At 65.8% G+C, this 57671-nt stretch carries 50 protein-coding genes and 1 pseudogene (1 of these 51 only partly in view); 18 read left to right on the top strand and 33 right to left on the bottom strand.

Annotated features, from left to right (window positions below):
* Positions 1-120: 120 nt before the first annotated feature.
* Positions 121-537, top strand: a complete 417-nt coding sequence (locus FWJ47_RS05295; RefSeq protein ID WP_147105109.1) for a hypothetical protein — start codon at positions 121-123, stop codon at positions 535-537.
* A 5-nt stretch (positions 538-542) separates the two neighbouring features.
* Here the strand turns inward: FWJ47_RS05295 and FWJ47_RS05290 are convergent, their stop codons facing one another.
* The gene (locus FWJ47_RS05290; protein WP_147105106.1) at positions 543-1454 is read right to left on the bottom strand and encodes a hypothetical protein; all 912 of its coding nucleotides are present in this window, start codon (positions 1452-1454) and stop codon (positions 543-545) included.
* A gap of 97 nt (positions 1455-1551) precedes the next feature.
* Between FWJ47_RS05290 and FWJ47_RS05285 the strand changes: the two genes are divergently transcribed.
* A complete protein-coding gene (locus FWJ47_RS05285) occupies positions 1552-3402 on the top strand; it encodes a hypothetical protein (protein ID WP_147105103.1) in 1851 nt (616 codons plus the stop codon).
* Here the strand turns inward: FWJ47_RS05285 and FWJ47_RS05280 are convergent.
* The 6 genes from FWJ47_RS05280 to FWJ47_RS12425 form a co-directional block, all read right to left on the bottom strand.
* On the bottom strand, positions 3399-4652 hold the full coding sequence (locus tag FWJ47_RS05280; protein WP_147105099.1) for a glycosyltransferase: 1254 nt from the start codon (positions 4650-4652) through the stop codon (positions 3399-3401). The genes FWJ47_RS05285 and FWJ47_RS05280 overlap by 4 nt on opposite strands.
* 82 nt (positions 4653-4734) lie before the next feature.
* Positions 4735-5688, bottom strand: a complete 954-nt coding sequence (locus FWJ47_RS05275) for a glycosyltransferase (RefSeq protein WP_147105096.1) — start codon at positions 5686-5688, stop codon at positions 4735-4737.
* A 38-nt stretch (positions 5689-5726) separates the two neighbouring features.
* A complete protein-coding gene (locus FWJ47_RS05270; RefSeq protein WP_147105093.1) occupies positions 5727-6134 on the bottom strand; it encodes a hypothetical protein in 408 nt (135 codons plus the stop codon).
* Positions 6131-8635 (bottom strand): glycosyltransferase family 2 protein, encoded by a 2505-nt coding sequence (locus tag FWJ47_RS05265; protein WP_170228490.1) that lies wholly within the window; start codon positions 8633-8635, stop codon positions 6131-6133. Before FWJ47_RS05265 ends, FWJ47_RS05270 begins: the two co-directional genes overlap by 4 nt.
* 217 nt (positions 8636-8852) lie before the next feature.
* Complete coding sequence (locus FWJ47_RS12430) at positions 8853-9131, bottom strand: hypothetical protein (RefSeq protein ID WP_425465992.1); 279 nt, start codon at positions 9129-9131, stop codon at positions 8853-8855.
* 140 nt (positions 9132-9271) lie between these two features.
* Entirely contained in the window at positions 9272-9811 is a 540-nt protein-coding gene (locus tag FWJ47_RS12425) for a DDE-type integrase/transposase/recombinase (protein ID WP_425465991.1), read from the bottom strand.
* Positions 9812-10222: 411 nt separating this feature from the next.
* Here FWJ47_RS12425 and FWJ47_RS05255 point away from each other — a divergent pair.
* Positions 10223-11243: pseudogene (locus tag FWJ47_RS05255) on the top strand (IS30 family transposase); the annotation flags it as partial.
* 35 nt (positions 11244-11278) lie between these two features.
* Here the strand turns inward: FWJ47_RS05255 and FWJ47_RS05250 are convergent.
* The 3 genes from FWJ47_RS05250 to FWJ47_RS05240 all read right to left on the bottom strand — a co-directional run bounded on the left by FWJ47_RS05250 (position 11279) and on the right by FWJ47_RS05240 (position 16407).
* The gene (locus tag FWJ47_RS05250; RefSeq protein ID WP_147105084.1) at positions 11279-12286 is read right to left on the bottom strand and encodes an NAD-dependent epimerase/dehydratase family protein; all 1008 of its coding nucleotides are present in this window, start codon (positions 12284-12286) and stop codon (positions 11279-11281) included.
* Positions 12287-12328: 42 nt separating this feature from the next.
* Positions 12329-14596: a glycosyltransferase gene (locus FWJ47_RS05245; RefSeq protein ID WP_246126318.1), complete on the bottom strand. Its 2268-nt coding sequence runs from the start codon at positions 14594-14596 to the stop codon at positions 12329-12331.
* A 185-nt stretch (positions 14597-14781) separates the two neighbouring features.
* A complete protein-coding gene (locus FWJ47_RS05240; protein ID WP_147105078.1) occupies positions 14782-16407 on the bottom strand; it encodes an N-acetylneuraminate synthase family protein in 1626 nt (541 codons plus the stop codon).
* Between the two features lie 244 nt (positions 16408-16651).
* Between FWJ47_RS05240 and FWJ47_RS05235 the strand changes: the two genes are divergently transcribed.
* Positions 16652-17884, top strand: a complete 1233-nt coding sequence (locus FWJ47_RS05235) for a DUF4143 domain-containing protein (RefSeq protein WP_147105075.1) — start codon at positions 16652-16654, stop codon at positions 17882-17884.
* A gap of 36 nt (positions 17885-17920) precedes the next feature.
* Here FWJ47_RS05235 and ahcY read toward each other — a convergent pair whose 3' ends face one another.
* The gene (ahcY, locus tag FWJ47_RS05230; protein ID WP_147105072.1) at positions 17921-19420 is read right to left on the bottom strand and encodes an adenosylhomocysteinase; all 1500 of its coding nucleotides are present in this window, start codon (positions 19418-19420) and stop codon (positions 17921-17923) included.
* Positions 19421-19461: 41 nt separating this feature from the next.
* Here ahcY and metK point away from each other — a divergent pair, with 41 nt between their 5' ends.
* The 4 genes from metK (at position 19462) to FWJ47_RS05210 (ending at position 23569) form a co-directional block, all read left to right on the top strand.
* Complete coding sequence (gene metK, locus FWJ47_RS05225; RefSeq protein ID WP_147105069.1) at positions 19462-20652, top strand: methionine adenosyltransferase; 1191 nt, start codon at positions 19462-19464, stop codon at positions 20650-20652.
* Between the two features lie 29 nt (positions 20653-20681).
* Positions 20682-21473 carry a hypothetical protein gene (locus tag FWJ47_RS05220; protein WP_147105066.1) on the top strand — a complete coding sequence of 264 codons (792 nt, stop codon included), beginning with the start codon at positions 20682-20684 and terminating at the stop codon, positions 21471-21473.
* A 103-nt stretch (positions 21474-21576) separates the two neighbouring features.
* Positions 21577-23070, top strand: a complete 1494-nt coding sequence (locus FWJ47_RS05215) for an FAD-dependent oxidoreductase (protein WP_147105063.1) — start codon at positions 21577-21579, stop codon at positions 23068-23070.
* A 22-nt stretch (positions 23071-23092) separates the two neighbouring features.
* Entirely contained in the window at positions 23093-23569 is a 477-nt protein-coding gene (locus FWJ47_RS05210; RefSeq protein ID WP_147105061.1) for a pyridoxamine 5'-phosphate oxidase family protein, read from the top strand.
* Positions 23570-23603: 34 nt separating this feature from the next.
* Here FWJ47_RS05210 and FWJ47_RS05205 read toward each other — a convergent pair whose 3' ends face one another.
* The 19 genes from FWJ47_RS05205 to mtrA form a co-directional block, all read right to left on the bottom strand.
* The gene (locus FWJ47_RS05205; protein WP_147105058.1) at positions 23604-24248 is read right to left on the bottom strand and encodes a trimeric intracellular cation channel family protein; all 645 of its coding nucleotides are present in this window, start codon (positions 24246-24248) and stop codon (positions 23604-23606) included.
* 77 nt (positions 24249-24325) lie between these two features.
* Complete coding sequence (locus FWJ47_RS05200; protein ID WP_147105055.1) at positions 24326-26599, bottom strand: polyribonucleotide nucleotidyltransferase; 2274 nt, start codon at positions 26597-26599, stop codon at positions 24326-24328.
* 227 nt (positions 26600-26826) lie between these two features.
* Positions 26827-27096: a 30S ribosomal protein S15 gene (gene rpsO, locus FWJ47_RS05195; protein ID WP_147105052.1), complete on the bottom strand. Its 270-nt coding sequence runs from the start codon at positions 27094-27096 to the stop codon at positions 26827-26829.
* Positions 27097-27183: 87 nt separating this feature from the next.
* On the bottom strand, positions 27184-28020 hold the full coding sequence (locus tag FWJ47_RS05190) for a class I SAM-dependent methyltransferase (RefSeq protein ID WP_170228488.1): 837 nt from the start codon (positions 28018-28020) through the stop codon (positions 27184-27186).
* Complete coding sequence (locus FWJ47_RS05185) at positions 28017-28994, bottom strand: bifunctional riboflavin kinase/FAD synthetase (protein WP_147105046.1); 978 nt, start codon at positions 28992-28994, stop codon at positions 28017-28019. The genes FWJ47_RS05190 and FWJ47_RS05185 overlap by 4 nt, the downstream gene beginning before the upstream one ends.
* A gap of 9 nt (positions 28995-29003) precedes the next feature.
* Positions 29004-29474, bottom strand: a complete 471-nt coding sequence (locus FWJ47_RS05180) for a hypothetical protein (RefSeq protein WP_342779653.1) — start codon at positions 29472-29474, stop codon at positions 29004-29006.
* Entirely contained in the window at positions 29453-29827 is a 375-nt protein-coding gene (locus tag FWJ47_RS05175) for a hypothetical protein (RefSeq protein ID WP_342779652.1), read from the bottom strand. The genes FWJ47_RS05180 and FWJ47_RS05175 overlap by 22 nt, the downstream gene beginning before the upstream one ends.
* Before the next feature lie 61 nt (positions 29828-29888).
* Complete coding sequence (gene truB / locus FWJ47_RS05170) at positions 29889-30854, bottom strand: tRNA pseudouridine(55) synthase TruB (RefSeq protein WP_147105043.1); 966 nt, start codon at positions 30852-30854, stop codon at positions 29889-29891.
* Positions 30855-31328, bottom strand: a complete 474-nt coding sequence (gene rbfA / locus FWJ47_RS05165; protein WP_147105039.1) for a 30S ribosome-binding factor RbfA — start codon at positions 31326-31328, stop codon at positions 30855-30857.
* A gap of 147 nt (positions 31329-31475) precedes the next feature.
* Positions 31476-34247 (bottom strand): translation initiation factor IF-2, encoded by a 2772-nt coding sequence (infB, locus tag FWJ47_RS05160; RefSeq protein ID WP_147105036.1) that lies wholly within the window; start codon positions 34245-34247, stop codon positions 31476-31478.
* Positions 34248-34407: 160 nt separating this feature from the next.
* Positions 34408-34686 (bottom strand): YlxR family protein, encoded by a 279-nt coding sequence (locus tag FWJ47_RS05155; RefSeq protein WP_147105033.1) that lies wholly within the window; start codon positions 34684-34686, stop codon positions 34408-34410.
* A gap of 24 nt (positions 34687-34710) precedes the next feature.
* Positions 34711-35682, bottom strand: a complete 972-nt coding sequence (gene nusA / locus FWJ47_RS05150; protein WP_147105030.1) for a transcription termination factor NusA — start codon at positions 35680-35682, stop codon at positions 34711-34713.
* A gap of 51 nt (positions 35683-35733) precedes the next feature.
* The gene (locus FWJ47_RS05145) at positions 35734-36285 is read right to left on the bottom strand and encodes a ribosome maturation factor RimP (RefSeq protein WP_147105026.1); all 552 of its coding nucleotides are present in this window, start codon (positions 36283-36285) and stop codon (positions 35734-35736) included.
* A 9-nt stretch (positions 36286-36294) separates the two neighbouring features.
* The gene (locus FWJ47_RS05140; RefSeq protein ID WP_147105023.1) at positions 36295-38193 is read right to left on the bottom strand and encodes a proline--tRNA ligase; all 1899 of its coding nucleotides are present in this window, start codon (positions 38191-38193) and stop codon (positions 36295-36297) included.
* A gap of 130 nt (positions 38194-38323) precedes the next feature.
* Complete coding sequence (gene hpf / locus FWJ47_RS05135) at positions 38324-39067, bottom strand: ribosome hibernation-promoting factor, HPF/YfiA family (RefSeq protein WP_147105021.1); 744 nt, start codon at positions 39065-39067, stop codon at positions 38324-38326.
* 181 nt (positions 39068-39248) lie between these two features.
* Positions 39249-40001 (bottom strand): ComF family protein, encoded by a 753-nt coding sequence (locus FWJ47_RS05130; protein WP_147105018.1) that lies wholly within the window; start codon positions 39999-40001, stop codon positions 39249-39251.
* Complete coding sequence (locus FWJ47_RS05125; protein ID WP_147105016.1) at positions 40001-41761, bottom strand: LpqB family beta-propeller domain-containing protein; 1761 nt, start codon at positions 41759-41761, stop codon at positions 40001-40003. Before FWJ47_RS05125 ends, FWJ47_RS05130 begins: the two co-directional genes overlap by 1 nt.
* Positions 41758-43464 carry an MtrAB system histidine kinase MtrB gene (mtrB, locus tag FWJ47_RS05120; RefSeq protein ID WP_147105013.1) on the bottom strand — a complete coding sequence of 569 codons (1707 nt, stop codon included), beginning with the start codon at positions 43462-43464 and terminating at the stop codon, positions 41758-41760. The genes FWJ47_RS05125 and mtrB overlap by 4 nt, the downstream gene beginning before the upstream one ends.
* 3 nt (positions 43465-43467) lie before the next feature.
* A complete protein-coding gene (mtrA, locus tag FWJ47_RS05115) occupies positions 43468-44154 on the bottom strand; it encodes an MtrAB system response regulator MtrA (protein WP_147105010.1) in 687 nt (228 codons plus the stop codon).
* 57 nt (positions 44155-44211) lie between these two features.
* Between mtrA and FWJ47_RS12045 the strand changes: the two genes are divergently transcribed.
* The 7 genes from FWJ47_RS12045 to FWJ47_RS05085 are packed head-to-tail and all read left to right on the top strand — an operon-like array spanning position 44212 to position 51073.
* Entirely contained in the window at positions 44212-45270 is a 1059-nt protein-coding gene (locus tag FWJ47_RS12045) for a hypothetical protein (protein WP_170228487.1), read from the top strand.
* Entirely contained in the window at positions 45267-45908 is a 642-nt protein-coding gene (locus tag FWJ47_RS12040; protein ID WP_170228486.1) for a DUF4129 domain-containing protein, read from the top strand. The genes FWJ47_RS12045 and FWJ47_RS12040 overlap by 4 nt, the downstream gene beginning before the upstream one ends.
* On the top strand, positions 45905-47140 hold the full coding sequence (locus FWJ47_RS05105; RefSeq protein ID WP_147105006.1) for a DUF4350 domain-containing protein: 1236 nt from the start codon (positions 45905-45907) through the stop codon (positions 47138-47140). The genes FWJ47_RS12040 and FWJ47_RS05105 overlap by 4 nt, the downstream gene beginning before the upstream one ends.
* Complete coding sequence (locus tag FWJ47_RS05100) at positions 47137-48138, top strand: AAA family ATPase (protein WP_147105003.1); 1002 nt, start codon at positions 47137-47139, stop codon at positions 48136-48138. Before FWJ47_RS05105 ends, FWJ47_RS05100 begins: the two co-directional genes overlap by 4 nt.
* 13 nt (positions 48139-48151) lie before the next feature.
* Positions 48152-49462, top strand: a complete 1311-nt coding sequence (locus FWJ47_RS05095; RefSeq protein WP_147105000.1) for a DUF58 domain-containing protein — start codon at positions 48152-48154, stop codon at positions 49460-49462.
* Positions 49463-49502: 40 nt separating this feature from the next.
* Positions 49503-50630 (top strand): tRNA 2-thiouridine(34) synthase MnmA, encoded by a 1128-nt coding sequence (gene mnmA / locus FWJ47_RS05090; protein WP_147104998.1) that lies wholly within the window; start codon positions 49503-49505, stop codon positions 50628-50630.
* A 23-nt stretch (positions 50631-50653) separates the two neighbouring features.
* Complete coding sequence (locus FWJ47_RS05085) at positions 50654-51073, top strand: chorismate mutase (RefSeq protein ID WP_147104995.1); 420 nt, start codon at positions 50654-50656, stop codon at positions 51071-51073.
* 17 nt (positions 51074-51090) lie between these two features.
* Here the strand turns inward: FWJ47_RS05085 and FWJ47_RS05080 are convergent, their stop codons facing one another.
* Complete coding sequence (locus tag FWJ47_RS05080; RefSeq protein ID WP_147104992.1) at positions 51091-52281, bottom strand: cysteine desulfurase family protein; 1191 nt, start codon at positions 52279-52281, stop codon at positions 51091-51093.
* An 89-nt stretch (positions 52282-52370) separates the two neighbouring features.
* On the opposite strand from FWJ47_RS05080, the gene FWJ47_RS05075 reads away from it, so the two are divergent.
* The 3 genes from FWJ47_RS05075 to FWJ47_RS05065 all read left to right on the top strand — a co-directional run bounded on the left by FWJ47_RS05075 (position 52371) and on the right by FWJ47_RS05065 (position 55642).
* Positions 52371-53435, top strand: coding sequence for a J domain-containing protein (locus tag FWJ47_RS05075; protein ID WP_147104989.1), 1065 nt, complete (start codon positions 52371-52373; stop codon positions 53433-53435).
* A 9-nt stretch (positions 53436-53444) separates the two neighbouring features.
* Positions 53445-53912 (top strand): tRNA (cytidine(34)-2'-O)-methyltransferase, encoded by a 468-nt coding sequence (locus tag FWJ47_RS05070; RefSeq protein ID WP_246126170.1) that lies wholly within the window; start codon positions 53445-53447, stop codon positions 53910-53912.
* Between the two features lie 83 nt (positions 53913-53995).
* Positions 53996-55642, top strand: a complete 1647-nt coding sequence (locus FWJ47_RS05065) for an RskA family anti-sigma factor (protein WP_147104986.1) — start codon at positions 53996-53998, stop codon at positions 55640-55642.
* Here FWJ47_RS05065 and FWJ47_RS05060 read toward each other — a convergent pair.
* Both FWJ47_RS05060 and FWJ47_RS05055 read right to left on the bottom strand, forming a co-directional pair.
* Positions 55639-56406 (bottom strand): PIG-L deacetylase family protein, encoded by a 768-nt coding sequence (locus tag FWJ47_RS05060; protein ID WP_147104983.1) that lies wholly within the window; start codon positions 56404-56406, stop codon positions 55639-55641. The two genes, FWJ47_RS05065 and FWJ47_RS05060, sit on opposite strands and share 4 nt — an antisense overlap.
* Positions 56403-57671, bottom strand: partial view of a S1C family serine protease gene (locus tag FWJ47_RS05055; protein WP_170228485.1) — the 3' portion only. 252 nt of this gene lie beyond the right edge of the window; only the last 1269 of its 1521 coding nucleotides appear in the window; its start codon lies off the right edge, out of view — the gene reads right to left on this strand; the stop codon is at positions 56403-56405. Before FWJ47_RS05055 ends, FWJ47_RS05060 begins: the two co-directional genes overlap by 4 nt.

Raw genomic sequence — 57671 nt, 5'->3', positions numbered from 1 at the left:
AACCCAGGGCGCCTCAGCGGCTCACCCGATCAAACCACTGCGCACGCGTGTTCACGGGAACCATCCCTGTAGTTCCGTTTATCGTAAGAACCACCGAGATGCTCCTCCGGAAGGATCCACATGAAGAAGTCGCTTCCCGCCGTTGCTCTGGCCAGCTTTGTCGCCCTTACCGGATGCAGTGTCTCGAACGCCGGTACGGCGGAGGATGCTCTCACTGGAGAGCGCGGCGATATTCGTGACCAGATGCGTGAGCAGTGGGGCGACGTGGTGCAGTACCGTTTACCCGACTCAGCTGATTGCGAAGAGACTGACGACGACGATTTCGACTATTCGTGCCAGGTGGTCGTTGCTACAAGTTGGAGAGCTGAGGAGACTGTGATGGTTACCGTCGAAGAAACCGGCGACAGCTACACCGTGAGGGCTTATCCCACGGAGGATGACTTCGAAGTGGTGGACGGAGACTCCGAAGAATCCGGTTCCACCCGCATGTTCGGCGGCGACCACTCAGAATCTCTCACCATCACGGTTGAGAAGTAGCAGGCTCACCTTTTAGCCAGGTCAAGCATGTGGTCAAGGATTGCAAGACTGCACCGGCGGTACTGGCCATAGGCGGGATAACGAAATTCGGTAGTATCGGCGTCCGGCACCACTCCAAGCACCTGCGCGTTCTCTCTACTCCGAATATCTGGCAGCAGGATATCAACACCGGCAGCGGCCAAGCCTGGGAAGGCCCACATCGCGTCCACTGCCAGGTTCCTCACGTCTACGTCCAGTAGCCCCAGGACGTCTGCTGCGACGGCTCCGCCTTTGATCGAAATTTCCCCTGACAACAACTGGGCTTGCCCGTGGGGCAGCACGGTACTTTCAGTGAGAGCATCAGCAGTCACCCTGGTCTCGTCCACTTCCGGCGTCACTGAGCGAAGGTATCCGCACTTGCTGCGGCGTTCGGCTTCGGCCTCTGCTAGCTGCACAAGCGCCTGCTTCCCGTCCCCAACGACGAAGAACGGAAGCTTAACGACGGCTGCGACGACCTGCTCTGCAACGACATAGAAACGCACCAACAGCTTGTCGCCAGCCCGAGCTGCTGAATCATCGTCAGCAAGCTCCTTAATGCCTGCAGCTTGCAGGTATCCTCGGTGGACTTCAGGACTGGCGACTGCCTGTCGTGCCTGGGCGCTCCCGAGGGTTGTGTAGAAGCCGTCTATCCCTCCTATCTGTTTGCCGCCGCTATGAAAAACGTAGCTGGTGACGACCTTTGTGGGCGTGATGCGACGTCGTTTCCTCGCGTCCGTGACGAGTGCACGTCTATGGTCGACCACATCTTCCGGATCCCAGATGTTGGGTTCGACATTGCCCGGCAGGAGAACCTGCTCAACATAACGATGGACGGCATTCGAACGCGCATCGGTATGAAGTCCGGTGTCCGGGGATGGGTTTCGACCCTCATTGTGCATGGCGCCAGCTTAAGCGCCGCACGCTGTTATCTGGGTAAACTGGCGGGCGCTTCACTCGAACAGAATGATGTTCCTCTGTACCGGATTTAAGGACACTGTGCTGAACCGTATTCGGAACGCGCGACTCGCACTCCAACGCTCACGCACTTCTTCAAACAGGGCCGCGCAGACTCATGTCGCCTACATTCCTGCTTCTTCTGGAGAGATCTTTCCGGCTACTGTGGCGCTCAGAAGCCTCCAGCATCACCATCCAGGATGCTTCCGCGCAGTCATTGCCGCTGACCCTTCAGCCATCTCCCATCAAGAGCTTGAGCTCATCAGAAGCAGCGATTCCATCGAACTTTATGACCTGACTCAGCTGCAGGAATATCAGGACCCTGAAACTCGCGACCTCGCACCGTGGCTGCTCCCCCCACTTTTTGCTGAGCAGGGACACCGCTATTCATTGAAGCTCAGCCACGATGTCCTTGTTCTCTCCGCCCTTCATTCCTTCGACGAGGCAGTTGATCAGAACACTGCTATTGCGTTCGGCCGCACAAAAAACGGCTACAAGGTCACTTCTGCAGAAGCCAAGATGCTGAGCCAGCTTGCGGGCCATGCCCTCCCACTGCAAGACAAGATCGACCTTTCCGTCGCCTTCTTCGATAACGAGCAGCTTCGTGCCACTGACTTCCCGAAGGAATTAGTAGCCACACTGAGCGTGGTGAGAGAGGCAGCCCCCAAAGCGCGAGGGAGAGACCGGATATCTCTTGCTGCGGTGTCGAACTCCTTCGGAGAAGCTCATCGCACGCTTCCCCGCTCCATGGGGTTCCGCGCTGAGAAGCATCAGCGGCATTTTCAGCCGAAGCAGGATGTCGAGATCCTTCAGCTCGGAAGCAGCCCGAAACCATGGGAGCCGGTCAAGTTCTCACATCTTCGTAAAGCGATCAGTTCGAACCAACCTCTGGCACCCTTCCTAAGAGATATCTGGCTGGAGTTCGCCCAGTCGTTGCCAGGCTTTGCCGACTTCACGGAGGAACGTCCGCAGGGGCCGCTCGAACGGCTGAAGCTTGCTAACCAGTTGGAGGGTGCCCGACAGCTCAAGGCTGAAGAGGACGAGGAGGCAGCGCGGAAGAAGCCGAAGCTGGATGTCCCTCATCTGGTATGGCCTGGTAAGGACGAATTTGAGCCGGCCTCCCCGGCTAAGTACTCGGTCCGCATAGCAGGCGCCCAGCACGATTTCCTCTTCGTTCCCAAGGAGGGAGCTTCCCGCCTGTTCGTACTGTTCTCTGGGTATGCAGATCGTAACCATGTAACTCCCCCGCTGTTCCAGCGCTGGAGCTGGGCTGACCGCTTCCCGGGTCATTGCCTGTTCTTCTCAGACCCGGGTCTTCACAAAGACGCGACGCTTCCTATCGGCTACTACGCGGGCGATAGTGAGCGTGACTATCTTGAGGTCATCAGTGAGTTCGCTTCGCAGTTTGCCGAGCGTCTGGACATTGAACCACAGCATATTGTCACGTACGGTTCCAGCGCCGGCGGGTTCGCGTCATTGCGCAGTGCACAGTTCTTTACTGGTGCCACACATATCGCAATCAATCCGCAGACCCACCTTCCCAACCATCAGGGGTGGAAGATCAACAGGGTCGCCAAAACTCTGTATGGACAGGACTCGTTCTCGGAGCTCTCTCCGTCGGAGTCTGGAAGGTTCAGCGTGCATCGTCCTGAGGTGCTGAAGAATGCTGGTCGTCTGATGGTTCTGCAGAACCTTGCGGACGAGCACCATTATCAGAAGCACTATCTGCCGTTCATCGACTTCGTCTCTGGACAGTCTGCCGAGGACAAGCTGACGACTTACGAATTCACGCATGGTGGCGGTCATCGTGCCGGGGAGACTCGTGAAGTGTTTGAGACGATTCTTAGTTTTGTGACCTCCCCTAATAGAAATTCCAGCGCCGAAATGACCTAATCGGCGGCGGGACTCAGTGCTGGGTAAACCGTGACTTGGTTGACCTTCACTGCTTCTTCGTCCGTCTTGGTGAAGAGGTCGAAGCCCGCCAGCTCTACACCTTCGGGGCAACGAACGATGAGGTGTTTCACGGGGCCATCTTCGTTGTGGGAGACAGCTTGGTGGAAACCGTAGTTGTTGTGCTTGATCCGCTGCGAGGCGAAGAAATCTTTGATCTCGTCCTTGTCGACGCGGGAGCCATCCTGGTTGTGGAGCTTATACCGTACAGAGAACTGCTCACGAGTGACTTCACCGTCCAGATCAAGAGCGATGACGCTGCCTTCCCGGTAGGGGGTGTGGAAGCCTACCGTGGCAGACCCGACTTTGATGGGCTCCCGAAGAAGTTCGATGCCCTGTTCGGCCTTGCTCAGTGATTCGTTCAGCCTTCCTGCCATTGCGGGGAACCGGCTGAGCACTTCTTCGGCCGAGGCCTCCGGCCAGTCACGAATCTGTGCGACAGCAGTTGCGAGGAAGTCTTTGCCCTGCCATTTGTCGATGATGTTGTCCTGCCCCACGTGCCGGGTGCGGAAGAAGCCGGGGATGGTGGAGTCGAGGATAACCGGGTTTCCTGTGTCGCTGAGGTGGTGCGGCCTGCTGACCAGACCTTGCAGTTCGCCTTGTTCGTCGAGATCCACGATTGACATCAGCCCCACACTGGCCATTGCTTGGTGGTCGAGACGGGGGAAATAGTATTCTCCCTCGGAGCGCAACGCAGTGTAGCCGAGGCCGAGTGAGATCTTCCATCCTGGTTCTGCCCGGCGCGCGTAAGAGGCCATCCGGTCAAAGTAGTCCGTTGCGACGAGGTCATCATCGTCAAGACGGTAGATCCCGATTCTCTGCCGGCTGTCAGCTTTCCACCCTGTTGCTTCTCGTAGTGCCCCAAGCGGCGGGGCAAAGCCTCCGACCTGCTCCGATGTCTCATGGAGTCGAAGAAAAGGATAGGTCTCGGCAGCCTTGCGGAGCTCATCTTTGTAGATCTCCGGCAGGCCTGGCGAGTAGCAGACGACGTGCACCACGTTGTGATGTCCGCCTGCCGCCTGCGCGATTTGGGGCAACGACTCTTCGATGAAGATCTTGGCCCTCGGGCGGAGCCGGTCGTCAGCGTAGAGCCAGTTCCGATAAGCATCTTCGTCTGCTTCTTGACGTGTAGCGGCGAATCCGGCGGACTCGAACGAGTACACGCTGAAGCGGGTGTGTCCTACAAATAGCATCCATTCTCCTCGTCAGGTTTCGTGCCTATGGTGCACGTGACTTGTGCCCGGGCATTGAACCAAATGTGCCCTGAAACGACGTTCAGGAGACTGCCGGAACGCCCATGAGGGGGCGAACATCTGCTCCGGAGGCAGTGGCGTGCCAATGCCAGAGGCTGCTTGTTGGGCGCGGAACGTCGCTCAGCCGCCGGTGCCATGGTTTGGGCTTGCCGGCGTAGTGGATGACGGAGATCTTCTCCATGAGTTCCTTCATGGCCTCCCAATCACGCAGGGCCCCGATGTACTCATCCTGATGGTTGAAGGCGTAGGAGATCATCTTGAGACGCTCCGGGTGCTTCTTGAAGTACGCCGTGAAGTGGCTCTGCTCATTGGTGCGGCGGCTTTGCGAGGCGAATGCCGTGATTTCGTCGAAGAAGGCGCGGGAAAGCATCGGCTCGCGGATCACCATGAGTCCGCTGTTCACGTTGGTTGCTAGACGACCGCTGTAGTCCGCTGCGAGGGCGGCGTTCATCACTTCCCATTTCCGGGAGAGCGGCAGGTGTTCGCCTGCCTCATCCTTCAGGAGCCGGTACATGAATTGAGGCGCGGCGTTGAAGTCTGCGGTGGCAGCTTGAAGCAGCTTTTCGTCGAAGCTGCGGAGGAAGATCATGTCAACGTCGAGGAAAACCGCTGTCGGGTTGTTCTGCTCTTCGAACATCATCCATTTGAGGAAGGTCCCCTTGTTCCACTGCGCACGGTCCTCTCGATGAATGCTATTCTCAGCCAATCCGTAGAGACGCTCCCGTCGTTCACCCTCGAGCATGCTGATCCGGTCCGCAGTGATCTTCACCATCGGGTCGTCTGCGACCACTGGGTCATCTGTGTAGATGACAACCTCGGAGTCCAGGAAGTTCTTGGACTGTGCGAGGCTGTAGGCGGCGACTTGGAACAGGGGAAGGTATCCCGCATCGAAGGCGAATGCGATCGTCACGTCTTCGGAGCGGATCTTAGGATCCACTTCGACCCCGTAGTGGTCAGCGTAGTTGCGCAGCGTCATATCTTCCTGAACCTCTTCAGTAGGGGTCGGTGCCGGGCTTAGCGGTTGTCTTGGAGATGGGTATGAAGTTGGCTGATCTCGTCCTCGAGGTCGAAACGATGGGCTTCCACGCTGGCGAGGACGCGGCGCTCCGAGGCTTCGAGGCGCGCCTGTGTAGCTTCGAGAGTTTTGAAGCGCTCAGCGGTCCGGTTATCAAGCCGCCGCACGCCAGCTGCGATCTCTCGGACACGAGGGTCGATGTTTCGAACACGGGTGCGGATGAGCTGCATAGACCGGGTCAGCGCAGCCAACGTGAACACGACAAGCGCGGCAAAGATCCCGAAGCTGACGACTGCACCCAAAGCTGCGAACTGCCATGCTTCAAGGACGATAGTGATCAGAGTCGCCAAGAGCGCGAAGCCGAGTCCTCCCATCAGCGTCCGTTGTGGTCTAGAGAGATATTTCACCGGGCCATTGCCTCCTCGGGTGTGGGCTCTTTGGCTGTGAGCAAGTCATCCATCAGTTCTCGATAACCGCTCTTCTGGTATTGAGTGGCGAATTCGACACCGCGCTGAGACTGGGCGAGGTACCGTTCCGTCTCATTCCAGTACTGATTGATGGCCTCTTGCACCTGCGGCGGGTCAGCGTAGATGGCCGCGTCACCGTAAACGTCTTTCATCCAGGGAGGAAGGACGGGGATACACCCGGCGCCGAGCGCTTCCAGTACTGGCAGTTCCGGTTTCTCAATCGTGTGGCGCTGAGGATAGTGCACAAAAAAATCGAGTGAACGGTAATAGGTTTTTCGTGTGATCTCCTGCTCGCCGAAGCTGATCCATGCAGGAGGAAGACGTTTCTGGCCGAGCGCCTGCAGGACCGCGGTGGGGGCTCCGTAGAACCTGACATCAACCTCCCCGTGGGTAGGCCAGATGGCTTCGATCTCTTCTGGGCTGTTTGGCCAGAGTGCGGTGCTCTCACCTGCCCACCTGCCAAGAATTGGCTGACGGCCACGTGGGCGAATGCGTCTTGTCCTCCATCTTTCAGCGTCGAAAGCGACCACATATGGAGCGTCGTTGAGCTCATCCCCGGGAACCATGTCGTGCAGCTGGGCCTTGACTGCATCGGTCTGCGCCAACCACAGGGGGCGGGCCCCGAAGAAGTTCGCAGCATTGTGCGCGCAGTCGCTTGGCAGGTAGTTGACGTGGAAGCTTGCAGCCTCCCACGGCAGTTTTTCTGCCACGACTGCAGTTTTTCCTGCGTTGAAACCAACAGTTCCGTGCGGCATGAACTGGAGAAGCTCGGGACTTCGGACCAACGTCAGTTTGACCTTGTAGAAGGTTTCGTCCTGGATGACGTGGGTAACTTCCCCGTTGGAGATCAGTTCTTGCACAGGGTGGCTATATGTACGCGCGTATTCTGATAGATGCACGGCGTTCTCGAGGTGCATGATGCCGATGCTGTACCCGGCACGCCTGAGCACTCTGATCTCTTCCAAGGCGGCTGCTTGGGTTTTCCCGTATTCGCACCAATCTGCGACGAAGAGCACATCGAGCTCGAGCTCCTCCTCCGGAGGACTGGTGAAGCGCGGAGGGATGTAGATGGGGTATTCCTGTGTGGGAGAGAGTTGCAGCTCCTGGCGGCTGGCTCGCTCATGCCATCTCCTGTAGCTGCTCCATAGTGCTCGCCGGGCCGGGTGCTGCCACCCCGGGCGGAAGTCGCTGCGGGAGAGCGAATTGGGGAGGATCCGCATGAAGATGAGCGGTTCGCTGATCTGATAGACGCTTGCTCCGGCGTATGCGCCTAATCTGTGCCGCATTTCGTTGTCTGTGGCTTTGCGGGCAGGGATGTAGCCGCCCAGCTCCAGCATGATTGAGGTCCTCACCATAAGGGTCGGGGCCGAGGGGATGAAAGGCGAGTAACCGCGTCGGATGCGTACGAGGTCTTCAGTCATATTGACGGTGTAAACCTGGTTGCCTGGCCGGTGGGAGTTGCGGAGCAGGTGGTTGACTTGGGTCTGGATCCGTTGGGGGTGGGACCAGTCGTCCGCGTCTTGACCCGTGATGAATTCGCCTCGTGCGTGCGCAACTCCCACGTTCCGTGCCGCGTAGGTGCCGCCGTTCGTCTCCAGGCGGAACACGCGGATGCGTGGGTCCATCTCTTCAAGCTCGTCCAGAACGGGCTGATAATCAGCTGGCGACGCGTCATCGATCACCAGGAGCTCGAGGTTCTTCCAACTCTGCTCCATGATGGAGCGGGCTGATTGAAGGAGATCGGCCCGCTCCGGTTTGAAGCTGGTCATGATGACTGTGACCAGTGGGCCTTCAGGCTGAGGACCTTCGATACGAAGTGTTGTCAACCGGTTGAAGGGTGCTGCTTCCCCTTCGGTGAGATAGACAGGGATGAGGTCATTACGAATGAATTGACGGTTGAACCCGTCCAGCCAGTTCTCGTAGGCGTGGGCTTCGGAACTGTTCAACAGGAAAGGACTGCGTGAATCGACCGTGAGGTACGAGTAGTAGTGACTTTTGATGCTGGGGTGCGCCTCGACTAAGGCGTCGAACTTCCCCAGTTCGCGATTCTCCGCGTAGATGTCCGCGAGGAGCTTGCTGAACCGTTGCGTTCCCTTCTGCCTCCCCATCCGCGGGAGGGCCAGCTCAAGAGCGGCAACCGCGAACTCAAGATCTTTGTCCTCTGCCTCATGCAGGGCGCTGACATAGGCCAGACGGCCTAGTGCTCGCGGCTCGAGCGAGTAGCCCGACACTGTCTCCGCGAGAACTCGACCTTTCAGCTCCGTGAAGTTCAGAGTGCCGTGGGTAGCGGCATGTGCCAGGAGATCCCGCATGTGAAGGGACTCAGCGCGGAGGGCGGTCCGCTCCAGGGCGATACCGCTTGCTCCGTCCATCTTCAAATACACCTGGAACAGGCGAGACCGAAAAGTTATCTGATTATGCCCCTCCAGAACGCTATCCATCCCTTCCACTCTCAAATGACGACAGCACGTTGACCGTCCTAGTATGCCACCTGATGTGAAGCGCGACCTCAACCAAGTTGCGCAAGCAAACCGCACTAGCATCGGGTCTGCTGACGTGCCCTACAGTTTGGTGTGATGTCTCAGGAGAGCGGTAACACTTCTGTCTCAGGACATCGGTGGCAGTTGATGTCTCAGGACATCGGTGACACTCACGGTCTCAGGGGGCGGGGCCCGGTTTGCGTTGGCCTCGGTTACTGATGTGGCCGGTGGTCTTCGGTGGCCAGGGGTGTTCGATGAGGATCTCGCCGTTGGTGTCGACGAAGATGATGGTCTCCTGGTCCCAGAGCACATGGACGTGCTGGCGGGCCAGAGCCATGCTGATCTGGTAGCGGACCCCTTTTACATGAACCTGTCCGACCTGGTTGACCTTCCTGATCTCATCACCTGCCCATCCGCTGTCCGGCTCCAGGGGCAGAGACTCCGGCCTATCAGCCACCTCAGCGGCAGTATCCGGTGTCTGGGGCTCCACCGGTGCCGGTGCTGGCCGCGGCGGGTGAGCCACAGCGGTGCCGGCCCAGGCCGCCGCGGGGGTGATCCTGCCCGGTAGGCCTTGGTGGGGCCGCTGGGTGTTATAGATCAGATCGAAGGCATCGACCGGGCCTGCAGCTGCGTGATCGTCTCTGCCAGCGGCTGTGCATGCAAGTAGCGGAACAAGGTTTGATGGAACCGCTCATTCTTGCCCTGGGTGGTGGGCTTACCCGGCTTGCCAGTGATCGGGGTGATCCCGAAGCTGCTCACATAGGTGAACAGCTGCCCGGTCACCCCACGGCGTGAAGGGTTCAGCGCAGCACCGTTATCGGTGAGCAGCTTCTGCGGCACCCCATAGGCAGCGATGCCCTTCTTCACCACCCTGATCGCAGCATCGGAGGTCTCACCTGTGGCGACCACCGAGGCAATCGCCAGCCGGGAGTGATCATCCTGGAGGTGGAAGATCACCGCCTTACGCCCACCGGTGAGCACATACTCCGCGGCATCGAGCTGCCAGCAGCAGTTCGGCGCCGGATAGACAAACCGTCGGTAAGCAGCCCGGGGCCGCTTCCGCGGCTCCTCTTTGGCCACCCCTGCTTGCCGGAAGATCCTGGCCAATGAGGCCACCGCCGGTGGGGTGATACCCATGGAGCGCATCTTCTCGAACACGCTGATCGGCCCATGATCCAGCCCTGAGGAGGCCAGGGCTTCCCGGACCTGCAGCGCTTGGCTCTTGAGCTGCTCATCCAGCCTGGAGGGACTGGACTTCGGACGCCGGGAACGCGGTTCCAGCGCCGCAGCTGCCCCGCGATCCCGGGCCTGGTTCAGGATCTTGTAAACGACTTCCGCGAGATCCCATGCTCGGCACAGAACTGGAGACCGATCCCCGCGGTACATCATCAGGCCACTGTGAGATCGCTAAGCGGATACGAGGATCAACAGGATCATTGAACTTCGACACCCCCTATCAGAGCCTGAGAAGTGTCACCACCAAGACCCCGCACAGTGTCACCGATCTCCTGATACAGAACTGTCACTGATGTCTTGAGACTTCACAGGCGTCATCTGGAGGCTAAGCCTTATGGCTGGCAACCTAGGAATGGGCATCTGAGGATCTATGAACGCGAGCAGATTGTGGTCAGTCTCCGGTTGGGCCGTTCTCTGACTGCTATCGCTGGGAAGCTCGGGCGCGCAGTTTCGACGATCGGCCGCGAGGTCGTTCGAGGCGGCGGGCGAGAGAATTATTCAGCCTGGTCTTGTCATGAAGATGCCCGGGTGCAGTCCCGGCGGCCTAAGCCGCTGAAACTGGACTCAGAGCGGCTGGCATTTGAGGTGACTGAGCGACTGTTGAAGCTGTGGTCTCCTCAGCAGATCGCATCCCGGTTACGGTTGGAGTACCCCACCGATCCTGAGATGCATGTGAGCTACGAGACGATCTATCAGAGCTTGTTTGTCCAGGGCCGAGGCGCTCTGCGCCGAGAGCTGGCGCGCTGTCTACGTTCAGGCAAGACCACCCGCAAGTGCCGCAGCGGTGTGGCTGAACGACGAGGCCGGCTACCAGGGATGGTGATGTTCAGCGAGCGTGCTGCCGAGGCGGAAGATCGCGCAGTTCCTGGCCAACGGGAGGGCGACCTGATCCTCGGAGAGGGTAGCCGCAGCGCCGTAGGCACGCTGGTGGAGCGTCACACCAGATTCACCCTGCTGCTGCATCTTCCAACGGGTAAGAGCGCCCCGCAGGTAGAAGAAGCGATGCGTGGGGCCATCGCCACGCTTCCTCAGGAGCTGGCACAGAGCATCACGTGGGATCAGGGAGCAGAGATGGCTCAGCACGCCCAGTTCACCACTGCTACAGGCATCCCGATCTACTTCTGCGATCCACACGCGCCGTGGCAACGAGGCAGCAACGAGAACACCAATGGACTGCTGCGTCAGTACTTGCCTAAAGGCACTGACCTCAGCCGTCATACCCGCTCAGAACTGGACGAAATTCAGTTGAGCCTGAACACCCGCCCGAGGAAAACTCTGGGCTATAGGACCCCGCTCGGAGAAGTTCACAGAGCTCCTTGCGCTCACCTCTTGAATTCGCCATCCCGCCAGGGCCTCCTTTAGCTCACACTAAAGACCATAGTATTCCTCGTACCAATTAACTAGCGCCCGAACTCCTGTCCGCACAGAAGTATTTGGCCTGTATCCGAATTCAGATTGCAAGACACTTACATCTGCATATGTCGCGCGCATATCACCAGGCTGCATTGGCAGAAGGTTCTTCTCCATGGTGACACCGGACGCCTCCTCAACCGCCGAGATAAATTCCATGAGGTCAACAGGGTTTGAATTACCAATATTCAGAACGCGCCAAGGTGCTGCGCTGCTTGCTGGATCAGGGGCATGCCCATCCCACTCAGCTTGACCCTGTGCCGACTTTTCCATTACGAGACGAACGCCTTCAACTACATCATCAATGTAAGTGAAGTCGCGCTGATGATCACCAAAGTTGTAGACGTCTATAGCGCGTCCCTCGAGCGCTGATTTAACGAACTTATATGGCGCCATATCAGGCCGACCCCAGGGGCCATATACAGTGAAAAAACGGAGTCCAGTCGTGGGCATATTGAATAAGTGACTATAAGAATGCGCTAGGAGCTCATTTGATTTTTTTGTAGCCGCATAAAGATTAAGTGGGTGATCGACATTATCTTTAGTGGAGAAAGGGAGGGACTTGTTCGCTCCATACACACTTGAACTGCTCGCATACACAAAATGCTCAACCTGAACCGATCTGCTTGCTTCGAGAATATTAACGAAACCAACAATATTGCTGTTTGCGTAGGCTCTGGGCTCTTTCAGTGAGTAACGCACCCCCGCCTGAGCGGCCAAATGGACAACAATGCCTGGCTGAGACGAACGAACAATCTCGTCCAATGCCGAATGATCACATAGATCGACTCGATAGTGGCTATATCGAGGATATGTCGCCAGGCGACGCACACGGGCTTCCTTGAGCGAGGGATCATAGTAGTGACTATGGTTGTCTAGCCCCACAACAGAAAAACCGTCCCTCAAGAGAGAATCCGCCACAGCGGCACCAATAAATCCAGCGGACCCAGTAACCAATACAGACAAAATCTATTCCTTAATTATAATACACTTATTATCCTGTGTTTCCTATTTTGCTGCTTCTCTAGTAGCTCGTGGCTTAGACTGGATAGATCTAGGTGGAAGCTTTACAGTAGGCAGGGTGGTACTGGACGAAAGCTCCTGATACCGGCGATCTAACTTGGGGTCTTCGGGCCAGACTCTGACAAGCGCCTTATAGATCTCCAGCGCACTTGCTTTTTCCCCCAGCCCAACGTAAGCCTCAGCCATACCAACTTTAGCCAGTTTTGACCAAGAACGTATTTGAGCGGCTACTTGGAAAAGCTCAGAAGCAGCCTGGTAATGCGCCTCGCGGAGTTTCCCAACCGCCTCCTCGTAAACTTCACGGAAGACGGGTCCAGGGGGGAGCTCTGCTTGTTGGAGCCCAGCCTTCGCGATCTTGCTAGTCGAATTGGCCTCGATCTGGTTCCGGGCTCCATATTCACCCATCGCAACAAGTCCCTCTGTCCCGGCTGCCTCTCGATACCAAGCCAAAGCTGCTTGCTCGTCAGTCCACATTTCTTGAATTCGCGTATCTAGTTCGGTACTTGTCCGAGCAGCCCATGTCTCGAACGCCGATTTTAGGGAGTGGCTGTGATAGTTGGCAGCCTCCAGGTCAATGAGACCCCTCTGAACTAGATCAGCCCCAATCAAGGCCAGAGCATGCCGGCGATCCTTTCTCTTGTCGTATTGCCGACGTACCCTCAAGAGAACCCGCCACTGCTCTCGAATTCCATAAGTCCGCTTTTCACTTACGGCTCGATTTGGCTGGGTAATTTTAAGGCACCGATGGGCACCGAAATGGAAGGCCTGGAGAAGGCTTGGATCCGGCGAATGATAGAACCAAGCTCGCTTAGGCGCGTCCATCACCTTACTCCGACCGGGAAAATCAGGGTTCGGATCGACGAAAAGGTCCTCGTCGCCTAGAGGCCAACTAACTCGAGGAGAGAAGGCGTGAACGCCGATGATGTCCTCTCCTGTCATAAAATCGCGGCACGGAACTACGAGGTGGTCTAGGGCACGGTCGGACCTGAACTTCGAAAGTACATCCTCTAGCGCAAACGTGTTCCCAAACAAAGTGTCGGCATCAAGTTTGACAAAGAGGTCAAACTCCCTCGCTCGTTCCATGATGGTCTCGTATAGCTTTGAATGCGCCTCCGCGCTCTCCAGCCCTTCGATCACCAGGTGCTCCCAGTTTGTGTGGACCTGGGCACCCAGCGATGCTTTGCTACGCGAGAACTCGTTCTCTCCGGAATGCAACGTGAGAACCAGCACTCTCGGGTTTTCTGGCAACGGCTCTCTAAATGGAGTGGCGCTCTCGATGGCTGGCGTCACGCTTTGTTCCGGTTCGTACCTGAGCAACGTTTCGTGTTTGAGCAATGCGGACTTCTTCTCATCGAAAGTCATCGCTCGAAAACGGTCGTCTAGCGCCAAATACGCCTCGCGCAGCAACAGCAAATGACGTAGATACTCGTTTGACTCTTTCGTTCCGGCACGGTGGCTGCGGACAATATTCTCCGTATGATAAGAAAAGCCTCGAAAAACTCGCTCCCTGAACTCTGAAGAAAACCCTTCATAAGTCCCCTGCTGAACGAAGAAGTCCTTCAGTACGTCCTGCACCCTAATTTGATCGAAGAGGTGCTTGTCACTCACGGATTGAGTGACGCTTCCCTCCCGAATTAGGTACTTATAAGGCACACCTCCGACAAAGTTGATATTTTTCATAGTGGAGTAAATGCGGGGTGTAGTGGCCCTATCTTGATAGTATAGGTGGTGAGGGAACCAGATATCATTATCTGCGTACAGGGAGCGGCGCCACAACTTATTCCAGAAGGAAGGGTTAGTGATTTTGAATGGATTGCTTCCCTCGGGCAAGGGGTCAAGTTTCTTCTTCGAAGCCATGTGACGACTACGCGGCACGCCGTCCTCATTTATCTCTTCATAACCACACACGACAACGTCAAAGTGCCCTCCCTCAGTACCGTTCCAAAGAATCTCAAGGAAGTCTGATGCGACATAGTCGTCGCTATCTACACTCGCAATCCACTCAGATTTTGCCTGTTCCAGCCCAGTATTTCGGGCGCCACCCAGACCAAGGTTCTTCTCATGACGTATTAGGCGGATCCTGGCGTCCTCCGCCGCCAGCCGCTCGATGATATCGACACTATTGTCCGGAGAGACGTCATCTACACAAAGAATCTCAAAGTTTCTAAATGTCTGCGTCATCAATGAACGCAGGCACCTTTCCAGGTATTGCTCGGTATTATAAATGGGAACAATCACTGATATTTTTGGCATTTCTATCTTTGCACGTCTCCTAAAATCGACCCTGCTGGGTAGCAACGAGGCATCCGTCCTATTGCCTCCTCAATAAGGCTAGGGCAACTTCCGTTGCCCTCAAGACAAGCACCGGACCTAATCCTAATATTAGTCGTCCTGTTACTGGGCATGGGCATCCTTCGCTACTTAACAAGCATCCGACTTCAGTAGTACTTGTGGTGCTCTGAGGCGGTGATGCGCTTCTCCGTGGAGCCCACATGGAGCTGCGCCTTGCGCACCTGGTCCACGTACTCGCGGAAATCATCCGTCATCAGGTCCACCGCCACGGCGTCGAAATGTGCCCACTCCGTGTTCCCCAGCTTCACATGCTTCTCCACCATGCCCGCACCCGCGGCCACGGCGAGCGCTGAGGCCATCCACCCGAAGTCGTGGCTGGAATAGCCCGGCACAATCCGTGGGCCCGGCTTGTCTGCCTGGCGCTCCGCCAACTCCGCGTAGTGACGAACCACGCCAATATTGGTGTGCTCATCCGGAGTCGGGTACGCCGAATTGCAGTGGAGCAGATACAAGGTGTCCTGCTGAGTGAATGTGGAGAGCAGCCAGTCCTCGTACGACTGATCCGTCATTCCCGTCGAAATCACCAGGGACCCCGTGTAGTTCTCCGCGACGAAGCTCAGATAGTCTCGCTTCTCCGAGATCGTCGACGGCAGCTTGATCAGCGGGACCTCGAGCTCCATCATGAACTCGAAGCTCGGCTGATCAAGCACACTCGCGAACCATCCGATGCCCAAGTCCCTGCACAGCCCATCGAGGAACCGGAACCCGGTCTTATCCAGCTCCAGCTGGCGTCGGTAATCACCAAACGTGGTGCCGAACGGCGACTTATACGCCCGGGCCAGCTGCTCCGGAGCGTAGAAGGACTCCACCTCACGCTTCTGGACCTTCACCCAGTCAGCGCCCGCCGAATGCGCCGCCCGCACCAGCCGCTCCAGCCGGTCCAAGTCACCGAAGTGGTTCGTGGTGATCTCCGCGGTGACCTCCACCTGCGGGATCTCAGGCTCCGGCTCCTCCCGCACCACCGGGATCTGGCCCGTGGGCTCAGAGATGAGCATCCGGAACTTCTCGTTCAGATCCTCAATGGTCAGACTCGAGAACTCATGAGTGCCCACATGGTGCACCGACAGGTTCGAATCCTCCAGGGCGTACAGCGCGTTGCGCAGAATGTACTGCTGCAGGTGAATGCCCGCGCCGCGGCCAGACGTCAGATGCGGCGCGTACTGGGTGGTGGCCGCCCGGGCCATCCCCGCACCCGGCGTGAAGTCGAAGCCCACCATGTATACCGTCTGAGGCCGGCCCTTATGGTCCGCGATCGCTCGGGAGATCTCCAGAGCGGTCAGGAACATCGCCTCCTCAATGGCGACCTCCTCCCGGCTCTGGAACCGGGACAGCATGATGTCTTCCTCATCATTTGCCAAAGGCTTGAACGGCAGCCGCACCACCGTCTTGCCCGGCACATCAAAATCCGTGGCCGTCACATACGCACGCGAGCGCAGCCCCTCATCCAAGATCGACTCCGCCACCCACGATTCATGGAAAATCGTGACATCCGTGGGCTGGATGCGCTCAGCATCGTTCACACCAATCACCGTGTTGTGCCGGAAGGCCCGCCCCGTCGCCTGATCCGCCGACGGCCCCTTCCCCAAAATGATGATGGTGTCACTGGAAGACCGCTCCGCCGCCTCAGCCACCAAATGCTGCAAGCCGCCCGGAGCCGCCTCAGACGACGGAACCCCCGGCAAGGTCTGACCAGTACTGATTCGCTCGCTCATCGCCCCCGAGTCTAGCCCGTGGGCAAGCACCAGAATGCGGCGGGACGAAACCTGCCGTTAATCCCAGAACCTGCCCCAGCTCGCTTCCCAAGGCCACTACATGCGGAGCGCCAAGGGTGTCTGCCAATCTGCGACTTCCCAGTGCGCCCATTTCAGAACAGAAAACGTGCTAAACCAAGAGCAGAGAGTGTGCTAAATTCAGTCTAAAGGCTGTGCTAGATTCAGACTATAGGCGGGATAGGCGATGGAACCGTATGTCACACGGTATGTAGATACCTACCTCGACGAGCTCATCGGAGAGCTTCCCGCTTTCATGCTCACTGGACCCCGCGCCTGCGGAAAAACCACTACTGCTCGACGCCGAGCAACGTCCACGCTGCAACTGGACACACCGCGCGACGCACTCCTCATGCGCGAAGAGCCCGACCAGCAGCTCCGCGGCCTTGTACCCCCTATTCTGATCGACGAGTGGCAGGATGTCCCAGAATCCCTCAGCGCCGTCAAACGCGCCGTGGACGAGGACTCCCAGCCCGGACGCTTCCTCATCACCGGAAGCGTACGAGCGCGTACCCTCACCGGCACCTGGCCCGGCACAGGACGCATAACGCCCATCCAAATGCACCCCCTGACTCAAGATGAACTCGCCAATAAGGGGAAGAACCTCGATTTCATCGATCGCCTCTTCCAGCAGGACATCTCAGACACCATCCCCTCAGAAGCTCCGGCTCTCAGGGACTACGTAGAGCTCGCCGCTGCGGGAGGCTTTCCACAAGCGCAAAAAGGAAGCCCGCGGTTCCGGGACCAATGGTTCGAAGGCTACATATCCCAAGCTGTAGGACGGGACGTAGAACCGCTTGGCGAAGTCCGCGAACCGCTTGCGATGGAGAGGCTCCTCCGAGCAGCCGCTCTCAACACTGCCGGGATCCCCACTCACGAAACCCTCGTACGAGCCGCCTCAACCAGCCGCGAAACGACCGACCGTTACCTGGACCTCCTCGAGGAACTAGGCTTGCTGGAGCGGATTCCGGCATGGGGACACAACCGCCTCAAGCGGATGATCAAATCTCCTAAACTCCACGTCACAGATACCGGACTTGCCCTATGGCTAGCGGGAGTGAGTGCTGACGCTGTCCTCGACGACTCGAACCTTCTTGGCCGGATCATCGAGTCCTACGTGGGCATGCAACTCCGACCAATGCTCAGCGCCGGACCGCGACGAGGACGAATGACACACCTCCGCGACACCAACGGACGACGTGAAGTCGACTTCATCATCGAGGACCGGCGAGGCGACGTCGTCGTAGCGGAAGTCAAAGCCTCAGCAAACATCGACCGTCGCATGGGTCGTCACATGGAATGGCTCCGCGACGAAATTGGTGAGCCATTCAAAGCAGGCGTCCTCTTCCACACCGGTCGCACAATTCATGAAGTGTCCGACCGCATCTGGGCCATGCCCATCAGTGCTATGTGGAGCTAAACCCCCAGCCAGGGTTCATGCCACTCCGTCCGACCATCAGTACCGGTAGTGGTCCGGCTTGTAGGGGCCGGCGACGTCGACGCCGAGGTACTCGGCCTGGTTCTTGGACAGCTCCGTGAGCTTCACGCCCAGCGCGTCCAGGTGCAGGCGGGCAACCTTCTCATCCAGCAGCTTCGGCAGCACATACACCTGGTTCGCGTAGGCGTCCTCGCCGTCGTAGTCAGCCTTGTGGGACTTCGCGAACAGCTCGATCTGCGCCATCACCTGGTTGGTGAAGCTTGCGCTCATCACGAAGCTCGGGTGCCCGGTCGCGTTCCCCAGGTTCAGCAGCCGACCCTCAGACAGCACAATGATGCTGCGGGTGCCCGCCTCATTCTGGTCCGCCTCAGGCCACACGAACTCATGCACCTGCGGCTTGATCTCCACCCTGCGCACACCCTCAAGACGCTCCAGGCCCGCCATGTCGATCTCATTGTCGAAGTGGCCCACGTTGCCCACAATCGCCTTGTCCTTCATCCGGCGCATGTGATCCAGCGTGATGATGTCCTTGCCCCCCGTGGTGGTGACGAACACGTCACCACCAGAGACGACATCATCGAGCGTCGCCACCTGGAAGCCGTCCATCGCCGCCTGCAGCGCATTGATCGGGTCAACCTCCGTGATCACCACACGGGAACCCTGCCCGCGCAGCGCCTCCGCGGCCCCCTTGCCCACATCGCCGTAGCCGCACACCACCGCGGTCTTGCCCGCCAGCAGCACATCGGTGGCCCGCATGATCCCGTCCGGCAGGCTGTGGCGGATCCCATACTTATTGTCGAACTTCGACTTGGTCACCGCATCATTGACGTTGATCGCCGGGAAAAGCAGCTTGCTCTCCCGTGCCAGCTGATACAGCCGGTTCACACCCGTGGTGGTCTCCTCCGTGACACCCAACAGCTGCTGCGACACGTTCGTCCACCGCTGAGGGTTCTCCGCCAGGGACCTCCGCAGAGTCTCCAGAATGATCCGGTACTCATCCGGGTCATCCTCCTGCGCCGAGGGCACACCGCCGGCCGCCTCAAACTCAGCACCCTTGTGCACCAGCAGAGTCGCGTCCCCGCCGTCGTCAAGAATCATGTTCGCACCCTTGGACGGATCAGCCTCAGCACCCGGCCAGCTGAAGATCTGGCTGGCCGTCCACCAGTACTCCTCCAGGGTCTCGTTCTTCCACGCGAACACCGGCACACCCTGCGGGCTCTCCGGTGTGCCATTCGGGCCCACCACGACGGCGGCCGCCGCCTCATCCTGGGTGGAGAAAATATTGCAGGACGCCCACCGGACCTCCGCGCCGAGCGCCGCCAGCGTCTCAATGAGCACCGCCGTCTGCACCGTCATGTGCAGGGACCCGGCAATCCGGGCACCGGCCAGCGGCTGAGACTCCCCGTACTCCTCACGCAGCGCCATCAGACCCGGCATCTCATGCTCAGCCAGCCGGATCTGGTGGCGGCCAGCCTCATGCAGCGAGATGTCAGCGATCCTGTAGTCAAAAGTCGTCATGGAGCCAGCCTATCCGCCCCGCACACGAGTACCCTGATCTGGTGACTCCAAACGCCCTCCGCCTGTTCAGCTCCGAATCGGTCACCATCGGCCACCCGGACAAAATCTGCGACCAGGTCTCCGACGCCCTCCTCGACGCCCTCCTCGCCGTCGACCCCGACTCCCGGGTCGCCGTGGAGGCGCTGACCACCACCGGGCTGGTCCACGTCGCCGGCGAAGTCACCACCTCCGGGTACGTCGAGATCCCCAAGATCGTCCGCGAAACCCTCACCGGCATCGGGTACGACTCCTCCGCCAACGGGTTCGACGGCGAACGCGTCGGCGTCTCCATCAGCATCGGCCAGCAGTCACCCGACATCGCAGGCGGAGTCTTCAACTCCCTGGAGGCGCGCGGCGGCGCAGACGACCCCCGCGACGCCCAGGGCGCAGGCGACCAAGGCATCATGTTCGGCTACGCCACCAACGAGACCGACACCTACATGCCCGCCCCCATCGCCCTGGCCCACCGCCTCTCCGCCCGGCTCACCGAGGTCCGCCAGTCCGGGCAGCTGCCCCACCTGCGCCCCGACGGCAAGACCCAGGTCACCATCGGCTACGACGGCGACAAGCCCGTCTCCCTCGACACGGTGCTGGTCTCCACCCAGCACACCGCAGAAACCGCCCAGGAGACGCTGCAGGCCGAAATCAGCGAACACGTCATCGCCCCCGTCATCGAGGGCGCCCAGCTGGACCTCTCCGGGGTGGACCAGATCATCAACCCCTCCGGGCCCTTCGTCATCGGCGGGCCCGTCGGCGACGCCGGGCTCACCGGCCGCAAAATCATCGTAGACACCTACGGCGGATTCGCCCGCCACGGCGGCGGCGCCTTCTCGGGCAAAGACCCCTCCAAAGTGGACCGCTCCGCCGCGTACGCCATGCGCTGGGTGGCCAAGAACGTGGTCGCCGCCGGCCTGGCCGACCGGGTCGAGGTGCAGATCGCCTACGCCATCGGCCGCGCCCACCCCGTCGGCGTGTACGTGGAGACCTTCGGCACCGAGAAGGTCGACCCGGTCCAGATCGCCTCAGCCATCCGTGAGGTATTCGACCTGCGACCCCTGGGCATCATCGAAGACCTCGACCTCAAGCGCCCCATCTACGCAGAGACCGCAAGGAACGGGCACTTCGGCCAAGAGGCCTTCCCCTGGGAGCAGACCAACCGGGTCGAGGCCCTCCGCAGCATCTTCAACGCCTGATTCCCCCTACCGAGAACCCGGAGCCCCGGATGAGCAGCCTCGGCTACAAGGCCTCCTTCACCGACATCTACTCCGCGCCCGACCCGCGAAGCTACCTGCGCGAACTCTCTCAGTACGACTACCAGGTCCCGCAGAACGCGCTCCCCTGGATCCTGCCGCAGATCCCAGCCGGCCCGCCGTCGGACACCAACGTGCTGGACCTGTGCTGCTCCTACGGGTTCAACGCCATGCTCCTGAACCACTCCGTGTCCCTCTGGCAGCTGCGCGCCCGGTACCAGGACCCCGCGCTCGACGAGATCACCCCGGAGACGCTCATCAACCAGGACCGGGAGTTCTACCGCTCCGTGCGAGCCCCGCAGGCAGAGATCCGCGGGCTGGACATCTCCCAGTCAGCCATCGACTACGCCGCCGGCGCCGGCCTGCTGGAGGCCGGCTGGGCAGAGAACCTCGAGGAGAGCGCGCCCTCCGAGAGCCTCGCTGAGGGGATACGGGGCACCCAGCTGATCACCTGCACCGGCGGCATCAGCTACATCACCGACAAGACCATCACCCGGGTGCTCGAATGCCTCGAGAACCCCGGGGAGGTGCGCGCGGCGCTGTTCGCCCTGCGGCAGTTCGACATGGGCCCCATCCAAGAGGCGTTCGCCCGGTTCGGCGTGAGGCTGGAGCGCCAGCCCGGAGCCCACCTGCGCCAACGCACATTCGTGAACGAGGACGAGCAGGCCCAAGCAATGGAGGAGACCGAGCGGCGCGGCCTGGACCCCACCGGCCTGGAAGCCGAAGGCTGGTACTACGCCGACGTGTTCCTCACCCAGTCCTGAGCGAAGCCCAAGCAGCTGACCCGCGAGCATTCAGCTGACGATCAGGACCGGACACCAGGATGAGAAAGGTGGCTGAGACCGACCTCGACCGAAGGATCTCCTGATGCGCTCGCTGTGGCTCGACACCCACCCCGTCAGCACCCCCGCCCAGACGCTCCCCGACGGCGCGCACTACGACAGCGTCGTCGCCGGAGCCGGGATCACCGGGCTGACCACCGCCGTGCTGCTGGCCCGCGCCGGACACCAGGTCGCAGTCCTCGAAGCCCGGAGCGTAGGCGCCGCCGCCACCGGCAACACCACCGCCAAAGTCTCCCTGCTGCAGGGCACCAACCTCGCCAGCATCCGCAGCCACCATTCCGACGAGGTCCTGCAGGCCTACACGGACGCCAACCATGAAGGCCAAGCCTGGCTGCTGCGCTACCTGGAGGACCACGGCGTCGAATACCAGCGCCGCACCTCCCTCATCTACGCCAACACTGACGAGGGGGTTCCCTCCCTGGAGCGGGAGTTCGACGCTGCCCGCACCGTCGGCCTCGATGCCTACTGGACCGCGGACACAGAGCTCCCCCACCCGGTCTCCGGCGCCGTCGCCCTGGACGACCAGGCACAGATCCACCCCACCGAAGTGCTCGACGCCCTGGCCGCAGAGCTGCGCAGACGCGGCGGCACCATCGTCGAAGGGGTCCGGGTCACCGACGCCAGCTCCGAGACCCCCGTGCAGATCGAGACCACCGACGGCAGCCTCAGCGCCGACCACCTGGTGCTGGCCACCGGAGCGCCCGTGCTGGACCGCGGCGGCTACTTCGCCAAGATGAAGGGCCATCGCTCCTACTCGCTGGCATACCGCCTCCCTGAGGGCGCACACACCCCCCAGGGCATGCACCTGTCCGTGGACTCCCCCAGCCGCAGCACCCGCACCTCCACCATCGACGGCCAAGAGCTGCTGCTGGTCGGCGGCAACGGACACATCGTAGGCCGGGCGGAATCCCACCAGGAGGCGGTCGAGGAGATCGACGCCTGGACCAAGCACCATTTCCCCGGCGCCGAGCGCACCCACGCATGGTCCGCCCAGGACTACCGGCCCGCCGACTACGTCCCGTTCTTCGGCAGGCTCCCCCTCGGCGGAGACAGCATCTACCTGGCCACCGGCTACAACAAATGGGGCATGACCAACGGAGTCGCCGCCGCACTGGCCATCTCCTCAGAGATCCTCGAAGGACAGACACCCTGGGCCTATGTGCTCGCCGACCGGTCCGTCACCGCCCAAGGCCTGGCGACCGGAATGAAGGACAACCTCGAGATCGGCGCCCGAATGGGCAAAGACTGGGTCGCCTCCGAGCTCAGCTCCCTGCCCCAGCAGGCGCCCGCGGAAGGCCAGGGCACGGTCGGCCGTGAGAACGGCAAGCCGGTAGGCGTCTCCACCGTGGACGGCACCACCCGGAAAGTCTCTGCCGTCTGCCCGCATATGGGCGGAATCCTGAGCTGGAACGACGCCGAATGCACCTGGGACTGCCCGCTGCACGCCTCACGCTTCGACACCGAGGGAAACATCCTCGAGGGCCCCGCCCTCCAAGGCCTCAGGACCCCGAACAGCTGAGCACCCACCACCTAGGAGAACCATGAGCCACCTCACCGCATCCGACCTCATCGACCGCATGAATGACATCGGAACCTGCATGCTCACCACCGTGGACGCCGCCCAGCGCCTGGTCTCCCGCCCCATGGCCGTCTCCACCATCGATGAGGACCACCGCATCTGGTTCTTCACCCCAGTGGACTCCGAGAAGGTCGACGACGTGCTCGGAGAAGGCCAGGTCAACCTCGCCTTCAGCCAGGACAAGACCTGGGTCTCCGTGACCGGGACCGCGGAAGTCGTCCGGGACGAGGAGAAGCGGGAGCAGCTGAAGGACATCGGCGCAGAGGCCTACTTCAGCGACGCCGCTGAGGACCCCCAGGCCGCCCTGCTGTGCGTCACCCCCGAGACCGCCCACTACTGGGAGGGGCCGGGCAAGGCCGTGGCCCTGGTGAAGCTCGCTGCCGCAGCCGTGCGCAGCCGCAGCCCCGAGATGGGCGACCAGGGCGAAGTCTCCCTCTGAGCCGCGCAGGGCGGCCGCCAGAATCAGCCGCGGGTCAGTCGGACCGCCCGCCCGGCAGCGTGCCGTGGGCGGCCAGCGGCACAGTCCAGCCGCGCCTCAGCGCCACCAGCCGGAAGAGGAACACCGCGGCGGCCACACCGACCGCGGCGAAGCTGTTGAAGACCCCGAGCTCCAAGGCGATGACCGCGGCGGCTGAGCCCACCATGGCCGGCACCGCGTAGACGCCCTTCGGGTTGAAGATCTCCGGCACCTCATTGGCCACCACGTCACGCAGAGTGCCCCCGCCCACCGCAGTGGTTAGGCCCAGCAGGGCCGCGGCGACCGGATTCAGGCCCGCCGCATGCGCGATCGATGTGCCCATCACGCAGAACACCGAGAGCCCGACGGCGTCGAACACCAGCAGCGTGCGCCGCAGGCGGTCCTCCCGGATCGCCCGGACGTAGACCGCCGTCACCGCGACCACCACAGGAATCAGGTAGTAGGGGTGCGCGAACGCCGTCGGCACCGCATCGCTGAGCACCAGGTCACGGATGACGCCGCCGCCCAGGCCGGCAAGGCTGGCCAGCAGCAGCGAGCCGACGATGTCGACCCCCTTCTTCGCCGCCAGCAGCGCCCCGGACACCGCAAAGGCGAAGGTGCCGATGAGCTCCAGCACCAGCAGAACCTCAGCCAAAGGCATGAGCGAGACCTTTCATCCCATGGAAAGGCCGGGACCCCTGACGGGATCCCGGCCTCATCCGAACTATGAGCCTGAGACTACTCGGCAGGCTCTTCGTTGACCTGGTTGACCGACTCCTTCTCCCGGGAGTCAGCATCCTCATCGACCACGGGGGCCAGGGAGAGCTTGCCGCGGTCATCGATCTTAGCCAGCTCGACCTGGATCTTCTGGCCCACGCCGAGAATGTCCTCGACGTCCTCGACGCGCTTGCCGCCGTTGAGCTTCTTCAGCTCGCTGATGTGCAGCAGGCCGTCCTTGCCGGGGGTCAGGGAGATGAACGCGCCGAAGGTGGTCAGCTTCACCACGGTGCCCAGGTACCGCTCGCCCACCTCAGGGACGGTCGGGTTGGCGATCGCGTTGATCGCCGAACGGGCAGCAGCAGCGGACTCACCGTCGGTGGCGCCGATCAGCACGGTGCCGTCATCCTCGATGGAGATGTCGGCGCCGGTGTCCTCCTGGATCTGGTTGATCATCTTGCCCTTGGGGCCGATGACCTCGCCGATCTTGTCCACCGGGACGTTCACGGAGATGATCCGGGGCGCGGTCGGCGCCATCTCGTCCGGGGCGTCGATCGCAGCGTTCAGCACGCTCAGGATGTGCAGCCGGGCCTCACGGGCCTGCTTCAGCGCGGCGGACAGCACGGAGGCGGGGATGCCGTCGAGCTTGGTGTCCAGCTGGATCGCGGTGACGAACTCGGAGGTGCCTGCCACCTTGAAGTCCATGTCGCCGAACGCGTCCTCAGCGCCCAGGATGTCAGTCAGGGCGGCGTAGCGGGTCTCCCCGTCCACCTCGTCCGAGACCAGGCCCATCGCGATGCCGGCCACCGGCGCCTTCAGCGGCACACCGGCGTTCAGCAGCGACAGGGTGGAGGCGCAGACAGAGCCCATCGAGGTGGAGCCGTTGGAGCCCAGCGCCTCGGAGACCTGACGGATCGCGTAGGGGAACTCCTCGCGGGACGGCAGCACGGGCACCAGGGCCCGCTCGGCCAGGGCGCCGTGGCCGATCTCACGGCGCTTCGGGGAGCCCACACGACCGGTCTCACCGGTGGAGTAGGGCGGGAAGTTGTAGTTGTGCATGTAGCGCTTCTTGGTCTCCGGCGACAGGCTGTCGATGGACTGCTCCATCTTCAGCATGTTCAGCGTGGTGACACCCATGATCTGGGTCTCCCCGCGCTCGAAGATCGCCGAACCGTGCACCCGCGGCAGCACCTCAACCTCAGCGGTCAGCTGACGGATGTCAGTCAGGCCGCGGCCGTCGATGCGGAACTGGTCACGCAGGATCCGCTGGCGGATGACCTGCTTGGTGACAGCACCCAGAGCCTTGGCGACCTCGCCGCCGCGACCCTCGAACTGCTTGCCCTCACCCGCGAGCTCCTCGGTCAGCTCAGCCTTCAGCTCACCATCGGCGGACTCACGCTGCTGCTTGTCAGCGATCTGGTAGATCTCAGTGAGCTTGGCCTCAGCCTCAGCCTTCACTGCCTCGAGGACGTCCTCCTCGTAATCCTTGAAGATCGGGACGTCGATGGCGTCCTTGCCGGCACGCTCGGCCAGGGAAGCCTGAGCCTCGCACAGAACCTTGATGAACGGCTTGGCAGCCTCCAGGCCCTCAGCGACGATCTCCTCAGTGGGAGCCTGCTTGCCCTGGTTCTTCACCATGTCCCAGGAGTCATCGGTGGCCTCAGCCTCAACCATCATGACGGCGACGTCGTCGCCCACCACGCGGCCGGCCACGACCATGTCGAAGATCGCGGTCTTCAGCTGGGAGTGCTTGGGGAAGGCCACCCACTGGGCGCCGCTGCCGTCGTCGATGAGCGCGATGCGCACACCGCCGATGGGGCCGGAGAACGGCAGGCCCGACAGCTGGGTGGACATGGACGCGGCGTTGATCGCCACGACGTCGTACAGGTCATCCGGGTTGATGGACAGGATGGTCTCCACCACCTGAACCTCATTGCGGATGCCCTTCTTGAACGCGGGGCGCAGCGGACGGTCGATCAGGCGGCAGGCCAGGATCGCGTCCGTGGTGGGGCGGCCCTCACGGCGGAAGAAGCTGCCGGGGATACGGCCCGCGGCGTACATGCGCTCCTCAACGTCCACCGTCAGGGGGAAGAAGTCGAAGCCCTCACGGGGGTGCTTGCCCACTGTGGTGGCGGACAGCAGAGTGGTCTCCTCATCGAAGGTGACCAGTACAGAGCCGGCGGCCTGCTTGGCCATGCGGCCGGTCTCAAAGTGAATAGTGGACTTGCCGTGGCGGCCGTTGTCGATCACGGCCTCGGCAGTGTGAACCTCAGGGGCTGCAACCTGTGCAGTCATAGGGTTTCCTCTCATGTTCGATTGCATTGCAACGCACACGAGAGCGGTTCTGCTTTTTGGATGTATGACGGTCTTCGATCGAAGTTCAAGGACTCAGATTCCTTGAACCACTACCGAGGACCAGACATACGGCATCGTTGCTCTCGGTGTGCGCCTTCAGTCTGACACACAAAGTGGGCGACCCCTAAGAGGAGCCGCCCACTTTGCACTTGGTTTTGGTGATTCGCTCAGCGGCGAATGCCGAGGCGCTTGATCAGCGCACGGTAGCGCTCGATGTCCTTGCGCTCCAGGTAGTTCAGCAGGCGACGACGGCGACCCACCAGCAGCATCAGGCCGCGACGGGTGTGGTGGTCGTGCTTGTGCTCCTTGAGGTGCTCGGTCAGGTCAGAGATGCGCTTGGTCAGCACAGCGACCTGAACCTCGGGGGAGCCGGTGTCACCCTCGTGGGTGGCGTACTCCTTGATGATCTCCTGCTTCACAGCGGAATCCAGAGCCATAGGTGTCTCCTCAGACGTTGTACCGCGATCATAGAGCGGCCCCACAGGGCCGGCTGCCAGCCACCGCGGACTGCAGCAGGCAACTTTTCAACTGTACTGGACCGGTCTGCCCTGAGCAACGTGGAGGCCCGTGATCATCGGGATCTCCACGGCATCCTCATCGGTGAGCCCCAGCTCCCCGCCGAGATAGTCGCAGAGATTCCGCCGGCGCCGCGCACGCTCCCCCTCCTCCGCGCTCAGCCAGGAGCTCAGCGTGGTCGCATAGCCGAAGACCTGGCTGACGGTCAGGCTGCGGGACCAGCGCCACTCCGTGGTCGCCGGCGGGCCGAACCGGCCGGGGTCGAGGGCCGGCCTCCACCCCGGACGGAAGACATCGCCGGCCCGCATGATCCGGGTGAGCCGGTGCGCGACATCGTCCGAGGTGTCGATGTAGTTCCAGATCAGCGCCAGCCGGCCGCCCGGCTTCAGCAGCCGCTGAGCCTCCGCCTGCGCGCGCTGCGGATCGAACCAGTGCCAGGCCTGAGCCGCCGTCACCACGTCATACTCCCCCGACGGCAGCCCCGTCTCCTCCGCGGGAGCATTCACGACGGTCACGGGGGCGGCGCTCTCCGCCAGGACCGAGGTCATCGAGGCGCTGGGCTCCACCGCGGTGACGCTGGCGCCGGCCGCGAGCATCTGACGAGCAAGGATGCCGGTGCCCGCCCCCAGGTCAGCCGCCAGCGGTCGCCGCGCTCCCCGGAGGATCTCGGCGACCGCGGCCTCCGGATAGCGGGGACGCAGCGCATCGTAGGCCTCAGCCTCGGATCTGCCCTGGACGGAGAAGGAGCCCCCCAGCGCACGACGCCGCTGCTCACTGGTGATCTGCGGGTCAGCGTCGGTGCGTCGCTTGGGCCGCCGGGGCGCCGCCCTCCCGGGACCGCTCACACCCGGCACTGGGCCAGGACACGGCGGGTCTGGTCCACGTCCTCAGCCATCTGGGCGCACAGCTTCTCGATCCCCTCAAAGGCGACCATCCCGCGCAGACGCTCCACGAACTCCACGCGCGCCTGCTGGCCGTAGAGGTCAAAATCCTCGATGCTCGCATCCGTCCGGTCGATGACATGGGCCTCGACCACGCGCTCCACGCCCTGGAACGTCGGGTTGGAGCCCACGCTGATCGCCGCCGGCCAGCGCATATGATTCTCATCGAAGAGCCAGCCCGCGTAGATGCCGTCCGCAGGGATCAGCCCCTCGGCATCCTGCGCAAGGTTCGCCGTCGGGAAGCCCAGCTCACGGCCGCGGGCCTGCCCATGGACCACCTCGCCGGTCATCGAATGCGGCTGGCCCAGCATCCGGGCGGCCGAGGCGACGTCGCCGTCGGCCAGTGCGGTGCGGATCGCCGTGGAGGAGCAGCGGGCGTGCAGCTGCTGGCCGTCAGGGCCCATGATCTCCAGGTCATCCACACCCACCACGTCGAACCCGAAGCGTCCTCCCAGGTCCACCATCGTGGTGAAGTCGCCGTCCCTCGCGCGGCCGAAATGGATGTCATGGCCCACCACCACTACGGCGGCGTTCAGCGCATCCACGAAGTATCGGGAGACGAACTCCTCCGCGCTCAGCATGTAGAGCTCCTCGTTGTACGGCAGCACCAGGACCGTGTGCGCACCAGCAGCCTCGATCCGGGCCAGCTTCTCCCCCAGGCCCGTCAGCAGCTGCGGCGTGGACTCCGGGCGGTGGACGAACGCAGGATGCGGGTCAAAGGTGACCGCCACCGAGCGCGCCTGATACCGCGCCGCCTGCTCCGCGAGGGTGCCGAGGACCCTCTGATGCCCCAGATGCACGCCGTCGAAATTGCCGATCGTGATGGCGGAGGGGGCCGGCTGAGCAGGAAGCTCCTCCAGGCCGCGGTAAATCTGCACGGGCCTACCCTACGCGCTCCGCGGCCGGTGCTTCAGAAGCCACAGCAGGCCGATGAACGGCAGAATCAGCGGGATGTAGCCGTAGCCGGCCCCGAAGTGGCTCCACACCGTGCTGCGGTTGAACAGCTCCGGGTCCAGCACCGTCCACAGCCCGACGCCGACCACGCCGATCAGCTCGATCAGCACAGCCGCCAGCGCCACCGTCCACCAGCGGACGCTCGTATGAGCCAGAGCATAGGTGGCCAGAATGTATACGGCGGCGGCGAACGCGCTGAGCAGGTACGCCACCGGCGAGGTGCCGAAGTCCGTGGAGATCTGATAGAGCGCCCGGGCGAAGCTTGAGACGGCGAACACCCCGTAGGCGGCAATGATCAGCATCCCGACGCCGCGGTTGCGGGGCACCTGGCCCTCGAACCCGGGGTCCACGGCCGGGGCGCCGTCATGCGCCGGCTCCTCGCTCAGAACGCGGTGCCGAACCATATCTCCTCCAAGCGGTAGATCATCACGAAGACCACCAGGCCCACAAAGCTCATCACCAGGTTGGACCAGCGGGTCCGGTCCAGCACCGCCCACACGAGCACGCCCACCGGCAGCAGCAGCGCAGTCAGCACATAGCCCCAGAACTCCCACGCCTCCCCGGCGATCTCAGGGCCGGCGGTGAGCTGACGGACCCCGGCGTAGATCCCGTAGACGATCAGGTAGAGCTCGATCACGGCCACAGAGACGATGCTGCTGTCCGCGGGCCCGGTGCGCAGAGCGGTCATTGCCCAGCAGGTCAGGGAAGAGAGGGCACAGATCACCGTGCCGATGACGAACATCGCCGTGGGACCCACAGGCCGGCCTCCTTCCGCTGAACCGCCAGAATTCTACCCCTCCGTCAGCAGTGCCGAAGGCCTAGGCGAACACCAGCTCCGGCTTGGCGTGCATGGCGTGCGGACTGCTGGTGGCGGCCTGGGCGGCGTCCGGCGACGACGATGCTCCCGGCTTGGCGGGGATGTCCTTCAGCAGCGCGACGAGCTCCCCGTCGGGGCTGTACGCCGCAGTCAGCTCCTCGCCGCCGGAGGCGGTGATCCGACGGCCGTGGCCCAGGTGCTCGGCCTCCTCCGCTGTCAGCTCGCGGCGGGGGAAGATCTGCCCGGCGGCCTCGGCGAGCCCGATGTAGCCGAAGTCCTCGGAGAGCTGCTCAACCGTCAGGCACTGGTCCTCGTCATAGGGGCCCACGGCGGTGCGCCGCAGCGCCGTCAGGTGCCCGCCGGTCTCCAGGATCTCCCCCAGGTCCCTCGCCAGGGCGCGCACGTAGGTGCCGGAGGAGACGCGGACCTCCACGTCCAGGTCGATGAACCGGCCGCCGTCGACGTGGCGCAGCTCCGAGACGTCGAACCGGCGGACAGTGACCGGCCGGGCATCCAGCTCCACGTCCTCACCGGCACGGGCGCGGTCATAGGCACGCCGGCCAGCCACCTTGATCGCCGAGACCGTGGAGGGCACCTGCATGATGTCCCCGGTGAGGCGCGCGACGGCGGCGCTCACCTGATCAGCGGTGACCCCGTTGGCGTAGGGAGTCTCAAGGGACTCCCCCTCGGCGTCGTCCGTGGTGGTGGAGTGCCCCAGGCGCACGGTGGCCGCATAGGTCTTGTCCACCCCGACGATGTGGGTGAGCAGGCGGGTCGCCTTGTTGATCCCGACCACCAGCACCCCGGTGGCCATCGGGTCCAGCGTCCCGGCGTGGCCGACCTTGCGGGTGCCGGCGAGCTTACGGATCTTTCCGACGACGTCGTGGCTGGTCCAGCCCGCGGGCTTGTCCACCAGGACCAGCCCGGAGCCGACCTCCAGCTCCTCAGGACGCTGCTTCTTGCCCAATCAGCGGTCCTCGGGGGAAGGACGGTCGCCTTCGGCGTTCGCTTCCCCTGCGTCCGCGTCGGAGCGGTACGGGGACTCCGAGGAGGCCGGCTCAGCGTTCTCACGCAGGGCGCGGACCTTCTCGTCCTGCTCGCGGGCCTTCGCCAGCAGGTCCTCCAGATGAGCAGCCGACTCGGGGATCTCATCGGCGACGAAGTCCAAGGTGGGGGTCAGCCGAATGCTCAGCTGCCGGCCCATCTCGCTGCGCAGCACCCCTTGGTTCGCCCGCAGCAGCTCCTCCGCGGCCTGCTTCTCATGCTCATCGGCGGTCATGACGGTGTAGTAGACCGTGGCGCTCTGCAGGTCATTGGTGACCCGTGTGTCAGTGACGGTGATCAGCTCAGCGCGGTCATCCTTGACGCGGGACCGCAGAGCCTCAGCGATGATCACCTTGATGCGGGACGCCAGCCGGGATGCGCGTGCGGGATCTGCCATGGTGTGTCTCCTCTCAGAGGGTTTGTAGCCAGCCTAGAACACGTTCGGGGGACCGCTTATCGCGATCCCCCGAACGTGCCGAGGCGTGAAGGCCGCGGCAGCGCGGCCGCGCGCGGAGGGGAGCCTGTGCCCGCCCGCGGAGCCGACTCAGGTGCGCGGGATCTCGCGCATCTCCCAGGTCTCGATGGTGTCGCCTTCCTGGATGTTGTTGAAGGAGCCCAGGCCGATGCCGCACTCGAATCCGTCGCGGACCTCGGTGGCATCGTCCTTGAACCGCTTCAGCGAATCGATGGTGAGGTTATCGCCCACCACGCTGCCGTCGCGGACCAGGCGGGCCTTGGCGTTGCGGCGGATCACGCCGGAGCGGACGATCGAACCGGCGATGTTGCCGAACTTGGAGGAGCGGAAGACCTCACGGACCTCGGCGGAGCCCAGCGACACCTCCTCGTACTCCGGCTTCAGCATGCCCTTCAGCGCAGCCTCGATGTCATCGATGGCCGCGTAGATGACCGAGTAGAAGCGCATGTCAACGCCCTCCTCCTCGGCCAGCTGGGTGACGCGCTCAGCCGGGCGGACGTTGAACCCGACGATCACCGCGTTGTCCACGGTGGCCAGGTTGACGTCGTTCTGGGTGATGGCGCCCACGCCGCGGTGGATGACCCGCAGCTGGACCTCGTCGCCCACATCGATCTGCAGCAGGGCGTCCTCCAGGGCCTCCACGGCACCAGAGACATCGCCCTTGAGGATGAGGTTGAGCGTGTCGATCTTGCCCTCTGCGACCACCTGGTCGAAGTTCTCCAGGGAGACGCGCTTGCGACGCTTGGCCAGCAGCGCGTTGCGCTCGGCCGCCTCACGCTTCTCAGCGATCTGACGGGCGGTGCGGTCATCATGGGTGACCAGGAAGCTGTCACCGGCGCGCGGCACCGTGGACAGGCCCAGCACCTGGACGGGACGGGACGGGCCAGCCTCCACCACGGCCTCGCCGTGCTCGTCGAACATGGCGCGCACACGGCCGAAGCCGTTGCCGGCCACCATGTTGTCGCCGACCTTCAGCGTGCCGGACTGCACCAGCACCGTGGCGACCGGGCCGCGACCGCGGTCCAGGTGAGCCTCGATGGCCACACCGCGGGCCTCCTTCTCCGGGTTGGCCCGCAGCTCCAGGGCCGCGTCGGAGGTCAGCAGGACTGCTTCGAGCAGCTCCTCGATGTTCTGGTTGTTCCGCGCGGAGACGTCCACGAACATCGTGTCGCCGCCGTACTCCTCGGGCACCAGCTCGTACTCGGTGAGCTGGCCGCGGATCTTGTCCGGCTGGGCGCCGTCCTTGTCGATCTTGTTGACCGCGACCACCACCGGCACACCGGCGGCCTTCGCGTGGTTCAGGGCCTCCACCGTCTGCGGCATGACGCCGTCGTCTGCGGCGACCACCAGCACGGCGATGTCGGTGACCTTGGCACCACGGGCACGCATCGCGGTGAACGCCTCGTGGCCCGGGGTGTCGATGAAGGTCAGCTGACGCTCCTCACCCTCGTGCGGCACCGGCACCTGGTAGGCGCCGATGTGCTGGGTGATGCCGCCGGCCTCGCCCTCCGTGACCTTGGAGGAGCGGATGGCGTCCAGCAGGCGGGTCTTGCCGTGGTCGACGTGACCCATCACGGTCACCACCGGGCCACGGGCCTGCAGGTCCTCCTGGGCCTCGTTGGCGGCCTCGTCCTCCAGGTTGATGTCGAAGGACTCGAGCAGCTCACGGTCCTCGTCCTCCGGGGAGACGATCTGGACCTGGTAGCCCAGCTCCTCGCCGAGCAGCTGGAAGGTCTCCTCGTCCAGGGACTGGTTGGCGGTCGCCATCTCGCCCAGCCTCATCAGCACCGTGATCAGGGCTGCCGGCTCGGCGCCGATCTTCTCCGCGAAGTCCGCCAGGGATGAGCCGCGGCGCAGACGCAGCACGGTGCTGCCGTCGCCCTTGGGGACACGCACACCGCCGATCTCGCGAGTCTGCTTCTCCTCCAGCTCCTGACGCTTGGCCCGCTTCGACTTGCGTGCCTTGGACTTGCCGCCGCCGCGGCCGAAAGCACCCGCGGCACCGCCGCGACGAGGGCCGCCGCCGCGGCCGCGGGGAGGTCCGCCGCCCGGACGGCCCGGAGGGCCACCAGGACCGCCGCGGCCCGGGCCCGAGGGAGCCGGGGCCTGGCCGGGCATCATGGACGGCTTGGGAGCGCCCGGCTTCGGAGCGGGACGACCGGGTGCCGCCGGGGCGCCGGGACGCTGGCCGGGACGCGGTGCGCCGCCGGTGCCGCCCTGGCCGCCGCGCGGACGCGGGCCGCCGGTGCCGCGCATCCCCTGCTGGGAGGCGAACGGGTTGTTGCCCGGACGGGGCGTGCCCCCGCGAGGACGGGGAGCCGGCTGGCCGCCGGAGACCCCGAACGGGTTGTTGCCGCCGGAGCGCGGGGCCGGCTTGGGGCCGCCCGGCTTCGGAGCAGGCTTGCCCTGACCCGGCTTGGGAGCGTCAGCAGCCGGGGCCTCAGACGGGGATCCGCCCTGGGCCTTCGGCTCGGGCTTGGACTCCGCACCGGACTCGTCCTTCTGCGCGGCGGGCTGGGCGGCCTCACCGGCAGCCGGCTGAGCAGGCTTCTCAGCAGCCTTGGCCGGGGCAGGCTTGGGCGCGCCGGGCTTCGGCGCAGCCGAACCGGGCTTAGGGGCGGGCTTGGCAGCGGCGGGCGCTGCAGGCTTGGACTCGGACTTCTCCGAGGCGCCGTCAGCCTCCGGCTTGGGGAACGCGCTGCGGAGCTTCTTAGCTACCGGCGGCTCAACCGTGGAGGACGGCGACTTCACAAACTCGCCCAGCTCTTCGAGCTTGGCGAGCGCTTCCTTCGATGTGACACCGAGTTCTTTGGCGATCTCGTGTACGCGGGCCTTGGCCACATTTCTCCTTGTCTGGCCCGCGCGATGCCCCGCTGGAAGTCACAGCGGGGCTGTGGCTCTCAGCGGCTCACCGACCTGGGCCGTTGAACGTTCTTGAGCTTCCCTGGCAGGAAAGGTGTGGGCGTCATCGGGCGCTCATCCTGCCGCTTTCATCGGGTGTTCATTCCTTCAAACCCGTTCTCTTGTCGGTGGACACATGTACTGCGACGTCGTCGTACTCCAGCCCCTCGGTGCTGACAGCCGTGCGGAAAGCCCGGTTGAAGGCTCTCCGCTTCAGCGCTGCCTCGAAGCACTTACGGTCAGGGTGAAGCCACGCCCCGCGGCCGGGCATCCGGCGTGCGGGATCAGGTCTCACCTGACCGCCCTGAAGGGCGAATCGGACGACATCATCCTGCTCAGACCGCCGGCGGCAGCCGATGCAGGTCCGAACTGGGACCAAACTAGTCTACACCCCGCCCTTTTCTCAGTTCGCGGAGGAGTCAGAGACGATGTCGATCCGCCAGCCTGTGAGCTTCGCGGCCAGGCGGGCGTTCTGCCCCTCCTTGCCGATCGCCAGGGACAGCTGGTACTCCGGGACGACGGCACGGGCCGAGCGCTGCGCCTCGTCCAGGACGGTGACCGAGCTCACCTTGGACGGCGAGAGCGCGTTCGCGATGAACGTGGCCGGGTCCTCGTCGTAGTCGATGATGTCGATCTTCTCGTCGTTGAGCTCCGTCATCACCGCACGCACGCGGGAGCCCATCGCGCCGATGCAGGCGCCCTTCGCGTTGATGCCGGGCTGGGTGGGGCGCACCGAGATCTTGGTGCGGTGGCCCGCCTCGCGGGCGATCGAGGTGATCTCCACCGTGCCGTCGGCGATCTCCGGCACCTCGTGGGCGAACAGCTTCTTGACCAGTCCCGGGTGGGAGCGCGACAGGGTGATCGAGGGACCCTTGAACCCGCGGCGGGCCTCCACCACATAGGCGCGCAGCCGGGCACCGTGCGAATAGGCCTCCCCCGGTGCCTGCTCCTGGGGGGGCAGCACCGCCTCGGTTCCGCCGATGTCCACCTGCACCATCTCCGGGTGCCGGCCCTGCTGGACGATCCCGGAGATCAGCTCGCCCTCACGGCCCTTGAACTCACCCAGGACCTGATCGTCCTCAGCATCGCGGATGCGCTGCATGATGACCTGTCGGGCCGTGGAGGCCGCCACCCGGCCGAAGTTCTTTGGAGTGTCGTCGAACTCCCCGACGGCGCTGCCGTCCTCATCGAGCTCCTTGGCCCAGATAGTGACGTGGCCGCTCTTCTCATCGATCTCCGCCCGCGCCTGCTGGAGCGCCCCCGGGGACTTCTGGTACGCCAGCAGCAGCGCCTGCTCGATGGCCGGCATCAGCCGCTCCAGAGGAATGTCACGCTCGGCGACGAGCATGCGCAGCGCGCTCATATCGATATCCACTTATTGCCTCCCAGCTTGCCGCTGATCCGATCCGCGGCACGCCCGACGTCGTTACTCCTGGTGGGAAAACTCTACCTGTACGCGGACACGGGCGATCGACGCGAACGGCACGCGTGTTTCCGGGCCCGCCTTCGGCCGCATTCCCTTCTTGGGCGGCTCCTTGATCTCCTGGACGGTGACCGCCTCGTCATCCACGTCCTTCAGACGCCCGACGACGGGGGCCTCGCCCTGCCGCTCGACCTCCACGGTCCGCCCCAGGCTGCGGCGGTAGTGCCGCGGCTCCGTCAGCGGACGGGTCGCGCCCGGGGTGGTGACCTCCAGCTCATAGGCGTCCAGCTCCCCCAGCGGACCAGACTCCGCGTGCTTGTCCAGCACCACATCCAGCGCCTGGGAGAGCCCCGCCAGGGTGTCCAGGTCCACGCTGTCCGTGCCCGAGAAGTAGTCCACCACCACCTGAAGATGCGCGGTGGCGCCCGGCTTCAGACGCAGCTCCTCCAGGTAGAGGCCATGAGCCTCCACCGTCGGCTCGATGAGCTCAGCGATCCGCCGGGTGCGGTCATCCGGGAAGCGGCGGTCAGATCCAGCGCGCGGTGCTACAGCCATAGGCCCAGTTTATCTGGGACTCACCCGCCCCAGACCCATCTGGAGCTGCGCCTGCACGTGTGCCGCGACGCTGGCCGCGGCGGCTTCGGCGTCCAGCTCGGTGACCTCGCCGGTGCGGCGGTCCTTCAGCTCCACGGTGCCGTCCTTCAGGCCCCGCCCGACGATCACGATGTTCGGCACGCCCAGCAGCTCCGCGTCCCCGAACTTCACGCCCGGGGAGACCTTGGGCCGGTCGTCGTAGATGACCTCGATGCCGGCAGCCTCCAGCTGGCCGGCCAGCTGGTCCGCGTACTCGAAGATCTCCTCGCCCTTGCCGGTCGCCACCAGATGCACGTGCGCGGGAGCCACGGCGAGCGGCCAGATCAGGCCCTTGTCGTCGTGTGAGGACTCCGCCAGGGCCGCCAGCGCGCGGGTCACGCCGAAGCCGTAGGAGCCCATGGTGACAGTCTGCAGCCTGCCCTCGGCGTTGAGCAGCTGCAGGCCCAGCGCCTCCGCGTACCGCTTGCCGAGCATGAAGATGTGCCCCATCTCAATGCCCCGGCGGGCCGACAGCGGGCCGGAGCCGTCCGGGGCGGGATCCCCATCGCGCACGACGACGGACTCGATGGTCCCGTCCCAGGAGAAGTCTCGGCCGGCGACCAGCCCGAAGACGTGCTTGTCCTGCTCGTTGGCCCCGGTGATCCAGCGGGTGCCGGCAACGATGCGGGGGTCCACCAGGTATGGGATGCCGGTGACCGACTCGGCATCGAGGCCCGCGCCCAGCTGCGGGGCGTCCAGCGTCAGGCCCGGGCCGATGTAGCCCCGCACCAGCGCCGGGTTCGCCCTCAGGTCAGCCTCGTCCGCGGCCTCCAGCTGCACTTCGCCGTCGATCCCCAGCTTGGGCCCGATCGTCGCCTCGGCGCGCTTCAGGTCCACCTCACGGTCGCCCGGCACCGCGATGACAGCGATACGCCGCTCGCCCTCCGGGGTGATGATCGCGACGACGACATTCTTCAGGGTGTCCGCCGCGGTCCATGCGCGGTCCTCGCGGGGATGGTCGGCATTCGCCGCCGCCACGAGGGTCTCAATCGTGTCCGTGCCCGGGGTCAGATGCACCTCCGCCGCCGGGGCATCGGCGGAGTCGACCGGCTGCGGCGCGGGCGTGGTGACGGCCTCGACGTTCGCGCGGTACCCGCCCGGGGACTCCACGAATGTGTCCTCCCCCACCGGGTTCGGATGCAGAAACTCCTCCGAGGCCGAGCCGCCCATTGCGCCCGACTGCGCGCTCACCGGCACCGCCGGCAGACCGAGCCGCTCAAAGATCCGCACATAGGCCGCCCGGTGCGCGTCATACGCCGCCTGCTGGTCCTCCTCAGTGAGGCAGAAGCTGTAGGAGTCCTTCATGATGAACTCACGGCCCCGCAGCAGCCCCGCCCGCGGACGCGCCTCATCCCGGTACTTCGTCTGGATCTGGTAGAGGTTCAGCGGCAGGTCCTTGTAGCTGCCCGCGACGTCCTTCACCAGCTGCGTGAAGACCTCTTCGTGCGTCGGCGCCAGCAGATGATTCGGAACGCGAACGTGCTGCGCCTCACCGTTCTCATCCGTGTACTCGATCTGCTCCGCCTTACGGTCCGGCACACGGAAAATACCGTCCCCATACTCCTCCCATCGGCCTGTGGCCTCATACGGCTCCTTGGGCAGCAGCGCCGGAAAGTGCACCTCCTGGGCGCCGATCGCGTGCATCTCCTCCCGGATGATCCCCTCGATCTTCCGCAGCACGCTCAGGCCCAGCGGCAGCCACGTGTAGATTCCCGCACCCGCACGGCGGATGTACCCCGCCCGGACCAGCAGGCGGTGGCTGGCCACCTCAGCCTCGGCGGGAGCCTCACGCAGGGTGCGCAGGAACAGATGGGACAGGCGAACGGTCACGGGCAGCCTCTTCAGACGGTGCGGTCAGGAAATCTGAGGGGAGTCTACCGGTGGTGCGCCCGGCGGACTCGCAGATCCCTGTCCTCTCGTCCTCAGCGGCTGCCCGTGACCGCAGCGGGCCGGGAGGGGCTCAGGCGGCGGGACGGAGGGTCTGGAGCGTCGCACCGTTCTCTGGGCGGTAGGGACGCTCCTCCACTCCTTCTGCCTCATGAGCGGCGGTGTCGAGGGAGATGACTCCGTAGGTCCATCCGCGGCGGCGGTAGACCGCCGAGGGCTGGCCCGTCTCCGCGTCCGCGTAGAGGTAGAAGTCGTGGCCGAGCAGCTCCATCGCGTCCACAGCCGCGTCCACGCTCATCGGCTCAGCGGCGAAGATCTTCCGCCGAATCCGGATCGGCTCCTCGGGTGCGTCCTCCTCCGGCGGGGCGTCATCGGCCTGCTCGGCGTCCGTGACCTGCTCATAGATCGGCCTGTCCGGGTCCACCGGGGTGAGGCCGGCGAGCGCCGCGCCCAGCCCGGGCGGGGTGTGGCTGCCGCCGTTGGCGCGGCCGCTGCCGTTGCCGTGAGCCTTGGACTTCTTCTTGTCGCGGGCCCTGCGGAGCCGTTCGCAGAGTTTGTCCCAGGCGGTCTCGAAGGCGGCGAACTTCTCGGCGGCCTGCGCTTCGGAACGGATGATGGGGCCACGGCCGACGACGGTGAGCTCCACCACCATGGTGGTCTCTGCGGTGCGGTGGCCGGTCTGGGAGGAGAGCTTGACCTCCAGCCGCTGTCCCTTGTCCGCCAGGGACTCGGCCTTGTCGCTCTTGGCCTCCACGTGGTCTTTGAATGCCTGGGGGATGCTGATGCCGCGTCCGGTGTAGGTCACCTGCAGGGTCATATCTGGTCCTCCTCGCTCTCGCGCGTTTCGCGCACCGGCGGGGGTCCCTTTACAGGTTCCGAGGCCACCGCCGGTGCGATGGGCCTCGTCTAGTCGATACCCATACTTGAGCCTATGCCGGGCAGGCGCCCGGTGTGAAGGGGGTGACGGCGATCTGCCGCTGACCAGGGGCGAGCGGCTCTCAGCGGGGCGCGGCGGCGAGGACGATGCCGCCGCGGACCTCCGCGCCCGCCTCGGTGACCGTCTCGTAGAGGTGTTTGAGGGTGGAGCCGGTGGTGAGCACGTCATCGACCAGCAGCACCTGCGCTCCGGGCAGCATCCGCCGGCCGGCGGGGGCGAGGGACAGCTGCGCGGCCTCGGTGCGGCGGCTCCTGGCGCTGCGGGCCTTCTGCGCGGAGCCCGGCTTCAAGGAGGCGGCCTGGGCGCGGGCCGGCCTGCCGACGACGCCGAACGCCGGCTCGACCCTCTCCGGCAGGTCCGCCGCGCTGAGCAGCTCGCGCAGCGGGACGCGCCCCCTGCGCAGCCTGGCCGAGAGCGAGTCCGGCGGGCACACCAGAAGGCACCTCTCCTCCGGCGCCAGCAGGGCGGCCGCGGCCTGGTGCACGGCGCGGCCGAGAGCGGGCCCCAGGGCCGAGGCGAGCTTCACCCGTTCGTGGTCCTTGAACGCGACCATCGCCTCCGCGACCAGCCCGTCATACCGCGCAGCGCTGAGCACCGGAAGCACCTCGATCCCGTCGCCGTGTGCGCCGGCCGTTCCGATGACCGGCAGGGCCTCAGCAGCGTGGTGGGCCCAGAAGGGCCGCCGGCAGAGAACCCGCAGGTCCTCCGCGCAGTCCCGGCAGAGGGCGGCGGCCGGGGCGGCGCAGCCCACGCACTGCTGCGGCAGGACCAGGTCGACGGCCTGCTGCCATGCCTCTTCCAGGGCCCGTCTCATCAGCCGGGGTAGGCGAAGTCCCGGACCTCGACCTCATCGTTGGGCTCCCACTCGTCGCCGAGCTCGTTGAGGAACGGGTTGACGCTGCCCTCCACGTAGACCCTCTGGCCCCCGCTGGGGCCCTCGCCCGAGGCGACGTTCTGCAGGCCGGCCACACCGGAGGGCAGCACCTCCTGGTCGCCGCTGAGCCAGATCCGTTCGATCTCACCGACGGTGGTGGGCGGGTCGTCCGACTCCGGGTCGCCGTCCACCGGGTCCCAGGCGAGCAGGCTGTCGTTGGTGGCCCAGCGGACCTCACTGATGTCCAGATCGGTCTCGAGCATCTGCCCGGACCCGAGGCTGCGCGGAGTGCCGGCGGAGTTGCGGCCGACGGCGGCCACGTACAGGGTGTGCACCCCGCCGTCCTCGACCACCAGCGCTGCCCGGGTGCCGTCCTGGGCCAGGCGCAGCGAGGTCACTGTGCGGCCCTCCAGCCAGTCCGCGGAGACCGGCTGGGGCGCGGACCCGGGCTCGCCGTTGTATGCGGCGACCTGCACGGAGGCCTCCTCGTCCTCGTTGTCGACCGTCCACGACCACCCGTAGTTGTCCATCGACGGGCGGGTCAGGTCCTCGCCCTCCGCCGCGACGGCGGGCTCATCCTCCCCGGGGCGGATGTGGTACATAGTCTCGGCATCCCCGTCGAGGAACGCGAAGACCTCAGCCTCCTCGTCCCGCGGGTGGGCCGGGCCCTGCGGCTCATAGGCGGAGAGGTCCGGCAGGCCGCTGACCTCCAGGCTGGTGGTGCCCTCCTGCAGCGCGATCTGATCATCCAGGATCCCCACCATGGTGGAGGTGGTGTACGGCATCTCCTCGATATCGGGCCGCTGGTCCGCCGGGACGCTGGTCTCGTCCGGGATCTCCACCTCAGCCGCACCGGTGCTGATCTCCACGCTGGAGACCGTGTTGAGCTGGGTCAGCGCCATCTCAAGCTGGGTCTGCATCAGCAGCAGCTCGAACGGGCTCGCCCCGCCCACCAGGGACGGGTCGAGGCCCACAGTGGCCACCTGGCTGTCCCTGTCCAGCGAGACAGTCGGCGCGGAGGCGTCATCGGTGCCGTCCAGCGCGGAGACCACCGCGCCGCTGAGCCACTCGGCCGGACCGTCCTGGATGCGCCCGGCGATCTGGGCAGGCATCCCGGCCCGGTTGAGGAACCAGCGGGTGTCCGGGATCGCGAAGCGATGCTGCGGGTCGAAGAAGTAGATCGTCACGTCGGTGAAGATCGCCTGGAACTGGCCCTCCTCCAGAATCGTGAGATCCGGCGGGGTCGCAATGCGCCACTCGCCCTCGACCTGCTCCATCTCCAGGGGGAAGGACTCCGCGCTGCGCGGGTGGCTCATGGTGCCCGCCGAGTCCAGGGCGGAGTCCACCGGCACCTGCAGGCTGTAGGCGGAGTCGCCGTCGGGGATCAGCTCATAGTCCTCCGAGTACACCCGGGTGCCCTGCTCCGGGGACCACTCCTGGGCGGCCTCCGGCGTGAGGTACTCACGGGCGACGGCGTAGTCGTCCTGGGGGCCCGCGCCCGCCTGCAGGAACCCGGCGACGATGTCGTCGGGCTCCGCTCCCTCAGCCGGCGGCTCCGGGTCGATGTTCAGCGTGTAGTCGGGCTCCGGGGCGATGTCGGAGGTGTTCACCGGCCCCTCGGTGGGGACCGTGGGAGTGCAGGCGGTCGCAGCGAGCAGCGCGGCAGCAGCAGCGGCGGCCAGACGTGTGCGTGCCGTCATCGTGCTCCCTCCTCGTCCTCAGGCTGCGCAGCGTCATCGTCGGCCTCCTGCACCAGCTCAGCGCCGGCCTGCTCGTTCAGCGCCTGCTCATGCACCCGATCGTAGGAGCCCGAGGCCGCGCTGATCAGGTCACGGTCCTCGACGTTCTGCCGGGCGGAGGTATCGTAGCTGGGCGGCAGGGCCAGCGGGGCGGCCCGGTAGGGCTCGGACTGCCGGCGCGGCAGCACCAGGCGGAAGCAGGAACCCTGCCCCTCCTGTCCCCAGGCGTCCAGGGACCCGGAGTGCAGACGGGTGTCCTCGGTGGCGATCGCCAGGCCCAGCCCGGAGCCGCCGGTGGTCCGCGCCCGGGCAGGGTCCGCGCGCCAGAACCGGTCGAAGACCCGGCTGACCTCCTCCGGTGTCATTCCCACCCCGTAGTCGCGCACCGCGATGCCCACCGCGGTGGGCGAGGAGGCCGCCACGATGTCCACCGGCCGGCCCTCCGAGTGCTCGATCGCGTTGTTGATGAGATTCCGCAGGATCCGGTCGATCCGCCGGTGGTCCGCCTCCGCGTGGAAGTCCTCTCCCCGGACCACCAGATGCACCGGGGTGCCGGACTGATCCGCCAGCGGCTTGGCGGTCAGCAGAACCTCCTTGGTCAGCCCCAGCAGGTCCACATCGTTGACCGCCAGCTCGGCCGCACCAGCATCGAACCTGGACATCTCCAGCAGGTCCGCCAGCAGCGCCTCGAACCGCTCCACCTGGTGATGCAGCAGCTCCGAGGTGCGCTGAGTCATCGGGTCGAAGTCCTCCCGGGACTCATGCAGCATGCTCGCCGCCATGCCGATGGTGGTCAGCGGGGTGCGCAGCTCGTGCGAGACGTCCGAGACGAAGCGCTGCTGCATCTTCGACAGGTTCGCCAGCTGGGTGATCTGATCCTGCAGGTTCGAGGCCATCCGGTTGAAGGACTGCCCCAGACGGGCAATCTCATCCTCGCCCACCACCGCCAGACGCTGGTCCAGCTGACCGTCGGCGATCCGCTCCGAGACCTCCGCGGCCTGCGAGACCGGCCGGACCACCGTGCGGGAGAGCCACAGGGCGATCGCGATGTTCATCACCAGCAGGACCAGCACCGCAATCATGAAGATCCCGAAGACGTAGTCCACGTTCTCCTGCACGGAGGAGAAGTCATAGACGAAGAAGATCCCGTACGGGGGGCCCGGCGGCAGAGACGTGATCCGCACCCCGATGATCACGCCCGGGACGGTCTCCCCGTCGTCGTTGGTGTAGCTGATCGACTGCCAGTACTGCTGGTCCCCGGCCAGGACCGCCTCTCGCATCTCCGGGCTGATGACGTCCTCAGGCTCCAGTCCGCCGGTGGTGCGCTGCTGGACGTAGAGGTTCTCCGCGTCCTCCAGCGGCACCAGCAGAGTCTCCCGGTAGAGGTTCGCCGCGCCGGAGACATTCGCCAGAGTGGTGTCCACATGCTCGTTGACCGCCGCCTGCTCGGTCGAGGGCAGGCTGTCCAGGGAGGTGCGGACCTGCCCCAGCCCGTTGGTGGCCTCCGCCTCCACCTGGTCCAGGCGCTCCTGGAAGAACCCGTCCGTGACCTGAGCGATCAGGAAATAGGCGACGACCCCGGTCCCCAGCAGAGTGAAGAGACCGGTCAGCAGCACTGCGCGCAGACGCAGCGAGCGGGCCCACAGACGGTGGAGGTTCAGCACCCGCTAGGACGCCTTGGCCTTGTACCCGACTCCCCGGACCGTCTGGATGATCTCGGGGCTCTCCGGGTCGCGCTCGATCTTGGAGCGCAGCCGCTGCACGTGCACGTTGACCAGGCGGGTATCAGCCTGGTGCCGGTAGCCCCAGACCTCTTCCAGCAGCTGCTCACGAGCCCAGACTTGGGCGGGCCGCTTGGCCATGGTGGTCAGCAGGTCGAACTCCAGCGGCGTCAGCGGAATGCGCTCGTCACCGCGGCGGACCTCGTGACCGGCGACGTCGATGGTCAGGTCCCCGACGGTCAGAGTGTCCGCATCCGGCTTGGGGGCGATGTCCGAGGGGCGCAGCCGGGCACGGACCCGGGCCACCAGCTCGGCAGGCTTGAACGGCTTGGGCACGTAGTCGTCGGCGCCGGCCTCCAGGCCGCGGACGACATCGGCGGTGTCCGACTTGGCAGTGAGCATGATGACCGGGGTGTCCGCCTCGTCCCGGATCTCCCGGCAGACCTCAATGCCGTCCTTGCCCGGCAGCATCAGGTCCAGCAGCACCAGGTCAGGGTCGCTGGCGCGGAATGCCTCCAGGGCGCCGCCGCCGTTGTCGCAGAAGGTGGGCTCGAACCCGTCGTTGCGCAGAACGATGCCGATCATCTCGGCCAGTGCCTCGTCGTCATCGACCACTAGAATATTGGCTTTCATGCCGCCTTATGCGTCCTTCCTCAGGTCCCTTGAACGCCCAGGATATATGGTGGGGGCATGGTGGGCACGCACACGAGGGACAGCCGTGCCCCCACCCGCGCACCTGTCAGCGAGGAAGCCCCCCAGCCCGGCAGCGTGTACCCGCTGCGGCCCCTGGGGCTCAACGAAACGTTCTCCGCGGCCATGGCAGTCATCCGGCACTCGCCGAAGGCCGCGCTCGGAGTTCCCTTCGCCGCCGGGGCGGCCACCCTGCTGATCACTCTGCTGACCTCGCTGGTCCTGCCCTCCCCGATGAACCGGCTGCTGGCCGACCCCGCCGCATACGACGACCAGGAGCTCGCCCTGGCCGTCATGGCAGACGGCGCGTTCCTGGCGGTCTCGATGATCATCGGGTTCTTCGCCAGCCTGCTGTGGCTGGCGGCCGCCGCCCTGCTGATCACCCCCGCCCTGCGCTCCGGACTGGGGCTGAGGACAAGCTTCGGCCAGACCCTGCGGCAGCCGCCCGCGGTCTGGGGACGCCTCGCCCTGCACCTGGGGCTGCTGACCATCCTCCTCTTCCTGGTCGCGCTCATAGGGACGTTCGTGGCCGTCCTCATCATCGCCATCACCATGTTCATCGGGGCGCTGTTCGTGGTCCCCGCCGCACTGCTGGGCACGGCCTGGGGCATCACAGCGCTGATCCACGCGCCTCTGGTGATCATCTCCGAGCGGCGCGGCGCCTTCTCCGCCATCAGCCGCTCCCTCCAGCTGAACCGGGGCCTGTGGTGGCGGAACATGGGGGCCGTCTCCCTGCTGATGTTCATGGTGCTCGTGATCGTCACCGCCGCCGCGTTCCCCGTGGGCCTCCTCACCGGGTTCGCCGGCGCCGAGCCTGGGGCGGAGGGCCCGGACGAAGGGATCGCCCCCTGGATGATGATCGGGATGCACGTGGTGGAGAACGCGGTCAGCGCCGTCGGAATGGCCCTGGCCGGAGCCGGGGCGGCGATGATCCACATCAGCAGCCGCATCCGCCAGGAAGCCCTCGACGTCCGGCTCAGCCGCGCAGCCGCCCGCACTCACCACGGCGAAGCCGCACCCAGCCCCGCAGAGCTCGCCCACGCATGGAGGGCCCCATGACCGTGCCGAGCTCCTACACACCCGATGAGGCCAGGCAGCTGCTTGAGAGCGAGCTCTCCGACCCCCAGTACCAGCGGCAGCTCACCGGGCCGGTGCGTGAGGCGATCGACGGCTTCCTCCGCTGGCTGGACGCCCGGTTCAGCGAGGCCACCGGGCTGAACATCCCCTTCGGAGCCGTGGTGGTCCTGCTGCTGGTGGCCGCCGCCGTCATTGCGGTGATCCTGCTGGTCCGGCCTCGGCTGCAGCGCGCCCCCTCCACTGGGGCCGAGGTGAGGATCAGGGCTGGGATGAGCGCCGAGCAGCTGCGCGCCCAAGCCGCCGAGCATGATGCCCGGGGAAGCCACGCCGAAGCGTTCCGAGACACCTACCGGGCCATGGCCCGGTCCGCCGAGGAGCGGCAGCTGCTCGACGCCCAGACCGGCCGCACCGCCACCGAGATCGCCCTGGCGCTCGGAGACCTCTTCGGAGACCAGGAGAGCCGCCTGAGGGAGGCCGCCGAGAACTTCAGCCGCTCCGTCTACGGCCGCGGAGAGCTCACCCGCGGCGATTATGAGCAGCTGCAGCAGCTCGACCAGCAGCTCACCGCAGCCGCCCCCACCGGGAGCAGCGCGGAGCGGAGGCCGGTGGCGCCCCAATGACCGCTGCCGCATCCGCCGCCACCGCAGCAGGACTGGGCACCGCAGCCCGCGGCCTCATCGCCCGCTGGCAGTTCTGGATCATCCTGCTGCTCATCGGCGCCGCCGTCGCCGCAGCCGTGCAGCTCCTCGCCGAGGACGAGGCGGCTCCCTACGGGCTCTCCAGCACCGAGCTCAACGGCTACGGCGCGCTCGCCGCTGTCCTGGAGGATGAGGGCATCACCCTCCAGCAGGCCCGCTCGGGCCAGGAAGCACGGGAGCTGATGGACCAGACGGGCGACGCCGGCGTCGTCGTCATGCTCCCGCCCAACAGCGCGCGCAGCCCCGAAGACCAGCTCGCCGATCAGCTCATGGACCAAGCCGCCGCCGGCGAGCGCGAGGCGCTGTGGATCGTCGGGGACGCGTGGACGGTCCAGCAGCTGCCCTCCGGGCTCCCCCAGGACGTCCTGGACCTGGAGACCGGCCCGGCCGGCACCGCCCCCGAGATTCCCGCCGGGGAGCAGTGCGGACTCGGCCCCGCCCAGGCCGCAGAGACCATCCAGGCCCCCGGGGTGGGGCTCCTCACCGACGACGGCTGCTTCCCCCTGGACCCGGAGGGGCACCTGCTGGCCGAGACTGAGCGCGGCATGGTGCTCGGAGTCCCCGAGGCGCTCACCAACCAGCACATCACCGCAGCCGGCAACGCCGCCCTCGCACTGGGCCTCGCTGAGACGCTCGCCTCGGAGGACGGGGACCTGATCTGGTACACGCCCTCGGCGGAGGACGCCGCCGGGCAGCAGGAGCAGCTGACCCCCGGCGAGGTGCTCGATGACTGGATGCTGCCGGTGCTGGCCTGGCTGATCGTCGCCGGGCTGATCGGCGCCGTCGCGGCCGGACGCAGGGACGGGCCCGTCGTCGTCGAGCCCCTGCCCGCCGAAGTGCACGCCGGAGAGCTCGCAGAAGGCCGGGCACGCCTCTACCAGCGCGCCGACGCCCGCGCCGAGGCAGCCGAAGCGCTGCGGACCGGAACCCTGCGCCGGCTGGGCCGGACCCTGCGGCTGGGCGCCCGCCCCGCCCCGGAGAACGTCGTCACCGCGGCCGCCCGCCGCACCGGACGCGACCAGCATGAACTGGCGGCCCTGCTGCAGCACCCCCGTGCGGGGAGCAGCCCCGAGCTGGTGGCCTATGCTCAGGCCCTGCACCAGCTCGAGCAGCAGACTGCCGTCGTCGAGACCGCAACGGAGGAGAACAGATGAGTGATGAGGCCCGCCAGAAGCTGGTCGCAGTCCGCGACGAGGTGGCCAAGGCGGTGGTCGGCCAGGATGCGGCGGTCACCTCGGTGACCATTGCCCTGCTGGTGCGCGGCCACGTGCTGCTCCAAGGGGTGCCGGGCGTGGCGAAGACCCTGCTGGTGCGAGCGGTCTCCGCGGCGCTGAGCCTGGACTCCAAGCGGATGCAGTTCACCCCGGACCTCATGCCCTCCGACATCACCGGGTCCCTGGTGTTCGACGCCGAGGGCGGTGACTTCTCCTTCCGCGAGGGCCCCCTGTTCACCAACCTGCTGCTGGCCGACGAGGTCAACCGGACCCCGCCGAAGACCCAGGCCGCCCTGCTGGAGGCCATGGAGGAGCGGCAGGTCTCTGTGGACGGCGTCAGCCGGCCGCTGCCGGAGCCGTTCCTGGTGGCCGCCACGCAGAACCCCCTGGAGTACGAGGGAACCTATCCGCTGCCGGAGGCGCAGCTGGACCGGTTCCTGCTGAAGGTGAATCTGCAGATGCCCGCCCGCGACGAGGAGATCGAGGTGATCCGCCGGCACGCCGACGGCTTCAGCCCCTCCGACCTCGACGCCGCCGGCGTCCGGCCCGTAGCCGGCGTGGAGGATGTGCTGGCTGCCCGCCGGGCCGTGGCCCAGGTGACCACCTCCCCGGAGGCGGCCGCCTACATCGTGGACATCGCCCGGGCCACCCGGGACGCCCCGAGCTTCCATCTGGGCGCCTCCCCGCGCGGCGCCGCTGCCCTGCTCAACGCCTCGAAGGCCTGGGCCTGGCTCTCCGGCCGGGACTTTCTGACCCCCGACGACGTCAAGGCCCTGGCTCTTCCGGCCCTGCGCCACCGGGTGATGCTCTCGGCTGAGGCCCAGATGGACGGCGTCGACGCTGACGACGTGCTCCACGGGGTGCTCGCCTCCGTGCCGGTGCCGGGCATGCAGCAGCCTGCCCAGCACCCCGGCCAGCAGGGCCACCCGCAGGTATGAGGCTCAGCATCCGATGGTCCTGACCTGGCGCGCACTGTGGGCGGCCCTGGCCCTGTGCCTGGGCGTCGTCCTGCTTCCGACCGCTTTCTGGTGGTGGCTGGGGCTGCTGGCCGCCCTGCTGCTTGCGGACATTCTCGCCTGCGCCTCCCCGCGGCGCGTGACCGTGGAGCGGGAGCCTGTCCTCCCGGCCCGCCTCGGCGAACAGGTGCAGGCGGCCACCGTGCTGCACAGCCGAGGACGACGGCGGCTGCGCGGTTCCGTCCGAGACGGCTGGCAGCCCAGCGCCCAGGCCGAGCAGGCCCTGCACCCGGTGGACATGGCGCCCGCGGGCACGGCCCGACTGCAGACCCGGCTCTCCCCCGCCCGGCGAGGCGAGCTGCGCAGCGAGCATGTGACGGTCCGCAGCCTCGGCCCCCTGGGCCTGGCCGGCAGGCAGGTCACCCATCGTGTCCCGCAGACGGTGCGGATCATGCCCCCGTTCCGCTCCCGGAAGCACCTGCCGTCCAAGCTGCAGCGCGTCCGGGAGCTGGACGGATCCTCCGCGGCCCGCAGCCTGGGGGCCGGCACCGAGTTCGACTCGCTGCGGGACTACGTCCGCGGCGATGATGTGCGCTCCATCGACTGGCGGGCCACGGCCCGGCGCCGTGCCGGTGGGGCCGACCGGGGTGAGCACCTGGTGGTGCGGACCTGGCGCCCGGAGCGCGACCGGCGAGTGATCCTCTGCCTGGACGCCTCCCGCACTTCCGCGGTGCGGCTGGGCGATGAGCCACGGATCGAGACCTCCATGGAGGCGGCCCTGCTGCTGGGCACCCTGGCCGTCTCAGCAGGCGACCGGACCGACCTTCTGGCCTTCCACCGGGAACCGGTCGCCCGGGCGTCCTCGTCCGCGTCCGGCAGCTTCACGAACCTGATGGCCGAACAGCTGGCATCCGTGGAGCCGACGCTGGTGGAGGCGGACTTCTCGCGTCTTCCCGGGCAGGTCGCGCAGGTCAGCGGCCGGCACGCACTCGTCGTCGTGCTCACCGCCCTGGATGCCGGAGCGGTGCTGGAGGGCCTCCTGCCGGTGCTCCCGGCGCTGACGGAGAAGCACACAGTAGTGATCGCCTCCCCGCAGGACCCGGAGCTCACCGCACGGCTGCGCGCCCAGGAGACGGTCTCGGACGTCTACTCGGCCGCCGCAGCCGAGCGGCACCTCGCTGAGACCGCCGCGGTCCGCGACGAGCTCACCGCCCTCGGCGCCGAGGTGGTGGAGGCCGGGCCCCACGAGCTCCCGGCAGCGCTCGCCGACATCTACATCCGCCTCAAAGCCGAAGGCCGCCTGTAGCTTCGGAATATCCGGGCGAGGGCCTACGCTGGATACCGCGATGAAGGTTCTAGCAGCAATGTCCGGCGGGGTGGACTCCGCCGTCGCCGCAGCCCGCGCCGTCGACGCCGGCCACGAGGTGGTCGGCGTGCACCTGGCGCTCTCCCGCATGCCCGGAACCCTGCGCACCGGCTCCCGCGGCTGCTGCACCATCGAGGACTCCTCCGATGCCTGGCGAGCCTGCGAGAGGCTCGGCATCCCCTTCTACGTGTGGGACTTCTCCGAACGGTTCAAAGCCGACGTCGTCGACGACTTCATCGCCGAGTACGCGGCCGGCCGCACCCCCAACCCGTGCATGCGATGCAACGAGAAGATCAAGTTCGAGGCCCTGCTGGACAAGGCCATCGCCCTGGGATTCGACGCCGTGGCCACCGGCCACTACGCCCACATCATCGAGCAGGAGGACGGCGCCCGGCAGCTGCACCGGGCCGCGACCTGGACCAAGGACCAGTCCTACGTGCTCGGCGTCCTCAACGAGCAGCAGCTCGCGCACTGCTACTTCCCGCTCGGCGACACCCCCTCCAAGGACCTCGTCCGGGCCGAGGCCGAGGAGCGGGGGCTCTCCGTGGCGAAGAAGCCGGACTCGCACGACATCTGCTTCATCCCCGACGGCGACACCCGGGGCTGGCTGGCCGAGCAGATCGAGATGGAGCAGGGCCCCATCGTGGACCCCGAGGGTGAGCAGCTCGGCGAGCACGACGGCGCCCAGTCCTTCACCGTGGGCCAGCGCCGCGGCATGAAGCTGGGCCGCCCCGCCCCGGACGGCAAGCCCCGGTTCGTCCTTGAGGTCCGCCCCAAGGAGAACACCGTGGTGGCAGGCCCCAAGGAGCTGCTGGAGGTGGACTTCATCACCGGCATCCGGCTCTCCTGGGCCGGGCGCCCCGTCGCCGAGGCCGCCACCGGTGAGCAGTTCGACATCGAGCTGCAGATCCGCGCCCACGCCGACCCGGTCCCGGCCCGGGCCAGGGTCGAGGACGACGAGGACGGAACCTCCCGGCTGCACGTGGAGCTGGTGGAGTCCCTCAAGGGCGTGGCTCCCGGCCAGACCGCCGTCATGTACCAGGGCACCCGTGTGCTGGGGCAGGCGACCATCGACACCGCCCGCAGCCGGCACTACCAGCCCGCCTGAGGCCTCTTCGCTAGGGTATGTTCATGAGCACCCAGCAGCCCTCCTATGACCGGGCCGGCGAAGCCGGGAAGTACGTGGACCCTGAGATCATGCAGGAGCTGCTGTCGATGCGCTCCTCGATCGACAACATCGACGCCGCGCTCATCCACCTGCTCGCGGAGCGGTTCAAGGCGACCCAGCGGGTGGGGATGCTCAAGGCCCGGCACAGGCTGCCGCCGTCGGACCCTCAGCGGGAGAAGAACCAGATCGCCCGGCTCAAGCAGCTGGCTGCGAACGCGGAGCTGGACCCGGACTTCGCCGAGAAGTTCCTGAACTTCATCATCGAAGAGGTCATCCGACACCACCAGGCGATCTCCGCCTCCGAGGACGGCACCCCGGCCCCCCGCGAGACGACCGCCCAGCAGGACCCCCACGCCCCCTTCGACTGGGCCGCCGACAGCTGACCGCCCTACTTACTACCCTATTGGCGCCGCGAAGCGGCGAGGCCGGCCTGTTTGGCCTGGTCGATGATGCCGGGGAGAGCCGCGGCGAGCGCCTCGACATCCTCCTCGGCGGTGGTCCAGCCGAGGGTGAGGCGCTGGGCGCCGCGAGCCTCCTCCTCAGACAGCCCCATGGCCAGCAGGACATGCGAAGGGCGCGGCACCCCCGCCGTACAGGCAGAACCCGTTGCGGTGTCGAACCCGGCCATGTCCAGCATGAACAGCATCGAATCGCCCTCCGCGCCGTCCACCGTGAAGTGCAGGTTGTTCGGCAGCCGCTTCTCCGGGCGCGCCCTCGGGTCCGGGCCGCGCAGGGTCGCCCCCTCCAAAGGTCCGACGACGTCAGCCAGCCGGTTCCGCAGTCTGCTCAGCCGGGCAGCCTCACCGCTCAGCGAATCCACCGCCTCCTCCGCGACGGCGGCGAACGCGGCCAGCCCCGCGACGTCGAGCGTCCCGGACCGGATGTCGCGCTCCTGGCCTCCCCCGTGCTGCACAGGGGTCAGCTTCACGTCTCGCCGCACCAGCAGGGCCCCGATCCCCACCGGAGCGCCGATCTTGTGCCCGCTGATGGCCATGGCGGAGGCGCCTGACTCGGCGAAGCTCACCGGCACCGAGCCGAATGCCTGCACAGCATCCGTGTGGAGCGGCACCCCCGCCTCTGCGCACATCCGGCCGATCTCCTCCACCGGCTGAATCGCTCCCGTCTCATTGTTCGCCCACATCACTGCCACCAGGGCGATGGCCTCCGGATCCTCGGCGAGCAGACCGGCGAGCGCCTCGAGCTCCACCACTCCGTCACGGTCCACGGGGATCATGACAAGCTCAGCCTCCTCGTGGGTTTCGAGCCACTCGGCGGTGTCGAGGACCGCATGATGCTCGATGCCGGGCAGGAGGATGCGGCGGCGTCGGGCATCCTCGCCGCGACGCTGCCAGTAGAGCCCTTTGACCGCTAGATTGTCCGCCTCGGTGCCTCCGGATGTGATGATCACCTCACTGGGGTCCGCCCCCGCGGCCGCTGCCAGACGGGCTCGGGCGGAGTCGGCCGCCAGCCTGGCGCGACGGCCTGAGCCGTGCAGCGAGGAGGGGTTCGCCAGGCCGCTGTGCCCAGTGATGGCCTGCCCTGCAGAGGGTTTCAGCGGGGTGGTCGCGGCGTGGTCGAAGTAGGGCGGCATCACCGCGATTCTACGTGGGGCAGCCCGCCCGGAGACCGAAAGTCACACGAGCCGAAGCGGCATCTCCGGACAGCTATGCTGACTCTCTGATGAACGAGCCTGATCACTACGCCGTGCTGGGGGCTGAGCCCGGCGCCGATTTCAAGACCCTGCGCGCCGCGTACCACCGCCGCCTGCGTCAGACGCACCCGGATGCCGGAGGAACGGCCGACGCGTTCCACGAGGTGCAGATGGCCTGGGAGGTTCTGGGCAATGAGGAGGCCCGCGCCGACTACGACGCCTATATGCTCTCTGCGCCGCAGGAGCCCGAACCCGCCTACGAGCAGTCCCGCGGCAGCCACCAGCCCCCGCCGCCGCCGGACCAGGGCCTCTATACCCCCCAGTCCTTCGCAGCCCGCGGGTCCGCCGGCAAGCAGGACCCGCCGCCCCGGGATGAGCCCGCGCGCCGCGGCGGCGCCGACATCGCCGATCAGCCGGTGGAATACTACCCGCCCCTGGAGGAGTCCCAGCCGCTGCCGCTGCAGCACACCAGCCAGCGCATGCACGGCACCTTCAAGCGCGCCACGCTGTTCGGCGGCGGCGCGGCCAAGCGCGGCAACCGGCTGGCAGCACTGCTGGAGACCCACATCTTCCCGCAGGTCCCCGCCGCCCGGCTGTTCAACGACGTCTACGAGGCTGCCGTGCAGGTCGACCGCAGAGGCCGGGCCAAGCCCACCAGCAGCGACCGGATCCCCCACGTGCTGATCTGCGGGCACCGGCTGGTGGTGGTCGAGGCCCTGGAGGTCCGCGCGGACACCGCCGCGTGGGACGGCCACCGGGTCCACGCCGACGGCCGCAAACACGAGCTGCCCAACCTGCAGGCTGAGGCTCGCCGGCTGCGCGGCGCGGTGCAGGAGGCCATGCGCGCCACCGCCCCGCGGGTCCCCGCCCTCAGGGTGGACTACCAGGTGATCCTGCTCTCAGCCAGCGATGACCTGTTCACACCGGTGGTGCAGACCATAGGGGGCGCCTCCGGCCTGGACGCACCGCTGCCCGCCGGACGGGCGTTCAGCCAGATCACCCACCTTCTGACCGACCAGGAGCAGCCGAGCCTGGTGGACCGTCACCTGATGGCCGCCCTGCGCAGGCAGCTGGTCCACCCGACCGAAGCCTGAGCCGGCTCCGTGCGCCTGAACGTCATCCTGGACCAGCCCGAGATCCCGGGGAACACCGGCAGCCTGATCCGCCTGGCCGCCGTGGTCGGATTCGACCTGCACATCGCCGGGCCCACCCTGTTCGAGTTCACCGACGCCCGGCTCAGACGCGCCGGGCTGGACTATCACGACCTCGCGGCCATGACAGAGCACCAGGACCTCGACGCCGCCTATGCCGCCCTCCTCCCGCAGCGGGTGTTCGCGTTCACCGGCGAAGGCACGGTCCCGCACACTGAGGTGGAGTACCGGGAAGGGGACACGCTGCTGTTCGGCCGGGAGTCCACAGGCCTGGACGCCCGCGTCAAAGCCGACCCGCGGGTCACCGACCTGGTGCGGATCCCCATGCGTCCCGGAGTGCGCAGCCTGAACCTCGCGAACTCGGTGAGCATCGCCGTCTACGAGGCCTGGCGGCAGCACGGGTTCGACGGCGCGGCGTGAGGACCAGGGCCTGAGCCATCACATCTGCGGCCCTGCGGGGCGTCGCACATGGTCTGTTCGGCCCGTCTCATTAGACTCGCACCATGAGCACTCCGAACGGAACGGACGAGCCCGACCAGGACCCGCAGCACGACGTCGCGCCTGAGGGGGCCTACGAGGACGCTGCCGCACCCGGGCGCAGCGAGAAGGGCATCGAGCCGGACGCCGCTGATCCCGAGGAGAGCGCCCCCGCCCTCTCGGAGAACCCCACCCTGGCTGAGCTGCTGACCGGCACCGCCCGCGGCGACCAGGCCGCGTTCTCCATGTTCTACGAGTCCACCTCGGACGTGGTGTACGGCCTGGCTCTGCTGATGCACGCCGACACGGACAGCGCCGCCGCCTCCGCCCAGGCGGTCTACCAGCACCTCTGGGACCAGGCCGAGCCGCGCGCCCAGGATCTCCGCCTGCAGACGCAGGCCTCACAGACCCTCACCGACGAGTACGCGGGGTTCGAGCCGGAGGCGGACGCCGACCCCGCCGCGGGCGATGCCGCCTGGCGGCCCAACGAGTACGAGCTGGTGCTGGAGTGGCTGGTGCCGCTGGCCCACCGGATCTTCGCTGAACGGTTCCGGGAAGGTCTGGCTGAGCCGCTGCCGCTGGCCCCGGTTCCCCAGTCCGAGGGCGGCGGGGTCGCAGGCCTGCCCGAGGAGGTCCTCGAGGATCTGCTGCCCCTCTCCGACTCGCAGGTGCAGTCCCTGGCCCTGACCTACCTGGCCGGCCGCAGCCACCAGCAGGTCGCCCAGGAGGTGGGCGCCGCCGTCCCGTCGGTGAAGTCGCGCCTGCGGGATGCGATGACACGGCTGCACAGCGCCCGGCTGGAGGATGAGAGCCGGGACCGACCGGGCGAGGGCGATCCGATCCTGCGGGCCGCAGTCACCGCTGACGACATCGCCCGCGGCACCGCGGTCAACCGCAACTTCAGCAGCGAGATCGCCGCAGACCTCGACAAGGGGCTGCTCACCGAGCTGGCGGAGCCCTACGCGCTGGATGCCGTCGACGACGCCGAGCGGGCGCTCCTGGACGAGGCCGCGCTGACCGCTGAGGCCTCCATCGCCCAGCAGTGGGACACCCGCGTGCTCGCCGCCCGCCGCACCCTCGCTGAGATCTTCGCATCCCACCCGGTGGCCCCGCCGTCGGGCCTGCTGGATGCGGTGCTCGGCTCTGTGGGGCACAAGGAAGTCGGCATGGGCATGGTGGAGACCGCCGGGTTCGACTCCGAGGAGACCGAGCGGCAGGTGCCCAAGGCCAAACGGTGGATGCTGGTGGCCGGGTTCCTGGGCGTGGTGCTCGTCGGGATCCTCGTATGGCTGATCATCATCGCCGCCGGCGACACCCGCAGCGCCGTGGAAGCCGACGAGGACGCCTACACGGTGGAGCAGGAGATGAACGAGGAGGGGCAGCTCCGGGCCGTGCTCTCCGAGCAGGAGGACGTCGGCTTCCTCGAGTTTGAGGACGTCCCGGAGCTGGAGGGCGACGCCACCTATCAGATGTGGCTGCTTCCGGTGGACGAGAGCCCCATCTCTTCCATGGGCAACTACACCGCCGATGAGCTCGAGGACGACGGGATCGACATCAGCGGCCTGGCCCAATACCAGATGCTGCAGATCACAGTGGAGCAGGTCCGCAACGAAGAGACCCCGCAGGGCGACACTGTCGCCGAGGTGTCGCTGCAGGTGCCTGAGGAGGGCTAGAACCCCGAAATAGTGTCAGGGGCGTTGACCACCACGTGGTGGAACTCCTCGGCGTACCCGTCTCCGCCGTGGATGCGGAGCATCTGGTCCGTGACGAACCCGACCATGCGTTCGGCGTCGCGGTGCTGGGTGAAGTGGCGGCTGAGCGCCTCGATCTTGCGGTCCTGGAAGCCGGTGACGTCCACCCGCAGGTTCACGCGCTCTGCGGGGGCTCCCATGAGCAGCAGGTGCTTGATCCTGAATGCCTCCAGCCCCTGCTCGGCCAGCTCCGGATAGGCGAAGGGGTTCTCCACAGCCGGGTAGGCGGCCCGGACGACTGCCTCCCCGCAGGCGAGGTGGTCAGGGTGCGCGGCCTGCATCCGGTCCCAGTTCCGCTCCGGGTGGAAGGAGAGGACAGCATCGGGCCGATGGGTCCGCATCAGGCGGACCACTTCGCCGATGAGCTCGTAGGAGGGCTCCACGAACCCGTCCCGCTCCCCCAGCAGAATGACCTCTCTGATGCCGAGGACCTCGGCGGCGGCCTGCTGCTCGGCGAGACGGATGCGGGCGGTCTCCTCGGCGCTGCGGCCGGTGTCGAAACCGCCGGCGTCACCCGCCGTGAGCAGCACCAGGGTGACCTCCGTCCCCTCCTCAGCCAGGGCGGCGAGCGTGGCGGAGGCCCCGAAGTCCACGTCGTCGGGGTGCGCGCCGAAGGCCAGAGCCCTCCTGGCGCCGAGCTGCTGCCCCAGCTGGGCCGGGGTCAGGATCTCTGCGGCGGAGGTCATTCCATCTCAGCCAGGGTGGCTTCCGCCTCGTGCTCCTCGCCGTCGCGGAGGACGGTGAGGCTGATGGTCTCCCCTCCCCGGAACTCGCGGATGGTGGCGGAGAGCGCGAGCTGCCCGTCGATGCGGCGATCCTCGACCTCTGTGATCACGTCGCCGGCCTGCAGGCCGGCCTCATCGGCCGGCAAGCCGTCCATCACCTCTGTGACCAGGGCGCCCGCTGTGAATGCGCCGCCGCCCATGATCGGCTCGCTGCCGTCAGCCTCGAGGATCTGCTGGTTGATCTCCGGGTCGTGCGAGGCGTCGGTGCCCATCAGGCCGATCTGCCCGTGGGAGGCGCTGCCGTGCTCGATAAGGTCCTCAGCGACCCGCTGCGCATAGTCGATCGGAATGGCGAACCCGACGCCGATGTTGCCGCCGGTCTCGCCGAACATGGCGCCGGAGGATGCGATCGCGACGTTGACGCCGATGACCCGGCCCTCCGAGTCCACCAGGGCGCCCCCGGAGTTGCCCTGGTTGATGGCGGCGTCGGTCTGAATGACGTTGAGGAAGATGGAGCCGCCGGTGCTGGGCGGAGCCTGCTCGCCCTCCTCGTCGCCCTCGCCGTCCGGGAAGAAGAACTCGAAGCCTTCGCCGTCCTCTCCCTCCTCGGCGGGAGCGTCGGCTCCTGGGTCCTCCGCCTCGGCGGAGGCGACGGTGATGGTGCGGTCCAGCGTGGAGACGATGCCGTCGGTGACCGTGCCGGAGAGGCCCAGGGGCGCACCGATGGCGATAGCCCGGTCGCCCACGTTGAGCTCCCCGGAGCTGCCGAGCTCCGCGGGAGTCAGGTCAAGATTCTCAGCCCCCTCCAGCTGAACCACGGCAAGGTCGGAGACGGGGTCGGTGCCGACGATCTCGGCATCCACGGAGGTGCCGTCGTAGAGCTGCACCTGGATGTTGGGATCCGCGCTGGCGCCGCCGAGGGTCACCACGTGGGTGTTGGTGAGCACGTGGCCCTCCTCGTCGAGGACGATCCCGGAGCCGGAGCCGGCGCCGCCCTCCTCAGCCACTGCGAGAGTCACCACGGACGGGGACGCCTCGGAGGCGGCCGCGGTCACGATGGTGGCGTCCTCAGGGTCGTTGACCTCGATGGCGGACTCGTCGTCCGTCTGCTCCCCGACAGCCTCATCGCCGTCCGCGGCCTCGTCGCCTGCGTCACGATCCGCGAACGCCAGCAGGCCGGCGACCAGGCCGCCTCCGATCAGGGCTGCGACCAGGGTGCAGGCCAG

Source organism: Nesterenkonia populi (assembly GCF_007994735.1).
Classification (GTDB): Bacteria; Actinomycetota; Actinomycetes; order Actinomycetales; family Micrococcaceae; genus Nesterenkonia; species Nesterenkonia populi.
This window is presented reverse-complemented; position numbering and strand designations above follow the sequence as displayed.

What these genes read in the sequence shown, in the direction of transcription:
- FWJ47_RS12045 (WP_170228487.1), top strand. Translation starts at nt 44,212, where the DNA reads ATGGTGGGCACGCACACGAGGGACAGCCGTGCCCCCACCCGCGCACCT.
- FWJ47_RS05215 (WP_147105063.1), top strand. Translation starts at nt 21,577, where the DNA reads ATGCGCTCGCTGTGGCTCGACACCCACCCCGTCAGCACCCCCGCCCAG.
- FWJ47_RS05125 (WP_147105016.1), bottom strand. Translation starts at nt 41,761, where the DNA reads ATGACGGCACGCACACGTCTGGCCGCCGCTGCTGCTGCCGCGCTGCTC.
- FWJ47_RS05075 (WP_147104989.1), top strand. Translation starts at nt 52,371, where the DNA reads ATGAACGAGCCTGATCACTACGCCGTGCTGGGGGCTGAGCCCGGCGCC.
- FWJ47_RS12425 (WP_425465991.1), bottom strand. Translation starts at nt 9,811, where the DNA reads ATGGGTATCACCCCACCGGCGGTGGCCTCATTGGCCAGGATCTTCCGG.
- rpsO (WP_147105052.1), bottom strand. Translation starts at nt 27,096, where the DNA reads ATGGCTCTGGATTCCGCTGTGAAGCAGGAGATCATCAAGGAGTACGCC.
- FWJ47_RS05130 (WP_147105018.1), bottom strand. Translation starts at nt 40,001, where the DNA reads ATGAGACGGGCCCTGGAAGAGGCATGGCAGCAGGCCGTCGACCTGGTC.
- FWJ47_RS05065 (WP_147104986.1), top strand. Translation starts at nt 53,996, where the DNA reads ATGAGCACTCCGAACGGAACGGACGAGCCCGACCAGGACCCGCAGCAC.
- FWJ47_RS05060 (WP_147104983.1), bottom strand. Translation starts at nt 56,406, where the DNA reads ATGACCTCCGCCGCAGAGATCCTGACCCCGGCCCAGCTGGGGCAGCAG.
- FWJ47_RS05085 (WP_147104995.1), top strand. Translation starts at nt 50,654, where the DNA reads ATGAGCACCCAGCAGCCCTCCTATGACCGGGCCGGCGAAGCCGGGAAG.
- FWJ47_RS05245 (WP_246126318.1), bottom strand. Translation starts at nt 14,596, where the DNA reads ATGCCAAAAATATCAGTGATTGTTCCCATTTATAATACCGAGCAATAC.
- FWJ47_RS05145 (WP_147105026.1), bottom strand. Translation starts at nt 36,285, where the DNA reads ATGGCTGTAGCACCGCGCGCTGGATCTGACCGCCGCTTCCCGGATGAC.
- FWJ47_RS05290 (WP_147105106.1), bottom strand. Translation starts at nt 1,454, where the DNA reads ATGCACAATGAGGGTCGAAACCCATCCCCGGACACCGGACTTCATACC.
- FWJ47_RS05240 (WP_147105078.1), bottom strand. Translation starts at nt 16,407, where the DNA reads ATGAGCGAGCGAATCAGTACTGGTCAGACCTTGCCGGGGGTTCCGTCG.
- FWJ47_RS12040 (WP_170228486.1), top strand. Translation starts at nt 45,267, where the DNA reads ATGACCGTGCCGAGCTCCTACACACCCGATGAGGCCAGGCAGCTGCTT.
- FWJ47_RS05280 (WP_147105099.1), bottom strand. Translation starts at nt 4,652, where the DNA reads ATGCTATTTGTAGGACACACCCGCTTCAGCGTGTACTCGTTCGAGTCC.
- FWJ47_RS05105 (WP_147105006.1), top strand. Translation starts at nt 45,905, where the DNA reads ATGACCGCTGCCGCATCCGCCGCCACCGCAGCAGGACTGGGCACCGCA.
- FWJ47_RS05220 (WP_147105066.1), top strand. Translation starts at nt 20,682, where the DNA reads ATGAGCAGCCTCGGCTACAAGGCCTCCTTCACCGACATCTACTCCGCG.
- FWJ47_RS05235 (WP_147105075.1), top strand. Translation starts at nt 16,652, where the DNA reads ATGGAACCGTATGTCACACGGTATGTAGATACCTACCTCGACGAGCTC.
- FWJ47_RS05265 (WP_170228490.1), bottom strand. Translation starts at nt 8,635, where the DNA reads ATGGATAGCGTTCTGGAGGGGCATAATCAGATAACTTTTCGGTCTCGC.
- mtrA (WP_147105010.1), bottom strand. Translation starts at nt 44,154, where the DNA reads ATGAAAGCCAATATTCTAGTGGTCGATGACGACGAGGCACTGGCCGAG.
- rbfA (WP_147105039.1), bottom strand. Translation starts at nt 31,328, where the DNA reads ATGGCAGATCCCGCACGCGCATCCCGGCTGGCGTCCCGCATCAAGGTG.
- ahcY (WP_147105072.1), bottom strand. Translation starts at nt 19,420, where the DNA reads ATGACGACTTTTGACTACAGGATCGCTGACATCTCGCTGCATGAGGCT.
- FWJ47_RS05295 (WP_147105109.1), top strand. Translation starts at nt 121, where the DNA reads ATGAAGAAGTCGCTTCCCGCCGTTGCTCTGGCCAGCTTTGTCGCCCTT.
- FWJ47_RS05200 (WP_147105055.1), bottom strand. Translation starts at nt 26,599, where the DNA reads ATGACTGCACAGGTTGCAGCCCCTGAGGTTCACACTGCCGAGGCCGTG.
- FWJ47_RS05210 (WP_147105061.1), top strand. Translation starts at nt 23,093, where the DNA reads ATGAGCCACCTCACCGCATCCGACCTCATCGACCGCATGAATGACATC.
- FWJ47_RS05275 (WP_147105096.1), bottom strand. Translation starts at nt 5,688, where the DNA reads ATGACGCTGCGCAACTACGCTGACCACTACGGGGTCGAAGTGGATCCT.
- mnmA (WP_147104998.1), top strand. Translation starts at nt 49,503, where the DNA reads ATGAAGGTTCTAGCAGCAATGTCCGGCGGGGTGGACTCCGCCGTCGCC.
- FWJ47_RS05080 (WP_147104992.1), bottom strand. Translation starts at nt 52,281, where the DNA reads ATGCCGCCCTACTTCGACCACGCCGCGACCACCCCGCTGAAACCCTCT.
- hpf (WP_147105021.1), bottom strand. Translation starts at nt 39,067, where the DNA reads ATGACCCTGCAGGTGACCTACACCGGACGCGGCATCAGCATCCCCCAG.
- FWJ47_RS05205 (WP_147105058.1), bottom strand. Translation starts at nt 24,248, where the DNA reads ATGCCTTTGGCTGAGGTTCTGCTGGTGCTGGAGCTCATCGGCACCTTC.
- FWJ47_RS05095 (WP_147105000.1), top strand. Translation starts at nt 48,152, where the DNA reads ATGGTCCTGACCTGGCGCGCACTGTGGGCGGCCCTGGCCCTGTGCCTG.
- FWJ47_RS05100 (WP_147105003.1), top strand. Translation starts at nt 47,137, where the DNA reads ATGAGTGATGAGGCCCGCCAGAAGCTGGTCGCAGTCCGCGACGAGGTG.
- FWJ47_RS05180 (WP_342779653.1), bottom strand. Translation starts at nt 29,474, where the DNA reads ATGGTTCGGCACCGCGTTCTGAGCGAGGAGCCGGCGCATGACGGCGCC.